Source organism: Bradyrhizobium sp. (assembly GCF_036009065.1).
In the GTDB taxonomy this organism is placed as follows: Bacteria; Pseudomonadota; Alphaproteobacteria; order Rhizobiales; family Xanthobacteraceae; genus Bradyrhizobium.
In genome coordinates this window covers 1-50,841 of record NZ_DASYMN010000170.1, presented here as the reverse complement: position 1 = coordinate 50,841, position 50,841 = coordinate 1, and the positions used below count along the sequence as shown (strand labels likewise).

Genomic DNA, 50,841 nt, shown 5'->3' with positions numbered 1-50,841 from the left:
GCGCACCGAGATCAAGGAACTGCACCAGCGGCTGAAGACCACCACGGTCTACGTCACCCACGACCAGATCGAGGCCATGACCATGGCCGACAAGATCGTGGTGATGCATGACGGCATCGTCGAGCAGATCGGCACGCCGCTTGAACTCTACGACCGGCCCGACAACCAGTTCGTCGCCGGTTTTATCGGCTCGCCCGCGATGAATTTCCTGCACGGCAAGGTGAAGGTGAATGGCAGCGCCAGCTTCGAGGGACCGAACGGCGTGAAGCTGCCTCTCGCGAGTGCGCCGCCCGATTCCGACGGCCGGCCGGCGGTCTACGGTGTCCGGCCCGAGCATTTCACCATCGCCGACGACGGCGCAGAAGCCGAGATCGTGGTGGTGGAACCTACGGGGTCGGAAACCCAGGTTTTCGCCAAGCTCGGCGGCCAGCAGGTGGTCGCGGTATTCCGCGAACGCCATCAATTCAATCCGGGCGACAAGGTCCGGCTTAAACCAGATCCCGCGCTCGTCCATCTGTTCGATGAGACCACGGGTAAGCGGCTCAACGCCTGAACAACCAAAAAACCTTAAGGGAGAACCACGATGCATGATTTTACACGCCGCTCCGTAATTAAAGGCGGCACCGCACTTGCTGCGGCCGGCGCGCTGACCGGGCCGGCTTTGCTCGAATTCGCCAAGGCCTGGGCGCAGGCCTCGCCATGGAAAGCGGAAAAGGGCGCCAAGCTCACCGTGATGCGCTGGAAGCGTTTCGTGCCGGCCGAGGACGATGCGTTCAACGCCATGGTCGCGGCGTTCAAGACGGCGACCGGCACCGAGATGAACGTGTTCTCGGAATCCTTCGAAGACGTGCAGCCGAAGGCCTCGGTCGCGGCGAACACCGGATCGGGACTCGATCTGGCCTGGGGTCTGCATACCCTGCCGCAGCTGTTCCCGACCAAAGTGCTGAAGATGAACGACGTCGCCGACTATCTCGGCAAGAAGTATGGCGGCTGGACTGACGCCGCGGAAAAGACCTGCAAGCAGGGCAACGACTGGCTCGGCATTCCCGTCGCGACCATCGGCGGCTACATGACCTACCGCAAGTCGTCGATGGAAAAGGCCGGCTTCAAGGAATTCCCGACGGATTTCCCTGGCTTCCTTGCCATGTGCAAAGCGTTGAAGGCGAACAATACGCCGGCCGGCTACCCACTCGGTCACGCCACTGGTGACGCCAATGCGTGGCTGCACTGGATCCTGTGGGGCCATGGCGCCTACACGGTCGACAAGGACAACAAAGTCATTATCAACTCGCCGGAGACCGTCAAGGCGCTGGAATACGCCAAGGCGCTGTCGGACACCTTCATTCCCGGCGTCGCGTCCTGGAACGACTCGTCCAACAACAAGGCGTACCTCGCGGGCGAACTGCATTGCACCGCCAACGGCATCTCGATCTATGTTGCCGCCAAGGACGATGCGAGCAAGAAAGAGCTCGCGGACGACACCTACCACGCGCTGTGGCCGGTCGGTCCGGTCGGCAAGCCGACCGAACTGCAGCTCGCGGTTCCGATCCTTGCGTTCAACTTCACCAAATATCCAAACGCGGCAAAGGCCTTCATCGCCTTCATGCTGGAGAAGGAAAACTTCGACAAGTGGCTGTCGGGCGCGCGCGGGTATCTCACGCACACGCTCAATGCCTATGACGCTTCGCCAGTGTGGACTGCTGACCCGAAGAACCAGGTTTTCAGCCAGGCCAGCAAGCGCGCGCTTCCCGCATCGGGCATCGGTACGCCCGGCGAGAAGGCGGCCACTGCAATCGCCGACTTCCTCATCGTCGACATGTTTGCGAACTACTGCAGCGGACGTGACGACGCCAAGGGTGCAATCGCGGTGACGGAACGCCAGTTGAAGCGTATCTATCGTTGATGACACTGGAGCGGGCCGCGCAGGATTGCGGCCCTCTCCATCATTTTCCCAAGTCTGCGCCGATAGTACGGGATTCCGCCAATGGCTGACATCGCACTCGAACCCAGAGCCGCCAGGGCGCCGATCCGCGAGGCGACGACGTGGGACCAGGTCAGGACCAACCGCAACTGGCTTGGCTTTTGGTTCATGCTGCCGGCGATGGCGTTCCTGATATTTTTCCTCGCCTATCCGCTGGGCCTGGGCGTGTGGATCTCGTTCACCGACGCCAAGATCGGAAGGGCCGGTGAATTCATCGGAGTAGAGAATTACGAGTGGCTGTGGGGCGATACCATCTTCTGGCTCTCGGTGTTCAATACACTTTTGTACACCTTCATAGCGAGCGCGATCAAATTCGCGATCGGGCTGTATCTGGCGCTGCTCTTGAACGAGAACATGCCGTTCAAGGCGATGCTGCGGGCGCTGGTGCTGATCCCCTTCATCGTGCCGACCGTGCTGTCGGCGCTGGCGTTCTGGTGGATCTTCGACTCGCAATTCTCGATCATCTCGTGGTCGCTCAAGCAGCTCGGCTTGATCACCCAGAATATAAACTTCCTCGGCGATGTCGAATGGGCGCGTGCATGCGTGATCTTCGCCAATATTTGGCGCGGCGTGCCGTTCGTGGCGATCACGCTGCTCGCCGGCCTGCAGACCGTTCAGCCCTCGCTGTACGAGGCGGCGACGCTGGACGGCGCCAGCAAGTGGGAGATGTTCCGCTTCATCACCTATCCGCTGCTGACCCCGATCATCGCTGTCGTGATGACGTTCTCGGTGCTGTTCACCTTCACCGACTTCCAACTGATCTGGGCGATGACTCGCGGCGGCCCGGTGAACGCCACCCATCTTATGGCGACGCTGTCGTACCAGCGCGCGATCATCGCCGGGCAGTTAGGGGAGGGCGCGGCCATCTCCAGCGCGATGATCCCGTTCCTGCTCGCCGCGATCATGGTGTCCTGGTTCGGCCTGCAGCGCCGCAAATGGCAACAGGGAGAGAACAATGATTGAGTTGTCGCTCTCCATCGTGTCCCGGACGGGGTGCGGCATTCTTCATCCCGCTGCGCAGAGCCGGGACCCAGCTACTTGCGCGCTCGTAAAACCGGGGTCCCGGTTCTGCAGCGCACCGCTTCGCAAGGGCTACGCGCTGCGCTGCGCCCGGGACACGAGAGGGTCGCATCATGACTGACGTTCCCGCTCCCAAAATCGACCTTAAGGCGGTGCTGTCCGGCCCGGCACGGACCGTGGCGATGGACGACCACAGCGAGGGCATGAGCTACCTGCAGTCGGTGCCGCGCCGGATGGTCACGCTGTATCTGCCGCTGGCGATCATCGTGTTCGTGCTGCTGTTTCCGTTCTACTGGATGGGGCTGACGGCGATCAAGCCGGACGAGCAACTGCTCGATCTCGACAAGTTCAACCCATTCTGGACCTGGAATCCGACCTTCAAGCACATCCACAAGCTGCTGTTCGAGAGCTATTATCCATGGTGGCTGTGGAACACGATGTATGTGGCGGTCTGCGCCACCGTGCTGTCGATCGTCGCCTCCGTGCTCGCGGCTTATGCGATCGTCCGCCTGCGCTATCGCGGCGCACAATGGGTCGGCGGGTTGATCTTCCTGTCCTATCTGGTGCCGCCGTCGATCCTGTTCATTCCGCTCGCGACCGTTGTGTTCCAGTACGGCCTGTTCGACTCGCCGATGGCGCTGATCCTGACCTATCCGACCATCCTGATCCCGTTCTCGACCTGGCTGCTGATGGGCTATTTCAAGACCATTCCGTTCGAGCTGGAGGAATGCGCGCTGATCGACGGCGCGAGCCGCTGGCAGATACTGACCAAGATCGTGCTGCCGCTGGCAATTCCGGGATTGATCTCGGCATTCATCTTCTGCTTCACGCTGTGCTGGAACGAATTCATCTACGCCCTCACCTTCCTGCAATCGACCAGCAACAAGACCGTGCCGGTGGCGATCGTCAACGAGTTCGTCGACGGCGACATCTATCGCTGGGGCTCGCTGATGGCCGGTGCGCTGGCTGGCTCGCTGCCGCTGGTCATCCTCTACGCGTTCTTTGTCGAGCACTACGTGTCGGCGATGACCGGCGCGGTGAAGGAGTAACCCTTAACCGTCATCCTGAGGAGCCCGCGTAGCGGGCGTCTCGAAGGATGGCCACGAGTCCCGTTGCCGATCCTTCGAGACGCGGCGCAAGTGCGCGGCTCCTCAGGATGACGGTGTTTAAAATTCAAACAGGAGTCTTCTCTTGCACATCCTCATTCTCGGCGCGGCAGGCATGGTCGGCCGCAAACTCACCGAACGCCTGCTGCGCGACGGCCGGCTCGGAAAAACCGACATCACGCGGATGACGCTGCAGGACGTGGTGGAGCCGGCCAAGCCCGCCAATGCCGGATTTCCGGTCAACACGATCGCCGGCGATTTCGCGGTGCCGGGATTTGCGGAAAAACTGGTCGCCGATCGCCCCGACGTGATCTTTCATCTTGCCGCCATTGTCTCCGGCGAGGCCGAGCTCGATTTCGACAAGGGCTATCGCATCAATCTCGACGGCACCCGGATGCTGCTCGACGCCGTAAGGCTGATCGGCGGCGGCTACAAGCCGCGCGTGGTATTCACCTCGTCGATCGCGGTGTTCGGCGCGCCATTCCCCGACGCCATCGGCGATGAGTTCTTCCACACGCCGCTGCTGAGCTACGGTACGCAAAAGGCGATCGGCGAACTGCTGCTCGCCGATTATTCGCGCCGCGGCTTCATGGACGGCATCGGCATCCGGCTGCCCACCATCTGCATCCGCCCCGGCCTGCCCAACAAGGCGGCGTCCGGATTCTTCTCCAACATTTTGCGTGAGCCGCTTGCCGGCAAGGAAGCGGTGCTGCCGGTATCGGAGGACGTCCGCCACTGGCATGCCTCGCCGCGCTCGGCGGTCGGCTTTTTGATTCACGCCGGCACGATGGACACCGCCGCGGCCGGCCCGCGCCGCAACCTCACCATGCCCGGCCTGTCGGCGACGGTCGGCGAGCAGATCGCCGCATTGAAGCGGGTGGCCGGCGACAAGGTGGCGGCGCGGATCAAACGCGAGCCGGATGCATTCATCACGGGGATTGTCGATGGCTGGCCACGGAATTTCGACGCCAGCCGCGCCCGAAAACTCGGCTTTACCACCGCCGAGAAGACTTTCGATGATATCATTCGTATCCATATAGAGGATGAACTCGGCGGAAAGTTCGTAAACTAGCTCGTCATGCGCGGGCTTGACCCGCGCATCCATCTATCTTCACAAGAGTCTTGCGAAGAGGATGGATTGCCGGGTCAAGCCCGGCAATGACGCAGGTGAGACAGGGAGAACCACCATGACAGCCAGCATCGTCGGATGGGCGCACACGCCGTTTGGGAAATTCGACACCGAGACCGTCGAGAGCCTCGTGGTCAAGGTCGCGAATGAAGCGCTCGCCGATGCCGGCATCTCGGCTGCCGATGTCGACGAAATCGTGCTCGGACATTTCAACGCCGGCTTCTCGCCGCAGGATTTTACCGCCTCGCTGGTACTGCAGGCCGATCCGCAATTGCGCTTCAAGCCGGCCACGCGGGTCGAGAATGCCTGCGCCACCGGATCGGCGGCGGTGCATCAGGGTGTTCGCGCGATCGAGGCGGGCGCCGCAAAGATCGTGCTGGTGGTTGGCGTCGAGCAGATGACGCGCACGCCGGGCCCCGAGATCGGCCGCAATTTGCTGCGCGCCTCGTATCTGCCGGAGGACGGCGACACCCCCGGCGGATTTGCCGGCGTGTTCGGTAAGATCGCGCAGGCCTATTTCCAGAAATACGGCGACCAGTCCGATGCGCTGGCGATGATCGCCGCGAAAAACCACAAGAACGGCGTCGCTAACCCTTACGCGCAGATGCGCAAGGATTTTGGCTACGACTTCTGCCGCTCGGAAAGCGAGAAGAACCCGTTCGTGGCTCGTCCCCTGAAGCGCACCGATTGCTCGCTGGTGTCGGATGGCGCCGCGGCGCTGGTGCTGACGGATTCGGAAACTGCCAAGACCATGGGCAAGGCCGTCAACATCAAGGCCACCGCGCATGCGCAGGACTTCTTGCCGATGTCGAAGCGCGACATCCTGCAGTTCGAAGGCTGCACCGTGGCCTGGCAGCGCGCACTGCAGAAGGCAGGCGTGACGCTGTCCGACCTGTCCTTCGTCGAAACCCACGATTGTTTTACCGTCGCCGAATTGATCGAATACGAGGCGATGGGTCTGACGCCGAAGGGACAGGGCGCCCGCGCCATCAAGGAAGGCTGGACGCAGAAGGACGGCAAGCTGCCGATCAATCCGTCCGGCGGCCTGAAGGCAAAAGGCCACCCCATTGGCGCCACCGGCGTCTCCATGCACGTGCTCAGCGCGATGCAGCTGCTCGGGCAGGCGCCCGAGGGCATGCAGATCAAAGACGCAAAACTCGGCGGCATCTTCAATATGGGCGGGGCGGCGGTCGCGAATTATGTTTCGCTGCTGGAGCCGGCGAAGTAAGCGATGAACGTTGCCGAATGGCTGGCGGCGACCGCCCGGTTGCACCCACGGTCACCGGCGCTGCTCCGTAGCTTCGATCTTGAAGCGGACTACGAAACGTTCGCGCGGCGCGCCGCCGCGATCGGCGCTGCGCTTCGACTCGACTACGGCATCCAGCCCGGCGACCGCATCGGACTGTTCGCATCCAACTGCACGCAATACTTCGAGTGCCTCTATGGCATCTGGTGGATTGGTGCTGCCGCGATTCCGATCAACGCCAAGCTGCACGGACGCGAGGCGGCGTGGATCTGCTCTGACGCCGGCGCGAAGCTGACATTCGTTTCCGACGACACGATCGAGGCTTTGGCGGAAACCACATCCGAGCTGCCGGCGTCGATGAAGACGCTGTCGATGGACAGCGCCGCTTATCGCAGCATGCGCGCAGGGGAGGGCACGCCATCGCCGCTGTCGCGCGAAGTGAATGATCTGGCCTGGCTGTTCTACACCTCCGGCACCACCGGCCGGCCAAAAGGCGTGATGCTGAGCCACGGCAATCTGGTGGCGGCGACGTTGTGCTACCTCGCCGATGTCGACGCGGCGACGCCTGACGATGTCTCGCTGTATGCCGCGCCGATCTCACACGGCGCCGGTCTCTATCACCTTCCTCACGTCCGGATGGGCGGACGCCACGTCATCCCCGAATCCGGCGGCTTCGACCCGGACGAGGTGCTCAATATCGGCCGACAGCTCGGCAATGTCGTGATGTTCGCCGCGCCCACCATGGTGCGGCGGTTGGTTGATGCCGCCAAACGCCGTGGCGAGAACGGCGAGGGGCTGCGCACCATCATCTATGGCGGCGGCCCGATGTATCTCGCCGATATCAGCGACGCCATCGCTACCATGGGCCAGCGTTTTGTGCAGATCTACGGCCAGGGTGAATCGCCGATGTGCATCACCTCGCTGGGCCGGCACTGGCACACCGATACGGAGCATCCGCGCTATCTCGAACGGCTGGCATCGGCGGGACCCGCGCAGAGCGTGATGCAGGTTCGCATTACTGACGCCGACGGCAAGCCGTTGCCGCCAGGCGAAACCGGCGAGATCGAGGCCAAGGGCGCCGCGGTGATGCTGGGCTACTGGAACAACCCGAAGGCCAATGCGGAAACATTGAAGGATGGCTGGCTGCGCACCGGCGACGTCGGGCAGCTGGACGAGGACGGCTTTCTCACGCTGTCGGACCGTTCCAAGGACGTGATCATTTCCGGCGGCACCAACATCTATCCGCGCGAGGTCGAGGAGGCGCTGCTGACGCATGCGGATGTGCGGGAAGTGTCCGCAATCGGCGCGCCCGATGCGGACTGGGGCGAGATCGTGGTCGCCTGCGTGGTGCTGGAGCCGGGCGCCGCCGCCGACGACCAGACGCTGGACGCGCATTGCCTGAACTCGATCGCACGCTTCAAGCGGCCGAAGCGCTATGTCTATCTCGACGCGCTGCCGAAGAACAATTACGGCAAGGTGCTGAAGACCGAGTTGCGCAAGATGATGGGGAAACCGTAGGGTCGGCAAAGGCGCGACTTCGCGCCGTGCCCACCATTGAGCATCGTATGGGGTAATGGCGGGCACGCCACCGGGCGCGTTCGCGCCCGGCGACTTTGCCCAGCCAAATCCCGGCCCTTGATCTCCCCGTTCCCATGCCGTTACTAGGCCTTGCGAAAACGGCTGGGATCACAGCGCCGCGCCGGAGCGAACGACACCATGGGACCCCTGCAGGGCGTCAAGATCATTGACCTGACCACGGTGCTGATGGGGCCGTACGCCACCCAGATGCTCGGCGACTACGGCGCCGACGTCATCAAGATCGAGACGCTGGATGGCGACGTCACGCGGCAGATCGGCCCGACCCGGCATCCCGGCATGGGGCCGGTGTTCCTCAACACCAACCGCAGCAAGCGCAGCATCTGCCTTGATCTGAAGAAAGACGCCGGTCGCGACGCGCTGCTGCGCCTGATCGCATCGGCAGACGTGCTCGTCTACAACGTTCGTCCGCAGGCGATGGAGCGCTTGCGGCTCGGCTACGACGTGGTCGCAAAGGTGAACCCGCGGCTGATCTATGCCGGCGTATTCGGCTTCGGCCAGGATGGCCCTTATGCCGCAAAGCCCGCTTATGACGATTTGATCCAGGGCGCCACCGCGCTGCCCGCGCTGATGGCGCAGACCGGCGACGGCATTCCGCGCTACGTTCCCAACGCGCTGGTCGATCGCATCGTCGGCCTCACCGCCGTGGGCGCGATCTGCGCAAGCCTGGTGCATCGCGACCGCACCGGGCGCGGCCAGCGCGTCGATATTCCGATGTTCGAAACCATGGCCGGTTTTGTCATGGGCGACCACATGGGCGGGCTCACTTACGAGCCGCCGCTCGACAAAGGCGGCTATGCGCGGCACCTGTCGCGCGACCGGCGGCCCTACAAAACCTCCGACGGTTTTATTAGCGTGATCGTCTATAACGACAAGCAGTGGGAAAATTTCTTCAAGGCAACGGGACGGGATGATTTGCGCCGCGATCCGAAATTCGCGACCTTTGCCGGGCGCGCGGTCAATATCGACTTCGTGTATGCGGAGCTTGCGCGCATCTTCGAGACGCGCACCACCGCGGAGTGGTCCGATCTGCTGACCAAGGCCGATGTACCGGTGATGCCCATGCACGATCTCGAGAGCATCTTGCGGGATCCGCATCTCGTTGCGACCGATTTCTTTCCCGTCGTAACGCATCCCAGCGAAGGCGCGATCCGCAGCATGAAGGTTTCCGCAAGTTTCTCGGAAACAACGGCGGAGCCAGTGCGCCTGGCACCAAAACTCGGCGAGCAAAGCGAAGAGGTGTTGCGCGAGGCCGGTTTCTCGCCGGACGAGATCGCAGCGATGGTGCGCGACGGCGTCACAAAGATCGCGGCGCGGAGCTGAACGATGGATTTCGCGCTCACGGCCAACCAGGAACAGGTCCGCGACGCGGTGGCAAAAATCTGCTCCCGCTTCGACGACGCTTACTGGCTGAAGAAAGACAAGGAAGGCGGTTATCCCGCCGACTTCCACAGGGCGCTGGCCGACGGCGGCTGGCTCGGCATCTGTATTCCGGAGGAGTATGGCGGTTCGGGTCTCGGGATCACCGATGCCGCGATCATGATGCGGACGATTTCGGAATCCGGCGCAGGGATGTCCGGTGCGTCTGCCGTGCATATGAACGTGTTCGGATTGAACCCGGTCGTGGTGTTCGGCACCCCCGAACAATGCCAGCGCATGTTGCCGCCGATCGTGTCGGGTGCGGAAAAATCCTGCTTCGCCGTCACCGAGCCCAACACCGGGCTCAATACCACGCAACTGAAGACGCGCGCGATGCGCAGCGGCGACAAATACATCGTCAACGGTCAGAAGGTGTGGATTTCCACCGCGCAAGTGGCGGAAAAGATCTTGCTGCTGGCACGCACCACGCCGCTGGAGGACGTGAAGAGCCCGACCCGCGGCCTCAGCCTGTTTTACACGGATTTCGATCGCAAGCGCATCGCCGTGCACGAGATCGAGAAGATGGGCCGCAAGGCGGTAGATTCCAACGAGCTGTTCATCGCGGATTTCGAGATTCCCGTCGAGGACCGCATCGGCGAAGAGGGCCGCGGTTTCGAATATATCTTGCATGGCATGAATCCGGAGCGGATTCTGATCGCGGCGGAAGCGGTAGGCCTCGGCGAGCTGGCGCTGTCCCGCGCCGCCGCTTATGCCAAGACCCGCATCGTATTCAATCGCCCGATTGGAAAGAACCAGGCGATCCAGCATCCGCTGGCAAAAAACTGGATGGAGCTGGAAGCGGCGTGGCTGATGACGCTGTCCGCAGGCTGGCAATACGACCAGGGCCTGCCCTGTGGGCCCGCGGCCAATGCCGCAAAATACCTTGCGGGCGAAGCGGGTTTCCAGGCTTGCGAGCAGGCGGTGATGACTCATGGCGGCTTCGGCTACGCCAAGGAATATCACGTCGAGCGTTACTTGCGCGAAGCCCTGATCCCGCGCATCGCGCCGATCAGCCCGCAGCTGATCCTGAGCTTTATTGCCGAGAAAGTGCTCGGCCTGCCGAAGTCGTATTGATGACCAGGGTCATTGCGAGCGCAGCGAAGCAATCCAGAACCCCCTCCCTTCCCTCCCCCGCTCGCGGGGGAGGGTTAGGGTGGGGGGATTGCTTCGTCGCAAGTGCTCCTCGCAATGACGGACTGCCGGACTCCACCTCTCCCGCAGGGACAGGTCGGATCGCATCGTCAGATGCGATCCGGGTGAGGGGTTACGGACGAACGATAGGTCGTACCCCCTCACCCCAACCCTCTCCCCATGGGAGAGGGAGCGCGCTGCCGGTGCGTTCGCGGATGTCACCCACATGAGTTTCATCACCGGCGTCGGTCTCACGTCATTTGGAAGGCATGAGGGCGCTTCCACGCTAGACCTGATGAGCAGGGCGGCGGAACTCGCCATCGCCGACGCCGGGCTGAAACGCGCCGAGATCGACGGCGTTCTCTGCGGCTATTCCACCGTGCAGCCGCACATCATGCTGGCCACGGTGTTCGCCGAGCATTTTGGCATCAAGCCTGCTTACGCGCACGCTGTGCAGGTCGGCGGCGCCACCGGTCTGGCCATGACCATGCTGGCGCACACCATCGTGGAAGCGGACCTCGCAAAGCACGTGCTGGTGGTATCGGGCGAAAACCGTCTCACCGGACAAAGCCGCGATGCCGCGATCCAGGCGCTGGCGCAGGTCGGCCATCCCGAATATGAGATGCCGTTGGGACCGACCATTCCGGCGTATTATGGGCTGGTTGCCTCGCGCTACATGCATGAATACGGCCTCCGCCAAGAAGACCTCGCGGAATTCGCGGTGTTGATGCGCGAGCACGCGGCCGATCATCCCGGCGCGCAATTCCGCGACAGGATTACGGTCGCCGGCGTGATGAATTCCAAACCGGTGGCGCTGCCATTAAAACTGCTGGATTGCTGTCCGGTGTCCGATGGCGGTGCTGCGTTCGTGGTCAGCCGCGATCGTACCGGCGAGACCGGCGTGCGTGTGCGCGGCTGCGCGCAGGCGCATACCCACCAGTATGTGACCACGATCCCGCATTTCGATGCGATGGGCGCGGCGATATCGCTCAAGCGTGCCAGGGCCGCTTCCGGCCTCGGGATCGGCGATGTGCGATACGCCGGCATTTACGACAGTTTTACGATTACGCTCGCCATGCTGCTGGAAGAACTCGGCCTTGCCGGCCGCGGCGAGGCGGCGGCGCGGGTTCGATCAGGCCATTTCAGCCGCGCCGGCGCGATGCCCCTCAACACCCACGGAGGGCTGTTGAGTTACGGCCATTGCGGCGTTGGCGGCGCGATGGCGCATCTGGTGGAAACGCAGCTGCAGATGACAGGCCGCGCCGGCAATCGCCAGGTGCGCGATGCATCGATCGCGCTGCTGCATGGCGACGGCGGCGTGTTGTCGTCGCATGTCAGCATGTTCCTGGAGCGGGTGCGATGAGCGGCGAGGCAGAGCACGTCGCGGATTGGACCAAGGGCGAACACGCCATCGTCTACCAGTCCTGCGCGGCTTGCGGCGCCACGCAATATTTCCGCCGCAGTTTTTGCGCCGCCTGCGGCACGCCGGACCCGCAAGACAAACGCGCCAGCGGGCAGGGCACCGTCTACGCCACCTCGCTGGTGGTCCGCGCCGCGACGCCGGAAGCGCGCGCGCACGTACCCTACAACATCATTCTGGTCGATACCGCCGAAGGCTTTCGCATGATGGCGCACGGCGACAACGACCTCAAAATCGGCGACCGGGTCACCGCGCGCTACCAGCGCTTCACCGATCGTCTCGTTCCCTATTTCACAAGGACCAAATCATGAGTCGTCTGCGAGCCGCCCTAGACCCGAAATCCGTCGCCGTGATCGGCGCCTCGGAGAACCCCAACAAGGTCGGCGGCCGGCCGGTGCACTACCTCGACAAGTTCGGCTTTGCGGGCAAAATTTTCCCGATCAATCCGTCGCGCTCGGAAGTGCAGGGACACAAGTGCTATCCGAGGCTCGCCGATCTGCCGGAAGCGCCCGAAATGGTGATCGTCGCGGTGGCCGGCGACAACGCGATCGGCGCGGTGGAAGATTGCGCGGCGCATGGCGTCAAGATCGCGGTGGTGATGGCATCGGGTTTCGGCGAGGTCGACGCGGTCGCGGGCAAGGCGAAGGAACGCCGCATGGTGGAAGCCGCGCACAAGACCGGCATGCGCATCGTCGGGCCGAATTCGCAGGGGCTGGCCAATTTCGGCACTGGCGCCATCGCCAGCTTTTCCACCATGTTCATGGACATGGACCGCGTCGAGGGCCACGTCGCGATGCTGAGCCAGAGCGGCGCGCTCTCGACGGTGCCGGTCGGGTTTCTGCGCCAGCGCGGCATCGGTGTGCGGCACACCCACGCCACCGGCAATGACGCCGACATCACCGTCGGCGAGCTCGCGGTGGCAGTGGCCGAGGACCCGGAGGTAAAACTGCTGCTGCTGTATCTGGAGAGCATCCCCGAAAAGAAATATCTCGAGGAACTCGCTGCTGTCGCGCTCGACCGCGATTTACCCATCATCGCCTTAAAATCCGGCCGCTCCGAAGCCGGCCGCCAGGCCGCGCAATCGCATACCGGCGCGCTCGCTAATGAAGACCGCGTGGTCGACGCATTTTTCGAGCATCACGGTATCTGGCGCGCGCCTGACATGCGCGGCCTGGTCGAGGCCACCGAGCTTTATCTGAAGGGCTGGAAGCCGAAAGGGCGGCGCCTCGTCGCCATCAGCAATTCCGGCGCGGTCTGCGTGATGACGGCGGATGCCGCCACCGCCGTGGGCATGCCGATGGCCAGGCTGGCGGATGAGACCGACAGGAAACTCAAGGGCATCCTGCCGAGCTTTGCCACCACCACCAACCCGATCGATCTCACCGCGGCATTGCTCTCCAACAGCTGGCTGTTCGGTGACATCCTGCCGGTGATCGCGGAAGACCCGGCGGCCGACGCGTTCCTGATCGGCGTGCCCGTGGCCGGCCCCGGTTACGATGTCGAAGCCTTCGCGCGCGATGCCGCGGCGTTCGGCAGGCAAACCGGCAAGCCGCTGGTGGTCGCGGCGACGCAGCGCAGCGTTGCCGATCAGTTTTCCGCGGAAGGCTGCACGGTTTTTCCGACCGAAACCGAGGCGGTCACCGCGCTGCACCAGTTCCTCGCGCATCGCGAATTGATGGCGCGCACGCTTGCACGCAAGGCCGCGCGCGGCGCCGCGGGCGCGCCGGCGGACGCGTCGGCGGCCACCACCATGCTCAACGAAGCCGACAGCCTGGCGCTGCTCGCCGCGGGGGGCATTCCGGTGGTGCCGTATCGGCTGTGCCGGTCGCGCGCGGAAGCGGGGGCGGCGTTTGAATCGATCGGCGGGCCGGTGGTGGTGAAGGGCTGCTCGGCCGACATTGCGCAGAAGTCGGAGCTTGGCCTCGTCAGGCTCGGCGTCAGGACGCGCGAGGAGGCCGGCGAAATCTATGCGCAGATGGAAGGCGTCATCCGCCAGCACGGCGCGCGCTTCGACGGCGTCATCATTGCGGCAATGGTGGGCGGGCGGCGCGAGATCATGATCGGCGCACACCGCGATCCGGTGTTCGGGCCGGTGGTCGCGGTCGGCGACGGCGGCAAATATGTCGAGATTTTCCGCGACACCACGCTGTTGCTGCCGCCGTTTTCGAAAGACGATGCGAAGGCCGCGCTTGGCAGATTGCGGATCGCGCCGCTGTTCGCCGGCGTGCGCGGCGAGCCGCCAATGGATGTCGACGCGCTGTGCGACGCTGCGGTGAAGATCGGCGAGCTGATGCTTGATCCGGCAGCCAAGGTGGTGAGCCTCGATCTTAACCCGGTGTTGCTGGACTCGGCCGGCAAGGGCTGCGTGGTGGTGGATGCTGTGGTGTTTCAGGGGTGACTCTCTACGAGTCGTCCCCGCGAAGGCGGGACCCATAACCCCTGGCGCTGCTTGTTGCAGAAGGCCTCTGCCCCGGTGCCGAAACGAGACGACACGGCGTATGGGTCCCCGCCTTCGCGGGGACGACGAGTCACTTCTTCCGCGCCCGCTTCAGTCCGTCGAGCTGGCCCGCGATCTCGCCGGGCTCCGTCACCGGATACGAACAGAACGTGCTGGTGCAGGCGAACGCCGCGGGGCCGTCCGGATAATCGGGATAATCGACATCGATGTTGGCGAGTTTGCCTTCGCGCTTGTCCCACCACTCCGCGCGCTTGTTGGGAAGCGGATAGGCCAGCGCCGCCTTGTACAGCGCTGCCGAGCGCGCATCGTCCTTGGGCCCGACGATGGTGACATGGACCGGCTCGTTGCGCAGTTCGTCCTCGGCCAGCAGCACATCGGGCAGGAAGCCGTAGGCGTCCAATATCGGCGGCGACGTCAGATAACCCATGCCGGCTTCGGCGATTTCGCGGTAGTGGCTATCGCCGGTATAGGACGACAGCAGGCTGAACATCCGCACCGCCGTGACATTGTCCTCGCGCTGCTTGACGGGTCTTGTCAGTTGCTGCGCGTCCGGAGAGGCAGAGGCGACAAAGCCGCCGGTAGCGGGATCGATGAAGGTTTTTGCGATGAAGTCAGCGGTGGCCCGCGCATGGTTAAGCCATTCGCGCATCCCGGTGGAGCGATGCAGCGCCAGCAGCGCCTTCGCCATCTCGACATTGTCGGCGAGATAAGGCCCGCCCTTGTCTTGCGCGGCGTGGCGGAAACCGCCGCCGGGCAGGGCGCGGTTGGCCAGCGCCCAGCGCGCACCCGAACTCGCGAGCTCGCGCGCTTCCACCACGCCGGTCGCGTCGTAATAGGCCAGCAGGCCCGAGACCGCCTGCGCGGTCTCGCGGGCGTATAGCCGCTTGTCGACGCCGGGCTCGCCTTCGCTGAGGCCCATCGAGGCGTAGAAGCCGCCGCCGGGCGCGGCCATGGTGTCCTTAAGGAAGCCGTAGATGCGGTCGGCGGCCTGCCGGTAGGCAGGATCGCCGAACATCACGGCAGCCCGCGCGTAGGCGGTGAGCGCGGCCTCCTGCGCGAACATCGGAAACTCGCGGGCCGGCTCCGACCAGTCGGGTTTTAGATTGACTTGGCTGATAGCGCCGCCGTCGTCGATCATGGTGCCCGCCATCAGCGTCAGAACCTTTTTGATGCGTGCGGCGTTTTGCTGGTCGCCCTGCCGCGCGCGCTGCAACGCCCAGGTCAGCAGCGCGCTATCGGAGAATTTGGATTTGCTCCAGCCGCCGTGCTCGTCATCCCACGCCTTGTCGATGAAGCCGAGGATTTCGTCGCGCTGCGCGTCGGTCAGTCCCGTCGCCAGTATGCGTCCGCGTTCGGCTCCGCCGGGTTCGGGGTATTCGACCGGGGAGGGGTCTTCAATGGTGGCGGTGAGTACCGGAATGAAATATTGCGGCGAGTAAAAACCGCGCAGTTTGGCGATCTCGGTGCCGTCGGGCCCGAAGATGATGGTGGCGGGCCAGCCCCAGCGCTCATAGCGCTGCGAGATGTCCGGCCGGCTGTCCTGATCGACATAGACCGGGATGAACTTGTCCTTGAGGACGCCTCGAACGTCCGCGTCGGACCAGGTTTCGCGGTTCATCACATGGCACCAGCGGCACCACCAGGATTGCAGCGAAACCACCACGAATTTCTTCTCGGCCGCCGCGCGGGCAAAGGTCGCCTCGCTCCATTCGCTCCAGAAGCCGTCGCTGTTCTCGATCGGCGCGGCGCGGACGCCCGCCGCTGCAATCAGCGACAACAGCAGCACTCCGATGCGGATCATTGGTCGCCCTCCGGGTCGCAATCCCTAGCGGTACACAGTGTCAGATGGCAGCCCATGCTCAATTCACAGGGCCGTGAGCTTGATCCGGCGGGCCCTGCCGGGCATGATCCGGCGCCGGGGCGAGGGAAAAGGCAGGAAGCGATTCGATGAGAAGACCGGTGGTGGGCGTGATCGGAAACGCGCATCGCGTCGAGAACCGGTTCGTCGTGCAGATGGTCGGGGAGCGCAACCTTCGCGCCGTGGCCGACGTCGCCGGCGCGCTGCCACTGATGTTTGCCGGCGCGCCTGAGATCACCGACATCGGCGCGCTGCTGGACGTGGTTGACGGCGTAGTGCTGACCGGCGCGCGCGCCAATGTGCATCCGACCCGTTTCGGCACCGAGCCGAACCCCAGGCATGAGCCCTACGATATCGAACGCGACGATCTGGCGCTGTCGCTTTCGGAGGCCTGCGTCGCCCGCGGCGTGCCGCTGTTCGGCATCTGCCGGGGCTTGCAGGAGATGAACGTCGCATTCGGCGGCTCGCTGCATCCGGAGATCCGTGAACTGCCGGGACGGATGAACCACCGCATGCCGCGGCTGGAGAACGGCGAGATTCATCCGGATCACGCCGTGGTTTTCGCCGACCGCCACGACGTGGCGCTGCTTCGCGGCGGCGCCTTCGCGACACTGCTCGGTTGCGAAACCATCCGCGTCAATTCGCTGCATGGCCAGGGTATTCTCGAACCCGGCAAGCGCGTCGTAGTCGAAGGCGTCGCGGAAGACGGCACCATCGAGGCGATCCGGATCGCGGATGCGCCGGGATTTGCGCTCGGCGTGCAGTGGCACGCCGAGTACGACCCGCAGCATAACCCGATCAATCGCAAGTTGTTCCAGGCGTTCGGCGAGGCGCTTGTCGCGCATAAGCGGCAGCACAAGGTTTGAGATAAAGCATGGCGCGCATCGAGTATTCCGACCCGGCAAAACTGGACGACCGCACCAACGGCATCGTCGCAAAGAACCGCAATGCCAACATCTTCCGCATGATGGCGCACTCGCCCGATTATCTCAGGCAATACTGCCGCCTCGGCGCCGCCATCCGCTTTCGAGGTGAGTTAGACCCGGTGTTGCGCGAACTGGCGATCACCCGCACTGGCATCCTGTGCGAGGCGCCGTATGAGGTGGTGGCGCACAAGCGCATCGGCAAAGGCGCCGGCGTGACCGACCAGCAGAACGCCGCGCTGGAGGACTGGAGATCGGCCACATGCTTCGACGAGGTGCAGCGCGCTGCGCTGGCGTTTACCGACGAGGTCGTCACGTTACACAAACCCACCGACGCGACGCTCAACGCCATTGCCGCCAAGCTCACGCCGGGAGCGTTGATCGAACTACAGCTCTCGATCGGATTCTACGTCATGACCTCGAAATTCCTGGAAACGTTCGGCATCGACATGCAGGCTGTGAACGACGTGGTGTAGAGCCCTAGGGTGGCCAAAGTCATCGGGCGCGCGAACGCGTCCGGTGGTGTGCCGACCCCTAGTCGCGACCCGCTCTCAATGGTGGGCATGGCGCAACAGCGCCTTTGCCCACCCTACCGGCTACAATCCGGCCGCCTCATCCAGGAACGCCTGCACCGCCTTGAACAGCTCGAGCCGGTTTTTCTCCATGATGATGCTGTGGGTGCCTTCGGCGAGCTGTACGTAGCGTTTGCCCGGCGCGTTGACCAACAGCGGGAACAGCGTCTGCGCCATATAGGATGGCGTGTCCTGATCCCACTCGGCATTGATCAGGAGCGTTGGCACCGTGATTTTGGCTGGGTCGTAATACGCTTTGCCGGCGCCGAAGAAATCGGCACCGTCCTGCACGACGCCGTTGGGCGCGCGCAGCACCGGGGGATCCATCTTGCCGCCTTCGGGGTCGGTCGCCCAAGTGGCGTCGGCCCAGGCGTCGAACCAGCCCGCCGGAATGAGCCCGGCCTTCTTGTTCTCGGCGACGCCGGTCATCCATCGGCCCAGCGCCTGGTCCCTGCGCACCATCCGGTAGGCGGGAATCGGACCCGGACCGGCCTGCACCAGCGACGGGGTAGTGCGAATCCAGGCCGGCGCATACAGCACCAGTCGTTCGACCTTGGCTGCGTTCTGGGTCGTGTACGTGGCCATCAGCGTCGTACCCCAGGACCAGCCGAGCAAATCCAGCCGCGGGATATTGCGCCGCTTCAGGATGAAATCGACCACGGTGGAAATGTCCTTCACCGCCGTATCGCCGCGCACGATGGGCGGGTTCGCCTCCGGCTTCTCGCTCATTTCCTTCGGCCGGGTCGACTTGCCGTAGCCGCGCAAATCAAGCAGATAGACGTCGTAGCCGCGCGCGGCGATGTAGTCCATCCATGACATGCCGCCCAGCTGCAGGTCGAAGGCGGTCGAAGAGGGATAGGTCGCGCCGTGCACATAAAGAAGGGTGCGCTCCGGCCGGAACGAAACCATGTCGGCGGGCCGCTTGTTGCGCACATAGATTTCGATGCCGGCATCACTCGACGGCACCATCATTTCTTCCATGGTGACCTTGGGCGTCTGCGCGAGCGCGGCGGGTGCGATGATCATTGCGATGGCTGCAAGCAGTGCGGGTGATACGCGCATATGACTCTCCCTTTTTGTAACGCGGCTTGTTTGAGGCTCTTGAAGGGCCGTTTTTCCGGTTGTCAGAACAAGACCACAAATCCGGCTTCGGCGGAAGCCTCTACGCTCAACGCGCCTGCAACTGGCCTTGTACCAGCGCGGTGCGCCGCACCAGCAGCAGCGCGATCAGGACGGTCGGGATCAGGATCGCAAAACCGAGACTGGTGATCTGCAACTGAGACAGCGGCATGATGCCGCCGCCGGGCGTCGCTATCACGAAGCCGCCGAGCACCAGCAATACGCGCAGCGGCCATTCAAGTTTCCCGGCGCCGCGGAGATCGCCGACCCCGGTCTGATAGCCCTGGATGCCGCCGCAGATGAACAGCGTGCCGAAGGCGGCGAGCGCCATCAGCCCGAGCGCTTCGAAATACGGGCTGTCGCCCTGCAGCACCAGCGCCGGGTTCAAGACGAAAAAGAACGGAATGAAATAGATGATGCTGCCGACCCACATCGATTCCCATCCGGTTTTCATCGCCGGGGAGCCGGCGATGCCGGCCGCGGCAAAGGAGGCGATGGCGACCGGCGGGGTGATCGACGACAGCATGCCCCAGTAGAAGATGAACATGTGCACCGCCATGCGGTTGAGGCCGAGCTTTTCCAGCGCCGGCGCCACCAGGATGGCGAGGAAGATGTAGCAGGCCGTGGTGGTCAGCCCGAGGCCGAGCACGAGGCTGGTGAACGCGCACATCCCGAGCAGCAGGAACGCGTTGTCGCCGGCGATGCGCAGCAGATCGTTGGCGAGGCTGGACACCACGCCGGTCATCGAAAATGCGCCGATCAACAGACCGCAGCCGGCGAGAATGCCGACCAGCTCGACAAAGGTGCGGCCGTTGACCTCGAGGAATTTGTTGATGGTGGCGAAGGTCCAGCGCGTCTCCTTTGAAAACAGCTGGTTCAGCACCAGCAGCAGCGCGGTGGCATAGAACGGTGCGTGGCTCTCGCGCTTGAAATGCAACAGCATCACCACCAGCAGCACGATCACGAAGATGTAGTACCAGCCGTCCTTGATCGTATCCATCACCTTGGGCAATTCCGAGCGCGGGATGCCGAGCAGGCGATGCCGGGCGGCATAGGCATCCACCTGCATGAAGAGTCCGAGATAATAAAGCGCCGCCGGAATGATCGCGGCGACCGCGACCTCGGCGTAGCTCACATTGAGAAACTGCGCGATCACGAACGCGGTCGCGCCCATCACCGGCGGCGCCAGCACCGCTCCGGTCGAGGCGCAGGCCTCGATCGCCGCGGCATAGGAAGCGCGAAAACCGCTCTTCTTCATGACGGGAATGGTCATGGTGCCGGCGGTCAGCACGTTGGAGATGATCGAGCCGCTCATCATGCCGAGCAGGCCGCTGGCGAAGATGCAGACTTTTGCCGCGCCGCCGCGGAACGTGCCGCACATTGCAAACGACAGGTTGATGAAGAATTTGCCGGCGCCCGTCATCATCAGCGCGGTGCCGAATACCAGAAAGCCGATCACGGTGTCGGCGAAGGCCTGAATCGGAATGCCGAGCAGGCTCTCGCCCGACAGCACGTGATAGGAGGTGGCCTGCTCCAGCGTCGATTGCGTGCCGCGGAACGGACCGAGCCATTTGGCGTCCGCGAACAGCGGATAGACTGTGAACGGAAATACGCTGAGCAGCAGGCTCCAGCCGCCGGTGCGGCGCAACGCCTCCATCAGCACGAACCACATCACCACGCCGGCGACGATGACGGTCGTCGGCGCGCCGCCGAATTCCCAGCCGGCTTCGGCGGCCTTGCGCACCGATCGCATCAGCACGATGGCCGAGATGAAGGTCGAAACGAAAAGCAGGATGTCGTACCAGGGAACGCGGTCGAGCGGCGATTTCTCCGAGTTCGGAAAGATCAGGAAGGTGAACGGCAGCATCAGCGCGATCAAAAGATAGAAGTATTCGGTGTTGAGCTGGGTGTATCCGATGAAAAACCGCAACGAGAATTGCTGGTTGATGCATAGCAGGATGGTGACGGCGGTCGCTACAATCAGCGCCCAGCGCCAGGCGCCGCGCAGCGTGCGCACCCGCGAAACTTCGGCCTCCTGCAGGCCGCCGATGCCGGCATGCGGATCGTCGAACTCGATACGTTTGGCGCCCGCAGCGGCTGCCGCCGCGGGTATGTCATCAGCGGATGATGAGGCGGACGACATCGGCACTCCCGTCTGCGTTCAAGTCACCTCTCCCCGCAGGGGAGAGGTCGGATCGCACGAAAGATGCGATCCGGGTGAGGGGCCTATCCGCGAGTCCGAGTGCGTGGAGAGCTCCCTCACCCGAAGCCTGCGCTGCGCTCCGGCTTCGACCTCTCCCCTGCGGGGAGAGGTTAGGAAACGGCATTATTCGTCAAATCCGTTCGGCATATTGGCTTTCTGCAGCGCCGTGGCGCGCGCTTTCATCCAGCCGTCCAGGAACGCCTTGTCATCCGACGGCGGGCTGGACTTGCCGTAGTCGGCCCACGCCGCCGTCAGGACGGCCTGCCGCTTGAACAGCGCGTTGTTATGCGCCTCCTGCGCGTCGCTCCACTGACCGGCTTCCTTCAGCGCCTTCACGGCGCCCGGATGAACCGGCACCACCCAGTTCTTGGTCTGGCGCTCGGCGGCAAGGCCGCCGGCGCCGGCGGCGGCATCCTTGTAGGCGTCATAGCCGACGATCATCGATTTCGTGATGGAGTAGACCTGGTCGGCGGGCACCGTTCCGTACACCATGAAAATCGGATACGGATAGTTTCCGAGTTCGATCGGTTTATCCTTGGAAATGCCGGCGCCGCAGGTGGCCATATGCCGGAAGAAGAACGATCCGACTTTCTGCACGCGTTCCCAGCCGGCCTTGTCGTTGTGCGGAAGCGGCGGCCAGATGATGCCGCGCGGCGAGGTTTCGGCTTCCTTCGCCGGCCCGGTGATGGTGGTCGCGAACGCGGCGTCGGTGTCGTTGTTGATTAGGCCCTTCCACATTGCGCCGTAGCTGGAGAATTCGACGGCCTTGACGTCGCTTTGCTTGAGATCTCCGAACGCCAGGATCGCAAGCGAGTTTTGATTGAGGGCCGGCGAGCCTACGACGAAGCCGACACGCTTGCCTTTGAGCTGCTTGATCTCGGTCACGCCGGTGTCGCGCGCGACGCCAAGCGACGCTGCGTTGCAGTCGACCGACGACAGCACCAGCTGCAGCGGCTGCGGGCCCCACTCTTTGGCCCCGAACTCGAACACGCCTTCCTGCGCGAAGTAGGTGCCGGAGCCCATTGCCGAGACGACCGCGCGGCCTGCGCGTAGCGGTGCGAGCCGCGCGACATCGTTGCCCGCGGGGAGCACGCGCACATCGGTGCCGTACTTGTCCTTCATCATCTTGCCGACGGCAACCGCAATGTTGAATCCGGCGGTGCCGGTGTCGTAGGCGGTGAACGTCATGGTCGGCGGCAGTTTGACGTCTTCAGCGCGTGCCGCAGACAACGCCAATAGCGAGGCGCTCGCAAGAGCAGCCGACGCAAGCGCAATGATCCGATGAATCATGTTTCCCTCCCCAGATGCATTCGCCTTTGCGAATTGCGATTTTGTTGACGCAACAATGTCATTGGCCGGGTGCGATGGCAACGCCCGAGGTCTTCAGCGAGCCGCTGGACAGATTGTCGCGGCGTTCGATGAACCCGCTCTCACGTCTCGATGATCGCCAGCACCTGTCCTTCAGCAACGACGTCGTCGATCTTGACGAGCACTGACTTGAGCTTTCCCGCAGCCGGCGAGGGGACCGGGATTTCCATCTTCATTGCTTCGACGAATACGATGTCGTCGCCGTCATTGACGCTGCTGCCAGCCTCAACCGGAAGCGCGCAAACGCGTCCCGCTACCTCGGTCACAATCCTGATCTCTGGCATTCCGTTCTCCGAAGGAACCGTTTTGACGACAATGCCTTCGCGAACGGCCTGCTGTTGTGGCGGCAGATTGCCTGAGGTAGCTTGTTCTGCAAGTGGAATTTTATTCCGCATAGCGGAATGACGGCGGGCATTTGAACATGGGACGACGCTCGGAACGGCTCAGCAAGCAGGGCATGCTCGCGGGCGATCTTAACGGCGATGGCGATGTCATTCAGGTGGTGTCGCGCGCGTTCGACGTGTTGCGCTGTTTTGAGGGCCACGAGGCGCGGCTCGGCAATCTGGAGATTTCCAACCGCTGCGGCTTGCCGCGCTCCACGGTGTCGCGCCTGACCCACACCCTGACCCGGATGGGCCAGCTGGTATATTTGCCGCGCGATCAAAAATACCGGATCGGGCCGAGCGCGGTGGCGATGAGCACCTCGATGGTGCGCGGGCTGCAGCTGCGCAACCTGATCCGGCTGCGGCTGCAGGATGTCGCCGAGCAACTGCCCGGTACGGTCGGGTTCGTGATTCCGGACCGGTTTCACCTAGTCTATCTCGAATACGGCCGCGCCGCCCGTGCGATCGGTCTGCACTCCACCACCGGCGACCGCATCGCGATGGCGAGCACGGCTGCGGGCCATGCCTATACCGCCGCGCTCGATGTCGATGTCGGCAACGCGCTGCTGGCAGAAATGGAACGCGAGATCCCGGAGGAAGCAAAGCTGCTGCGCGCGCGGATCGAAGCCAACCGCCGCTTCCTGCGCGAACACGGCTATGTCGTCGCCTGCGGATTGTGGAGCCCGCACATCAACGGCCTTGCGGTGCCGCTGTGGTCGCCGCAATACCAGACATTCGTCGTCGTCACGATCGGGCTGTTGTCGGCGATGTATGACGAGAAGCGCCTGCACAGGGAAGTGGCGCCCACAATGCTGGAATTGAGCGCCGCGATCGGCGGCATGCTGGAGAATGCCGATCTGTTCCATAATCGCTTGCAGGACCCGGCAATCCCGGCACCACAAGAAAATCATCGAAGAGGATGCGAATGAACTGGAAGCCGGAACTCGACGACCTCGCCCGGCGCGAAGCGTTCGCGCGCGAGATGGGAGGCGTTGACAAGGTCAAGCGGCAGCGTGACCAGGGCCGGCTCACCGTCCGCGAGCGCATCGATCAGCTGGTCGACGCAAAAAGCTTCCACGAGATCGGCGCGATTTCCGGCGTCGGCGAATACAACGATAACGGCGAACTCACCGGCCTGACGCCGGCGAATTGCGTGTTCGGCCGCGGCAAGATCGACGGCCGCACCGTCGTCGTGGTCGGCGACGATTTTACCGTGCGCGGCGGGTCGGCGGATGCCTCGATCTCAGCCAAGCCGCTGATGGCGGAGGAGATGGCGCATGACTTTCGCTTGCCGATCGTCCGGGTGATCGAGGGTTCCGGCGGCGGCGGCTCGGTAAAAACCATCGAGACCAAGGGCGCCGCCAACCTGCCGGGCGGCATCGGCGGCACCCGCTGGTACTGGTACACGACGGCGAACATGGCACGCGTGCCGGTGGTGGGCCTCGGGCTAGGCTCGGTGGCGGGGCTGGGCGCCGCGCGGCTGGCTGCCAGCCATTATTCGGTGATGACCAAGAGCTCGGCGATGTTCGTGGCCGGTCCGCCGGTGGTCAAACGCCTGGGTCAGGATCTCAGCAAGCAGGAACTCGGCGGCTGGGAAATCCAGACCCGCGCCGGCGGCGTCGACGACGCGGTCGATACCGAAGAGGAAGCCTTCGGCCGAACGCGGCGTTTTCTGTCCTATTTGCCGTCGTCGGTCCACGAACTGCCGCCGACATTGCCTTGCGAGGACGATCCCGAGCGCGCCGAGGAATCGCTGATGAAGGCGGTGCCGCGCAACCGCCGCCAAGTCTACAAGATGCGGCCGATTATCGATGCGGTGGTCGACAAGGGGTCATTCTTCGAGATGGCGTCGAATTTCGGCCGCCCGATCATCGCGGGGCTGGCGCGGCTGGAGGGACGGGCGGTGCTGCTGCTCGCCAGCGATCCGTTCCACTACGGCGGCTCATGGACCGCGGATGCATGCCAGAAGGTGGTGCGCTACGCTGATCTTGCCGAAACCTTTCATCTGCCGGTGGTCTATCTGATGGACTGTCCCGGCTTCATGATCGGGCTCGAGGCCGAGAAGGCAGGGACCATCAAGCACGGCGTGCGCGCCATGGCGGCGGTCAACCAGACCACCGTGCCCTGGTGCACCATCATCGTGCGCAATTCGTTCGGCGTCGCCGGCGTGGTGCATCAGCCGGCGGACCGGTTTTCGATGCGCTATGCCTGGCCGTCGGCCTATTGGGGCTCGCTGCCGCTGGAAGGCGGCATCGAAGCGGCCTATCGCGCCGACATCGACGCGGCAGACGATCCAAAAGCAAAACTGCAGGAGATCGAGAACCGGCTCAACAAGCTGCGCTCGCCGTTCCGCTCGGCCGAAAAGTTCTGGGTCGAGGAGATCATCGACCCGCGCAAGACCCGCTCGCTGCTATGCGAATTCGCGCGCCTCGCCGAACCGCTGCGCACGCCGGGGATGGCGACGAATATGACGATCAGGCCTTGATGTTCATCGTCATGGCCGGGCTTGTCCCGGCCATCCACGTCTTGAGCGAACCGCGATGTCCGAAAGACGTGGATGCCCGGGACAAGCCCGGGCATGACGGAGTTGTCGTTGCTACGCCGCCACCGGCTTCGGTGCCCGCGAAATCATCAGCACGATGAGCGCGGCGACGATGCATAGGGCGCCGGCGGCGAAGAAGGCCGGCAGGTACGTCGCCCATACGGTGCGCGATAGCCCCGCACCGAACGCCGCGGTCGCGGCGCCCAATTGATGGCCGGCAAAAATCCAGCCGAACACCAAATTTGCGCGCTCCGGCCCGAACCGCTGCGCCGTGAGGCGCACCATCGGCGGCACCGTGGCGATCCAGTCGAGGCCATAGAACATCGCAAACAGCGACAGGCCATAGAACGAGAAGTCGGTGAAGCGGAGGAACAGCAGCGACAGCCGCGCAGGCCGTAATACCAGAACAGCAAATAGCGGTTGTCATATCGGTCCTACAGCCAGCCCGACAGCGTCACGTTGCGCGGGCCGAAACGGTTGAGCAGCGCCGCGGCAAACGGCGCCATCAGCCCGAACAGCATGAAGCGGATCGACAGCGCCGAGGAGATCTCCGCGGTGGTCCAGCCGAATTCCTGCTGCAGCGGCACAATGAACACGCCGGGCGCACCGACAGCCAGCTGGAAATCATAAGGTTTCCGATCAGAAATTACTCAAAAATATAATACGACATGCAGGAAGCGTTAGTGGACGATCCGTTGTATGGCGATGGCGGTGGCTTCGCCGCCGCCGATGCAGAGCGACGCGACGCCGCGCTTCAGGTCATGCGCTTCGAGGGCATGGAGCAACGTCACGATCAGCCGCGCGCCGGTGGCGCCGATGGGATGGCCGAGCGCGCACGCGCCGCCATTGATGTTGAGTTTTTCCCTGGGAATGCCGAGATCGCGCGCCGCCGCCATCGCGACCACCGCAAAAGCCTCGTTGATCTCGAACAGGTCGACATCGCCGGCGCTCCAGCCGGTCTTTTCCAGCAGCTTGCGGATCGCCGGGATCGGCGCGGTGGTGAACCACTGCGGCTCCTGGCTGTGAGTGGCGTGACCCATGATCTCGGCCACGATCGGAAGCCCGTCGCGCTCGGCAATCGAGCGCCGCGTCAGCACAAGGGCTGCCGCGCCGTCCGCATTCGCCGAAGAGGCCGCCGGCGTGATGGTGCCGTTCGGGCGGAACGCCGGCTTCAGGTTCGGAATTTTGGCGGGATCGACTTTCAGCGGATGTTCGTCATTCGCGATTTCCCTTATCCCGACCTTTTCCTTTACCGCGATCGGCGCGATCTCCTTCCTGAACGCGCCGCCTTCCACCGCCTTGCGGGCGCGCGTCAGCGTTTCCATCGCGTATTCGTCCTGGTGCTTGCGGGTGAACTGGTAGGCTTCGGCGGTGGCTTCGCCGAAATCGCCCATCGAGCGGCCGGTCTCATAGGCGTCCTCGAGGCCGTCCATCAGCATGTGGTCGATGATGCGGTCGTGGCCGACCCGGTAGCCGCCGCGCGCCTTACCCAGCAGGTAGGGCGCGTTGGTCATGCTCTCCATGCCGCCGGACAGCACGATATCGGCCGAGCCTGACTTGATGATGTCGTGCGCCAGCATGGTCGCCTTCATGCCGGAGCCGCAGACCTTGTTGATGGTGGTGGCGCCGGTCGAATCCGGCAGTTTTGCGCCGCGCGCGGCCTGCCGTGCCGGGGCCTGGCCCTGTCCGGCCGGCAGCACGCACCCCATGAACACTTCGTCGATGCGGTCCGGCGTCAGTTTTGCGCGCTCCACGGCGGCGCCGATGGCGTGCGAGCCGAGGTTATGCGCGCTGAACGGCGACAGGTCGCCCTGGAACCTGCCGAGGGGAGTGCGCACTGCGGATACGATGACGACCGGATCGGTAACGGACATGGCGGGGACTCCTCGGTTTGGCGCCCGGATTTATTTGGATGATATCCATCATATGATGCGCTGCAAAATTTGCAACCGGCGCGCCGAATAAATTGTCGTGAGGCTGCTTTCCCTCTCCCTAGCGGAAGAGGCCGGGGCGCATCGTCAGATGCGAGCGAGTGTCCCAAGTACGGTGGCCGAAGGTCTCTATGCTCCCTCTCCAACAAGGGGAGAGGGGTTCGGTCCGCTCATTTCGCATCATGGACCAACTCGTCGATAACCGCTCTCAGATTGCCCTCGTGCCTAAGCAATGCCTCCACGGCGTCGGCCTGTTCCCATCCGAGGGCCAGCAACACGGCAATTTTGACGTCGCCCTCGGCGCGCTGAACAAATTGGGCGGCGTCATTCTCGTCACATCCCACGATCTGGCTGACGATGATCTGCGCACGGCGCAGCAGCTTGGCGTTGCTTGCGCGCATGTTCACCATGAGGCCCCGATAGACCCGGCCCAGCTTTACCATGACGGCTGTGGAAAACAGATTGAGGACGATTTTTTGCGCCGTTCCGGCTTGCATCCGCGTCGAGCCTGCGAGCACCTCGGTGCCGGTCTCGATCAATATCCTGTGGCGCGCCAGTGCGAAAAGCGGCGCGCCGCGGTTGTTCGCCACTGCGATCGTGAGCGCCCCCCGTGCTCCCGCCGCACGCAGGGCGCCGATCGTGAACGGCGTCGTGCCGCTCGCGGCCACAGCCATAACGACGTCGTGTTGATCGACACCGGCGCGCGCGATTGCTTCCGCGCCTTTTTCCTCGTTGTCTTCGGCGCCTTCGACGCTCTGCAACACCGCTTGCATTCCGCCAGCCATCACGAAAACGATGCGATCGCTGGGCCAATCATAGGTCGGACGCAGCTCTGCGCCATCCTGAATGGCGATGCGCCCGGAGGTACCGGCGCCTACATAGACCAGACGGCCGCCGCGCCTGAGCGCCGACGCGGCGTCATCAACGGCGGCATTTATCGCCGGCAGGGCCGGCCGGACCGCCGCGCATGCGACAAGCTGGCCGTCATACATGGCCGCGGTCATGTCGCTGGTCGACCACGAATCCAGGTCGACGAACCGCGGACTTATGTGCTCAGTCAGCATGTCTGCGCGCCTCTAAGGCGACTCGTGCTTCCGCCGGCAACGCCAGCATAGAACGGGGCCTGGTCCGATGATTTGTATTTGCTCATCTAGTTACTCGCAAAGCGCGGCGATACCTGCGCGAACGTTCCGGCTGCACCTTTCCGGAACGTTTGGTAGGCCCCTGAGTTCCGCTTTTGTCGCGGTGTCCCGGGCTTCGAGCAGTTGCGCCCTTCGTTCAAGGGATGGATCGGACCTGCTAGGTGACCAGTGAGGAAGTGAGGCGATGGGTCCACAAACAGCCGAACACGCGCCGGGGCAGCAGACGGCAATTTCGGCGGACCGTATTTTCGATGGCTATCGATGGCACAACGACGCGGTGATCCTGATCGATCAAGGACTGGTCCTGTGCGTGCAGCCGCGTGATCGTGCAGGCGGCGGGCCAACGGAAGTCATGCCGCCTGGAACGCTGCTTGCGCCGGGCTTTATCGACCTGCAGATCAACGGGGGCGGCGGCATTCTTCTCAATGATAGCCCGACGCCGGAAGCGATGCGCGCCATTGCCCGGGCACATCGCCGCTACGGCACCACAAGTTGTCTGCCTACCCTGATCAGCGATAGCCGTTCGAAGATGAAAACCGCAATTGCTGCCGCAAAATCATCGGCCGGCACTGACGGTATCCTCGGTCTTCACCTCGAAGGTCCGTTCATCAGTCCCGCGCGTCCCGGCATTCACCGCCGCGACCTTATCCTATCTGCGACAAGGGAGGATCTGGATTGGCTCGTAGAACTGGCCGCAGTCGGATCGTCGCTGGTGACCCTGGCGCCGGAATGCGTACCCGGCGGATTTATAAAAACTCTCGCTTCGAGCGGAATCCGCGTTTCGGTTGGTCACAGCGAGGCAACTTCCGACACTTTGTCGGCGGCCATCGTGGACGGGCTTAGTGGAGTTACGCACCTCTTCAACGCAATGCCCGCCATGAGCGCCCGCGAACCGGGGATTGTCGGTGTGGCCTTGACCGACGCACGTCTCACAGCCGGGATCATTCTCGACGGTATCCATGTCGATCCACTCGTTGCGCGGGCCGCCTTTGCAGCGAAGGATCGCACCAACATCGCCCTTGTCAGCGATGCGATGCCCACGGTTGGCACGGAGCAGGACCATTTTGACCTGATGGGGAGGCGGATCCATTTGCGCAACGGCCGACTCGTTTCGGAACAAGGAACGCTGGCCGGCGCCCATCTCAACATGGCATCGGCCGTCAAAAATGCAGTAACGCTGATCGGGATTTGCCTCGATGACGCGCTTCGCGCGGCTTCACTGGTCCCGGCACGGTTTTTGGGAATCGAGCACCATCGCGGCGCGCTGCGCGCCGGGGCCCGAGCAGACATCGTCGCACTAACAGCAAATCTTGATGTGGTTGCGACCTGGATGGCGGGGAAACGGGCGTAAGGTGCGAGCGAAGAAATAGCAGGCCGCAATCGGCCCGCTATCTTTAGTGAAGCGCTGGCCATCAGCATTCATGCTAGAACAACGCCGTCACAGGCGGCCCAAGGCGATCACGGCAGACCGATGGCATCTTCGCGGATCATAGTGGGCGTCATCGCCTGCATCGTGGCTGCCGGCGCGATCGCCGCGGTTGCGGTCACCTGGCGCTCGCCGATTGCCGTGATCGAGCCGCCCGCGCCGCAATCCTTCGATCCGGCGCTGGTTCGGCGCGGCCGTGATCTTGCGGCGATCGGCAATTGCGGCGATTGCCACACGCTGCGCGGGGCCAAGGATTTTGCCGGCGGTTTTCCGGTGCCGACGCCGTTCGGCACGATCTATTCCTCCAACATCACGCCGGATGCGGAGACGGGGATCGGGCGCTGGAGCGAAGCTGCGTTCCGCCGCGCCATGCGGTCGGGCGTCGACCGCGACGGCCGGCACCTTTATCCGACCTTCCCCTACGATCACTTCATCAACGTCTCCGACGAAGACGGCCGCGCGCTTTATGCCTATCTGATGACGCGGCAGCCGGTTCATGCGCGGCCCCGCGCCAACGAGCTGCCGTTCCCGCTCGATCAGCGTTTTTTGATCGCAGGCTGGAAACTGCTTTTCCTGCATCGCGCGGCATATCAACCCGACGCCACGCAGAGCGCGGAGTGGAACCGCGGCTTCTATCTGGTTGAAGGATTGGCGCATTGCGGCGCTTGCCACACCCCGCGCAATGCGCTGGGCGCGGAACGAAAGAGCGCGCAATACGCCGGCGGCGAGGCCGAACACTGGCATGCCTATGCGATCAACGGCCAGTCTCCGGCGCCGGTGCCGTGGAATGCCGATGCCTTGTTCGCGTATCTTCGGAACGGCTGGCATCCCGATCACGGCGTCGCGCGCGGGCCGATGGCGCAGGTGGTCAGCAATCTGTCGTCGGTGCCGGAAAGCGAAATCCGCGCCATCGCAGCCTATATGGCCGGCGTGTTCGGTGCGCCGACGCCGGATCGCAAACGCCGGGCCGATGAGGTGCTGACGCAGGCCAGATCGGCATCGCCGCCGCCTGATGACGCAACTCCCGGCGCATCGATCTACGCCGCGGCTTGCGCCGGCTGCCATGAAGCCGACAGGCCGCCGCCCTATGGCGGGGTCAACCTGCGCCTCTCTACGGCGATCAGCAGCCCCGATGCCCGCAATGCCGCGAACACCGTGCTTTCCGGCGTAGGTCCGGTGGAGGGCGAACGCAGCCCGATCATGCCCGGTTTCGCCGCCAGCATGGACGACCGGCAGATCGCGGCATTGTTGAGTTATCTGCGCGCGCGCTTCAGCAACGCGCCGGCCTGGTCCGGCGTTGAGAAAACCGTCGCGGATGCACGGGGCGGCCAGGCGCTATTTCTCCAGACCTCGGCGGGGCCGACGAGCGCCCCCACCGATCCAGCGCAGCGAGGCAAGCCATGATGACATTGAAGGTCAACGGGCGGGATCACCGCATCGATGCCGACCCGGACACCCCGCTGCTCTATGTGCTGCGCGAGGATCTGAAGCTGAACGCCGCCAAATTCGGCTGCGGCCTCGGGCAATGCGGCTCCTGTACGGTGATCGTCGATGGCAAGGCGGTGCTGTCCTGCGTCACGCCGCTGCTGCTGCTCGAGGGCAAGCAGGTTACCACGCTGGAAGGGCTCGGCAGCATCGAGGCGCCTTCGCCGATCCAGCGCGCCTTCATCGAAGAGCAGGCGGCGCAATGCGGTTACTGCATCCCGGGAATGATGATGCAGGCGCAGGCCTTGCTGCAGCGGAATTTGCGGCCGAGCGATGAGCAGATTCGCGCCGCGCTGGAGCCGAACCTGTGCCGCTGCGGCACGCATATGCGCATCTTGCGCGCGGTGCATCGCGCCGCGGCTCTGATGCAGACCGCGGATGCCTCGACGGCCCAGGGGAGCGCACAATGAACCCCCCCGTCGTTCTCGATCGCCGCCGCGTGCTCACCGGCGGTGGCGCGCTGATCGTCCGCTTCTCGCTCGGCAATGCCTTCGCGCAGGATCAAGCGCTGCCTGCTGCTGCGCAAAATCCCCCCGGCAGTTTGAAGCAGGCGCCATTTCTCGACTCCTGGATCCGGATCGATGCCGACGGCAGCATCACCGTATTCACCGGCAAGGCCGAACTCGGCCAGGGTTTTAAGACGGCGTTTCAGCAGATCGCCGCCGAGGAGCTCGAGGTTGCCTTTGCATCGCTGAAGGTCGTCACGGCCGATACCAAGTTTACGGCCAACGAAGGCTACACGTCCGGCAGCAACTCGATGAAGGACAGCGGCACCGCTGTTCAGAACGCCGCGGCGCAGGTGCGCGAACTCCTGGTCGCGGAAGCGGCGCGGCGTTTCGGTCTGCCGGCAGAAAATCTCCGCACCGAAAACGGAGAGGTGATTGCTCCGGACGGCCGGCGCCTGCGCTATGGCGATCTGGTCGCGGCCGAGACGCTTCATGTGCAGGCGCAACTGACATCGAAACTGAAGGACCCTGCGACGTTCAAGGTGTTGGGCCAATCGGTGCCCCGCGCCGACATTCCGGCCAAGGTCACCGGCGGCGCGGCCTATGTCCAGGACATCCGGCTGCCGGGCATGCTGCACGCCCGCGTCGTGCGCCCGCCGAGCTACGGAGCGCAGCTCATCGAATGCGACACCGCCGCGGTGGAAAAACTGCCCGGCGTCGTCAAGGTGGTACGCGATGGCAATTTCCTCGCCGTCGTGGCGGCGAAGGAGTTTTGGGCGATCAAGGCGATGAACGCGCTGTCGGCGGCCGCAAAATGGCGTGAAACCGCCGCCTTGCCGAAGCAGGACGATCTGCCGAACGTGCTGACGAGCCTGCCGTCGCAGGATGCGACCATCTTCCAGCAGGGCAATCCGGCGTTCGCCGGCCGGACCCTTGAGGCCAGCTACACGCGGCCGTACCAGGCGCATGGATCGATCGGGCCATCCTGCGCGGTGGCGCAATTCGCCGATGGCGCGATGACGGTGTGGACCCACACGCAGGGTGTCTACCCGGATCGTCAGGGCATCGCCGAAATGCTGAAAATGCCGCCGGCGAATGTGCGCTGCATTCATGTCGAAGGCTCCGGCTGCTACGGCCACAATGGCGCCGACGACGCCGCGGCGGACGCAGCCCTGATCGCGCGCGCATTGCCCGGCACGCCGGTTCGCGTTGCAATGGACGCGCGAGCAGGAGCATGCCTGGGAGCCCTTCGGACCCGCGATGGTGACGAGAGCGAAGGCGTCGCTGGATAGCGATGGCAGGGTATCAGACTGGAATTTCGAGGTCTGGAGCAACACCCATTCGACGCGCCCGGGCGGCGCCGGATCGATGCTGGCCGCCCAGCATATGGCGCAGCCATTCGCACCGCCGGCGCCAAGACCGCTGCCGCTGCCGGAAGGCGGTGGCGATCGCAACGCCATCCCGATCTACAAATTTTCCAACGCGCAGGTGGTGCATCATTTCATTCCCGCAATGCCGCTGCGGATTTCGGCGCTGCGGGCGCTCGGCGCCTATCACAACGTGTTCTCCATCGAGAGTTTCATGGACGAACTCGCAGGCGCAGCCGGGGCCGATCCCGTCGAGTTCAGGCTGAAACATCTTGAGGATGCGCGCGGGCGCGATGTGATCAACAAGGCGGCGCAGGCGTTCGGATGGCGGAAGGACCAGAGAGCGCCGCCGGATCGCGGCTTCGGTTTTGCCTTTGCCCGCTACAAGAATCTGGCGGCCTATTGCGCCGTCGCCAGCGAAGTGGAAGTAAACCGACAGAGCGGACGACCGCGCCTGGTGCGCGCGGTCGCGGCCGTCGACAGCGGGCAGGTGGTCAATCCGGACGGGCTGATCAACCAGATCGAAGGCGCAATTCTGCAGTCGATGAGCTGGACGCTCTACGAAAGCGTCGCGTTCGACGACACGAGGATCACCAGCATCGACTGGCAGACCTATCCGATCCTGCGATTCAACGCGGTCCCCGACAGCATCGCGGTCCACATCATCAACCGGCCGGGCCAGCCTTTCCTTGGCAGCGGTGAAACCGGGCAAGGACCAGCCGCGGCCTCGATCGCCAATGCAATCGCCAACGCCACCGGCAAACGGCTGCGCGATCTGCCGCTGACGCGCAAGCGGATCAGGGACGCGATGGATGCCTAGGCTTGCCGCTTGCGATCCAAAAATCCCTGCATCAGCCGGCGTGGTTCGTCGGTGAGAAACGACTGGCCAAACACGCCGATCGAGAGGTTGACCGACTCGCCAAGCGGGAGCTCTTCCCATTGCTTCAATAGCGCTTTCTGCGAGCGCAGCGCCTCCGGCCCGCATTCCAGCAACGCTGCCACCGTGCTCTCGACTGCGGCGTCGAGGCCGCCCTGCGGCGCTACCGCATCGACAAGGCCCCAGCCAAGCGCCGTCGGCGCGTCGATGGTCGCCGCCGTCATGATCAGCCAGCGGGCGCGGCCCCATCCGATCAGCCGCGGCAGCAATGCTGCGTGGATCACGCTGGGGATGCCGACCTTGACCTCCGGCATGGCGAATTTGGCGTCATGCGCCGCGATCCGGAAATCGCAGGCTGCTGCGAATTCGAGCCCGCCGCCGAGGCACCAGCCGGGGATCCGCGCGATGACAGGCGCCGGAAACGCCCGCGCCGCTTCGCAGAGATCGCGAAGACCGGTGATGAATTTCTCCGCGGAGGCCTGATCGAGCTTGGCCATTTCCTTGATGTCCGCGCCGCCGATCATGCTTCTCTCGCTCTGACCGGCAATAATCAGCGCGCGAATTCCGCGTTCCGCAGCCAGCACGTCGAGACCCTCGCGGACGCCCTCGATTGCGGCGGAACCGAGGATATTGAGCGGGCCGGCGTTGCAGATGGTCAAGCGAACGACGCCGCGGGGATCGCGGTCGACGCCGCAATAGGGATTGATCATCTGCATGGCTGGTCCCGGGTCGTGCGGTATCAATTTTCGAAGGAGCACTTCCCGGCCAAACCAGCGGCTTGTCAAGTGTCGCCAATCGGACTCTGTGGCAGGAATCGCGATGCCTCCGTAAATAGATGCAGCTTTTCCTTGCCGTTTTCGTTATTATATGACCCCGAACATCTTATGGGATGCCGATGCGCTATTCGAAGGACCACAAGCTCGAAACCCACGCCAGAATCGTGAAGAAGGCCTCGGTGCGGCTTCGCGAGCGGGGAGCGCATGGCATCGGCGTCGCCGACCTGATGAAGGACGCAGGCCTCACCCATGGCGGATTCTACGCGCATTTCGATTCGCGCGAAGCGCTGCTGATCGAGGCGTTTGCCTATGCCATGGATCGATCGACGGATCGCTGGCGCAAGCTTGCGGAGCAGACGTCGCCGGACAAGCGCCTCGCCACCATCGTGGATTCCTATCTGACGCCGACGCATCGCGACGACCTCGGCCATGGCTGCACCATTCCGGCCTTGAGCGCGGAAATCGCCCGCGAGAGCCCGAAAACCCGCAAGGCCTTCGCGGTCAAGCTGGAACAGATGGTCGACATCCTCGCCGAGCAGATTCCGGATGTTCCACGCAAGGCCGCGCGAAAGCAGGCGATGGCGTCGCTGGCGACCATGATGGGCACGCTGGTGCTGGCGCGCGTCGCCGGCGGCGGCGAGTTTTCCGACGACATTCTGGGCGCCGGGCGCGAGGCGGTGCTGGATCGCGTGGCGGCGGCGAAAGCGGGCGCGAAGAAAGTAGCGGGCAAGAAAGCTTCGGTGCCAGCGCGGCACTGACATCGCTCGCATACGCCATTGGTCGTAGGTCCGGAAATACCGCATTTCGCAATTCGGCCGCGCCTAGAATCCCTTTCCAAATGCCGTAAAGCCTGCAAGATGCCGCAAACCGGCATCTGCAAATAAGCTCTGGAGGAACCCATGCGCTCAATCGGACATTTCATCGGCGGCCGTGAGGTCAAGGGTATATCCGGCCGCACGGCCGACGTATTCGAGCCGATGACCGGCGATGTGCAGGCCAAGGTGGACCTTGCCTCCAAGGCGGAAGTGCGCGCGGCGGTCGAGAACGCCAAGGCCGCGCAGCCGGAGTGGGGCGCGACCAACCCGCAGCGCCGCGCCCGGGTGATGATGAAGTTCCTTGAACTCGCGCAGCGCGATTACGACAAGCTCGCCGACCTCTTGGCGCGCGAGCACGGCAAGACGGTTCCCGACGCCAGGGGCGATATCCAGCGCGGGCTTGAGGTGGTGGAATTCGCCTGCGGCATTCCGCATTTGATGAAGGGCGAATACACCGAAGGCGCCGGCCCCGGCATCGACATCTATTCGATGCGGCAGCCGCTCGGCGTGGTCGCCGGCATCACGCCGTTCAATTTCCCGGCGATGATCCCGATGTGGAAATTCGCGCCCGCGATCGCCTGCGGCAATGCGTTTATCCTGAAACCTTCGGAGCGCGACCCCGGCGTGCCGATGGCGCTGGCCGCGCTGATGATCGAGGCTGGGCTGCCGCCGGGCATCCTCAATGTCGTCAACGGCGATAAGGAAGCTGTGGATGCGATCCTCGACGATCCCGATATCCGCGCCGTCGGCTTCGTCGGCTCCTCGCCGATCGCGCAATACATCTACGAGCGCGCCGCCGCCACGGGAAAACGCGCGCAATGTTTCGGCGGCGCCAAGAACCACGCCATCGTGATGCCCGACGCCGACATGGACCAGACCGTCGATGCGCTGATCGGCGCCGGCTACGGTTCGGCCGGGGAACGTTGCATGGCCATTTCGGTTGCCGTGCCCGTCGGCAAGACCACGGCCGACCGGCTGATGGAGAAGCTCATTCCACGCGTCGAAAGCCTGAAGATCGGCACCTCGATCGATCCGTCCGCCGATTACGGCCCGCTGGTGACCAAGGCCGCGCTGGAGCGCGTCAAGAATTATGTCGAGATCGGCATCCAAGAGGGCGCCACGCTTGCGGTCGATGGCCGCAGTTTTAGGATGCAGGGCTACGAGAACGGGTTTTATATGGGCGGCTGCCTGTTCGACAACGTGACAAAAGACATGCGCATCTACAAGGAAGAGATTTTCGGCCCAGTGCTCTCGGTAGTGCGCGCGCACGACTATAATGAAGCGCTGGCGCTGCCGTCCGACCACGACTATGGCAATGGCGTCGCGATCTTCACCCGCGACGGCGACGCCGCGCGCGACTTTGCGGCGAAGGTCAATGTCGGCATGGTCGGTATCAACGTGCCGATCCCGGTGCCGATCGCTTATTATACCTTCGGCGGCTGGAAGAAATCCGGCTTCGGCGACCTCAACCAGCACGGCCCGGACTCGATCCGCTTCTACACCAAGACCAAGACCGTCACCGCGCGCTGGCCCTCCGGCGTCAAGGAAGGCGCGGAGTTCTCGATTCCGACGATGAATTGAGGTAATACTCAAGGGAGTGGTCCCGGAGAATGCTAATGTCAGAGACAGAGACACGCAGCAGCCGCCTAGCGGAACTTGATGCTGCATTCGAGGAGCGCGCGCGCGCGAATGGACGCACATTCGAACAAGAGGTTGAGGAAGTACTCAAGCGCAAAGAAAAGTTTACCCCGAAAGAGCGTGCGGCAGTGTCGCGCTATTTCCATTCCCGATGCAAAGGCATTCAGCCCTCCCTGACGCTCGACGAGATCAGAGAAGGGTTGATGTGAGGACGTGGTTCGTCGATGCAAGCGTGGCCGTTAAGTGGCTTGTCCTTGAAGACTTGTCCGATCTGGCGAGAGAATTGTCCGGCACGCGAAGTAATCTTGTCGCGCCGCGGCTGATTGTAACTGAAATTGCCAACGCGCTTGTACGCAAGATGATGCAGGGGATGCTTACGGCTCACGAAGCGAGGCATCATTTTGCCGGGCTTTCGGTGTTTCCGCCCGATCTTATCGATGTCGATGACCTAATCGAGCCTGCCCTGAAAAACGCCTGCGCACTTCGACATCCGATCTACGACCTGATCCATCTTGAAGTAGCCCGTCGTCTCGATGTGCAGCTCGTTACCGCCGATCGCAGGTTCGCCGCAAAGCTTGCCGGCACTGACTTTGCTCGCCATGTAACCTTGCTCTCCGACTGGCAGTCAACATGAGCCACTTCACCCTCAACGAGGACCAGATCGCGGTTCGCGACATGGCGCGGGAATTCGCCGCGGAGAAAATCGCGCCGCATGCGGTCCGCTGGGACGAGGACAAGTTCTTTCCGGTCGAGGTGATGCGCGAGGCGGCGCAGCTCGGAATCGGTGGCGTCTATATTCGCGACGATGTCGGCGGCTCTGGCTTGAGCCGGTTCGACGCGGCGCTGATCTTCGAGGCGCTGGCGCTGGGCTGCCCGACGGTGTCGGCGTTCATCTCGATCCACAATATGGCATCCTGGATGATCGACGCCTACGGCTCCGACGCGCAGCGCCACAAATGGCTGCCAAAACTCTGCACCATGGAATTGCTGGCGAGCTATTGCCTGACCGAGCCGGGCTCCGGCTCGGACGCGGCGGCGCTGCGCACCCGCGCGGTGCGCGATGGCGACCATTATGTGCTGAATGGCCAAAAGCAATTCATCTCCGGCGCCGGCAAGGGCGACCTCTATGTGGTGATGGTGCGGACCGGCAATGACGGGCCCGGCGGCATCTCGACCCTGGTGATTGAGGGCGACACGCCGGGGCTTTCCTACGGAATCAATGAACGCAAGATGGGCTGGAACGCGCAGCCGACCCGCGCGGTGATTTTCGAGAATGCGCGCGTTCCCGTCGCCAACCGGCTTGGCGACGAGGGCATCGGCTTCAAGATCGCGATGGCCGGGCTCGACGGCGGGCGCATCAACATCGCGGCGTGCTCGCTCGGCGGCGCGCAATGCGCGCTCGACAAGTCGCTGGCCTACATGAAAGAGCGCAAGGCGTTCGGTAAACGGCTCGACGAATTCCAGGCGCTGCAGTTCCGTCTCGCCGACATGGCAACCGAACTGGAGGCGGCACGGACCTTCGTCTGGCGCGCCGCCGCGGCGCTCGACCGCAAGGACGCGGATGCCACCATGCTGTGCGCCATGGCGAAACGGTTCGGCACCGATGTCGGCTTCGAGGTCGCCAACCAGGCGCTGCAGCTGCACGGCGGCTATGGCTATCTTAGCGAATACGGCATTGAGAAAATCGTGCGCGACCTGCGCGTGCACCAGATCCTTGAAGGCACCAACGAGATCATGCGGCTGATCGTCTCGCGAAAACTGATCGAGGGCGCCCGATGAGTGGCGCCACCGCATCGCAAAGTCCGGAGCCCGACCTGATCATGCGGCGCGAGGGCGCGGCGGGCGTAATTCGCCTCAACCGGCCGAAGGCGATCAATGCCGTGACGCTGGAGATGTTTCGCGATGTCGACAGGGCGCTCGACCGATTCGAGGCCGATCCGGCGGTCGGCTTGATTCTGCTGGAGGGCGCGGGCGAGCGCGGCCTGTGCGCGGGTGGCGACATCCGCGCGCTTTATGAGAGTTCGCGGGTAGCGGGCGATCTCGGCAAGATCCTGTGGCGCGAGGAGTACATCCTCAACGCCCGCATCGCGAAATTCCCAAAGCCCTATGTGGCCTTGATGGATGGCATCGTGATGGGCGGCGGCGTTGGCCTCGCCGCGCATGGCAGCCATCGCGTGGTGACCGACAGGACAAAGCTCGCGATGCCCGAAGTCGGTCTCGGCTTCTTTCCGGATGTCGGCGGAACCTGGCTGCTGTCGCGCGCGCCGGGCGAAATCGGCGCCTATTTTGGGTTGACCGGGCAGACCATGAACGGCCCCGACGCCGTCTATGCGGGATTCGCCGATGCCGTCGTGCCGGCCGCAAAGCTTGCCGGCTTGCGTGAGGCGCTTACGAAGGTTCGTGCCGGCGCAAGTTCTGCTGACGTGAAAGCCCTGATCGACGGCTTTGCGACCGGCGAGACCGCCGGGCCCGTCGCCGCGCTTCAGTCGCGCATCGACAACTGGTTCGCGCATGACAGAATGGAAGATATTTTTGCGGCGTTGCAACGCGATGGTTCTGAATTGGCGTTGGCGACGCTCAAGACGTTGAATGAGAAATCGCCGCGCGGCATGGTCGTCACGCTCAAGTTGCTGCGGTTGGCGCGGAAATCGTCATCCTTGGAAGATTGCCTGGTGCGCGAATATCGCGCCGCGCTCGAGGTATTCGCCAGCGACGATTTTCGCGAGGGTGTGCGCGCAGCGGTGATCGACAAGGACCGCAGCCCAAAATGGTCGCCGCAGCGGATCGAGGATGTCACGCCGGAGATGCTTGCGCCTTACTTCGCTAGTCTTGGCAAAGGCGAGCTCGTGTTTAATAGATCAAATTAGAAACTCCTGACCGGAGGGAGCACACCTCATGGCTACAATCGCATTCATCGGCCTCGGCAACATGGGCGGGCCGATGGCCGCCAATCTCGTCAAGGCGGGACATAAGGTTGTTGGATTCGATCTGGTCAAGAGCTCGCTTGATCAGGCCAAAGCTGACGGCGCCACCATTGCGGACAGCGCGGCGGCGGCGGTGAAGGGCGCTGACGTCGTCATCACCATGCTGCCCGCGGGCAAGCATGTCGTTTCGGTGTGGAGTGACATCATTCCGTCGGTCGCTAAAGGCGCGCTGATGATCGATTGCTCGACCATCGATGTGGAAAGCGCGCGTCGGGCGCATGCGCTTGCGGGCAAGGCATCGGTGCTTTCGGTCGATGCGCCGGTGTCCGGTGGCACCGGCGGCGCCAAGGGTGCAACGTTGACCTTCATGGCCGGCGGCGACGACAAGGCGTTTGCCGCGGCGAAACCGGTTCTGGAGGCCATGGGTAAGAAGATCGTGCATTGCGGCGAGGGCGGCGCGGGGCAGGCGGCGAAGATCTGCAACAATATGATCCTCGGCATTTCGATGATCGCGGTCGGAGAAGCGTTCGCCTTGGCGGAGAAGCTGGGGTTGTCGCATCAGGCGCTGTTCGACGTCTCGTCGACCTCGTCGGGGCAATGCTGGGCGCTGACGAGCTATTGCCCGGTGCCGGGGCCGGTGCCGGCCTCGCCCGCGAACAACGGCTACAAGCCGGGATTCGCGTCGGCCTTGATGGTGAAGGACCTCACCCTGGCGCAGGACGCGGCCAATGCGGCGGGCGCCGCGACGCCGCTGGGAAAACATGCGCAGGAAATCTACGAGGCGTTCGATGCCGCAGGAAATGGCGGGGTCGATTTCTCGGGCATCATCCAGCATGTGCGTGGGCTCGCCGGAAAAAGCTGACAACCGATGACGACATTCAAGGAAGCCCGCGCATTCCTACTGAAGCACCGCACCGACTACGATACAACGGTCGCGGATTTCCGTTGGCCCGATCCGGTCGACTTCAACTGGGCGCTGGACTGGTTCGATGCGGAGCTGGCGCGCGACGCCGACAGCAAGAGCCGCACGGCGTTGTGGATCGTCGACGCCGGCAGCAATAAGGAAAGCAAGCTCTCGTTCGAAGCGTTATCCCGTCGTTCGAACCAGGTCGCAAATTTCCTCCGCGCGAAAGGCGTCAAGCGTGGCGACCATCTGTTGCTGCTGCTCGGCAATGTCATCCCGTTGTGGGAGACCATGCTGGCATCGATCAAGCTCGGCGTGGTGGTGATTCCAGCCACCACGCTGCTGACCCCGGATGAACTGCAGGATCGACTCGATCGCGGCCGCGCTAAAGTAGTGGTGGCGACGCAGGATCAGGTCGCGAAATTCGCTGGCCTTGGCGGCGGCGATCTCACACGTGTTGTCGTCGGTGCGTCTTCGGGACATGAGGGTTGGCTGCCGTTCGAGCAGGCCTCGGAGTTTCCGGAAACCTTCAGACCTGACGGACCGACGCATGCCGACGATCCGATGCTGCTGTATTTTACGTCAGGCACCACCGCAAAACCAAAACTGGTGCGGCACAGCCAGCGTAGCTATCCGGTCGGCGGGCTCTCGACCATGTACTGGCTCGGGCTGCAGCCCGGCGATATCCATCTCAACATTTCCTCGCCGGGCTGGGCCAAGCACGCCTGGAGCTGTTTTTTCGCGCCATGGAATGCCGGCGCCACGGTGTTCGTGGTCAACCAGCCGCGCTTCGACGCCAAGGGGCTGCTCGCGACCATCGGGCGCTGCGGCGTCACCACCCTGTGCGCGCCGCCGACGGTGTGGCGGCTGTTCATCCAGGAGAAGCTTGCGACCTTCAAGGTGTCGCTGCGCGAGGTCTGCGGCGCCGGCGAGCCGCTCAATCCCGAAGTGATCGATCAGGTGGAGGCCGCGTGGGGCCTCACTATCCGCGACGGCTACGGCCAGACTGAAACCACGGCGCTGGCCGGCAACTCGCCGGGCCAGAAAGTAAAAATCGGATCGATGGGCCGGCCGTTGCCGGGCTACCGCGTGCAGATCACCGACGGTGATGGCCACGTCACCAAGGAGGGCGAGGTCACGCTGGTGCTAGGCGCTGATCGCCCCGCCGGCCTGATGCAGGGCTATCAGGGCGACAACGGCACACTCAGCGGCGCCGATGGAGATCTTTATCGCAGCGGCGACGTGGTATTCGCCGACGACGAGGGCTATCTGACTTTCGTCGGCCGCTCCGACGACGTGTTCAAATCGTCGGACTATCGCATTAGCCCGTTCGAGCTGGAGAGCATCCTGCTCGAGCATGAATCGGTCGCGGAGGCGGCCGTCGTGCCCAGTCCCGACCCGATCCGCCTTGCGATCCCAAAAGCCTATGTACTGCTGGTGGCGGGCAAGGAGCGCTCGTCCGCCACTGCGCTGTCGATCTTCCGCCATCTGCATGCGCGGCTGGCGCCGTTCAAGCGCATCCGGCGCATCGAACTCGTGACGGAATTGCCCAAGACGATCTCGGGCAAAATCCGCCGAGTGCAGCTTCGCCGCCTCGAACACGACAATGATCGCGGCGACGCGCTGCGCGGACAGGAGTTTCGCGAAGAGGATTTCCCGGAGTTGCAAAAGGTGCGGACGGCCGGATCGGCGGAGAACTGACGAATGAACGAAGTCTGGAAGAAGCCGCCGATCTCGCTGGAGGCCTACCAAAACATGGTGGGTAAGGAGGTCGGCGTATCGTCCTGGCACGTCGTCGATCAGAAGCGGATCGACGTCTACGCCGATGTGATCGAGGACCATCAATTCATCCATATCGATCCCGAACGCGCCAAACGCGAAACACCATTCGGCACTACGGTAGCGCATGGGTTCCTGACCATGTCGCTGATGAGCATCATGTCGTACGAGGTGATGCCGGTCATCGAGGGCACCACGATGGGAGTCAACTACGGTTTCGACAAACTGCGCTTCCTTTCACCGGTGCGTTCCGGCTCGCGCGTGCGCGGCCGGTTCACCCTGATGGAAGCGCGGTTGCGAAAACCGACGGAACTGCTGTCGCGCACCAGCGTCAGCGTCGAGATCGAAGGCGAGACCAAGCCGGCGATCGCGGCCGACTGGCTGGGGTTGATTTATTTTGCGTAATATTTCACCCGTCATGGCCATGACGAAAGACTCAACATCCGGGAAATCTACGCATGACAATCAGGTTTGACGGACGCGTCGCCATCGTCACCGGCGCGGGCAATGGGCTTGGACGCGCGCATGCGCTGGGACTTGCAAGCCGCGGCGCCAAGGTCGTGGTCAACGATTTCGGCGGCGGGCGCGACGGCACCGGCGGATCGCTGACGCCGGCCGAAGCCGTGGTCGAGGAAATCAAAAAGGCCGGCGGCGAGGCGATGGCTGACGGCGCCGATGTCTCGAATTACGAGCAGGTCACGGCGATGGTCGCCAAAGCCACCGAGAAATGGGGCAGCGTCGATCTGCTCTGCGCCAATGCCGGCATCCTGCGCGACAAGTCCTTCGCCAAGATGGAAATCGCCGATTTTGCCAAAGTGCTGGACGTGCATCTCACCGGCACCTTCTATTGCTGCAAGGCGGTGTGGGACGGCATGCGCGAGCGCAATTTTGGGCGCATCGTCGTCACCACATCGTCGTCGGGTCTTTACGGCAACTTCGGCCAGGCCAATTACGGCGCGGCCAAGACCGGTATGATCGGCCTGATGAACGTGCTGGCCGAGGAGGGCCGCAAGACCGACATCCGCGTCAACATGATCTCGCCGACCGCGGCGACGCGGATGACCGAGGAACTGCTGCCGCCGCAGGCGCTGGCGCTGATGAAGCCGGAAGCGATCACGCCGGCGGTGCTGTTCCTGCTTGCCGAAGACGCGCCGACCCGCACCATCATGGGCGCGGGTGCCGGCTCCTTTGCGGTGATCAGGATCCTGGAAACCGAAGGCATCAACCTCGCCGAAGCCGACTGGACTCCTGATGCGATCGCGGAGCATTTTGCGGAGATCGGCGACATGTCGACGGCGAAGGCACTGGAAGGCGCGTTCCAGCAGACGCAGAAATATGTCGCGCAGGCGGCAGCGAGGGCGGGCGTGAAGCTATGACACCGTCAGTGCGAGGCGCGTAGCGACGAGGCAATCCAGTGTTGGCAGACCGCACTGGATTGCTTCGCTTCGCTCGCAATGACGAGTTATATGTTCGCGATGACGTCGCATTTTCCAGAAGTCGCAATTATCGGTGCCGGCCCCGCCGGGCTGATGGCCGCTGAAACGATCGCGCAGAGAGGCTGCGCGCGCGTAACGGTCTACGACGTGATGCCGTCGGCGGGCCGCAAGTTTCTGATGGCCGGACGCGGCGGGCTCAATCTCACCCACAGTGAAGCGCTGCCGGAATTTCTGCAGCGTTATGGCGCTGCCAAATCGCATCTTGCGCCCGCGATCGAGACATTCCCGCCGGACGCGTTGCGCGCCTGGAGCGAGGCGTTAGGGCAGCCGACCTTTGTCGGTTCCAGCGGACGGGTGTTTCCGAAAGCCTTCAAGGCATCGCCGCTGCTGCGGGCATGGTTGCGGCGGCTCGATGCGATGGGAGTGCGGCTGGTGTTGCGGCATCGCTGGAGCGGCTGGAACAACGACGGGCAGTTGCAGTTTCAAACGCCAGACGGACAGCGCGCCGTTGATGCACGTGCGACGGTATTGGCGCTCGGCGGTGCGAGCTGGCCACGGCTCGGCTCCGATGGCGCGTGGGTTGAGACGCTGGTTGCGAAAGGGGTCGCGGTATCGCCGCTGCGCGCGGCGAACTGCGGATTCACGGTTTCGTGGTCCGAGGTCTTCCGCAATCGCTTCGAGGGTCATCCGCTGAAAGGTGTGATGCTGTCGTTTGGGCCCCATTGCACGCGCGGTGAAGCCATGATCACGCGAGCAGGTATCGAAGGCGGTGCGGTTTATGCGTTGTCGGCCAACTTGCGCGAAGCGATCATTGCGACGGGTGAAGCAACCTTGAATATCGCATTGCGTCCAGATCTCGAATCGAGCGACCTGATCGCGCGATTGTCTGCGCCAAAGGGCAAACAGTCATTTTCAAACTGGCTGCGCAAGGCGGCGCGCCTTTCTCCGGTCGCCATCGGACTGTTGCAGGAGACGGCACTTGCATCGGACGTCTCGCTGCCGTCGTTATCGCCGGCAAACCTCGCCGGCTTGATCAGGGCGGTGCCGATCAAGCTCAATGGCGTTGCCCTGATGGCGCGTGCGATCTCGGCCGCGGGTGGGATATCGTTCGACGAACTCGATGCGGACTTCATGATCCGCCGCTTGCCCGGCGTGTTCGCCGCCGGCGAGATGCTGGATTGGGAAGCGCCGACCGGCGGCTACCTGCTGCAGGCGTCGTTCGCGACCGGCGCCGCGGCGGGAAGGGGCGCGCTGAAGTGGCTTGAGAAGCGAATGGCGAGTAGCGAATAGCGAGTAGAGATTTTCCCTATTCGCCATTCGCTACTTCCTATTCGCCTACCGCAGCTTCCCCCGCGCCGCGACCGGCAGCGTGCCCAAAATCTCGTTGCCGCGCACCATCACCACCTCGTCCATCATGTTGACGACGACGCAGACGTGGTTCGGCACGATGCGCACCACGTCGCCGACAGCGGGCCGGGTGTTGCTGCGCGCGAGGTCGAGGAAACCATGCTCCTCGGCGAAACGCGCGATCTTCGCCTCGGGGTGCTCGAGGATCAGCCCGTGACCGTCCAGTCCGCCTCCTGTGTCGGAGGTCAGCGTCTTGGATCCGGCGTCCAGAATGCCGCGGTCGGGGCCGGCGCGGCTCACCACCGTCGCATAGATGGTGAGCGCGCAATCGTCCCAACTGGCGACGCCGGCCGTGACCTGCATGCGGTCGTTGTAGATGTAGGTGCCGGGCCGATGTTCGGTGGCGCCCCTGAGTTTGCCGACGTTTTTCAGGTTCGGCGTGCCGCCGGTCGACACCATCGCCGCATCGAGCCCGTGCGCGCGCACGCCGGCCAGCGCCTCGTCGTAAAAGCGCTGCGCCTCGGCCCAGCCGGTTTCGGTCGGATACAGCATGAAGCCCGCGAACGTCAGTCCGCTGGACGCCGCGATCTCGCGCGCCAGCGCGACCGCTTCGGCGGGCGTTTCCACCCCGGCGCGCTTGCGTCCGGTGTCGCATTCGACCACTACCGACAGCGGACGACCACTCAGCGCCGCCGCCTGTGGCAGCCCGGCGATGACGGTTGAATTGTCGGCGGCTACCGTCATGTTCGCTTTGGCCTGCAGGCTGGCTAACCGCGCCATCTTCTCGTCGCCGATCAGATTGTAGCTGATCAGGATGTCGTCGATCCCGGCGTCCGCCATCACCTCGGCTTCGCCGAGTTTTTGGCAAGTGATGCCTTTGGCGCCGGCGGCGATCTGCATTTTGGCCAGCATCGGGCTCTTGTGGGTCTTTATGTGCGGCCGGTTGGCGACCCCCGCTGCATCGCAGGCGGCTTGGATCCGCGCGATGTTGCGCTCGACACGGTCCATGTCGATGACGGCGGCCGGCGTGCCGTAATCTCGGGCGATTTTCACGGCGAGGGGTGTGGTCATCAATATCTCATATCTCACACAAATTCAGAACAAAACACGCTTCGTCATGGCCGGGCTTGTCCCGGCCATCCACGTCTTCACTTTAGACCAACAAGAAAGACGTGGATGCCCGGCACAAGGCCGGGCATGACGAGCTATGCTTGTTCGATCTCTTCGCGGAGCATTTCGAGCTCCAGCCATTTGTCTTCGGCCTGCTGCAGTTCCTTTTGCGCCGTCGCAAGCGCATCGGAGGCGGTATCGAACTTCTTGCGGTTCTTCTTGTAAAGATCGGGATCGTCCAGATGTCGCTGCTGTTTTGCGATTTCAGCCTGCAGTTTGGCGATGGTCTTGGGCAGCGTCTCCAGCGCGTGCTTCTCGTTGAAATTGAGCCGCCGCTTGGCAGCGCCCGAAGGCGCGCCGCCTTTGGGGGTCTTGCCGGTCTCGACAGCGGCAGCTTTCACCGCTTCGCGCTTCAGATCGGCGCCGCGCTGCGCCAGCATGTCGGTATAGCCGCCGGCATATTCGATCCAGCGGCCGTCTCCATCAGGCGCGATCACCGACGTCACCACGCGGTCGAGAAAATCGCGGTCATGGCTGATCAGGATCACGGTGCCTTCATAGTCGCCGAGCATCTCCTCAAGCACGTCGAGGGTTTCGAGGTCGAGATCGTTGGTCGGCTCGTCCAGCACCAGCAGGTTGGACGGTTTTGCCAGCGCGCGCGCCAGCATCAGCCGTCCCCGTTCGCCGCCGGACAGCACTTCCAGCGGCGTTCGCATCTGCTCCTGCGCAAACAAAAAATCCTTCATGTAGCTGACCACATGCTTCGGCTTGCCGCCGACCATCACATTGTCGCTGCCGCCGCCGGTCAGGGCGTCGGCCAGCGTCGATTTCGGATCGAGGCTTTCGCGATGCTGGTCCAGCGTCGCCATCTCGATATTGGCGCCGAAGCGGATGCTGCCGGCATCGGGCGGATTGGCGCCGGTCAGCATGTCGATCAGCGTGGTCTTGCCGGCGCCGTTGGGCCCGACCACGCCGATGCGGTCGCCGCGCTGGACGCGGATCGAAAAATTTTCGACGATTCTGCGGTCGCCATAGGTCCGGCTGATATTCTTCGCCTCGATGATCAGCTTGCCGGATTTTTCTGCCTCCGCAGCCGCCAGATTGGCGTTGCCGGCGGCACCCCGATAATCGCGGCGCGCTTCGCGGAGCGCATGGAGATTGCCGAGCCGCTTGACGTTGCGCTTGCGGCGGCCGGACACACCGTAGCGCAGCCAATGCTCCTCCATGACGATCTTGCGGTCGAGTTTGTGCTGGTCGCGCTCTTCCTCGGCCAGCACTTCGTCGCGCCAGGCTTCGAATGCGTTGAATCCGCGATCGATCTGCCTGATCTGGCCGCGATCCAGCCAGGCGGTCGAGCGCGACAGGTTCGACAGGAAGCGGCGGTCATGGCTGATGATGACCAGCGCGCCGCGGCGGCCGGCGAGTTCGCTTTCCAGCCATTCGATGGTGGTGAGATCGAGATGGTTGGTGGGCTCGTCGAGCAGCAGGATGTCGGGCGAGGGCGCCAGCACCCGCGCCAGCGCCGCGCGGCGTGCCTCGCCGCCGGAGATTTGCGCAGGGTCTTCGTCGCCGTGAAGCCCAAGCTGCTCCAGGATGAAGCGCGCCTGATAATGATCATCGCCGGGGCCGAGGCCGGCTTCGACATAAGCGAGCGTGGTGGCGTGACTGGCGAAATCCGGCTCCTGCGGCAGATAGCGGATGGTGGCGCCGGGCTGCACGAAGCGGCTGCCCTTGTCCGGCTCGACCAGACCGGCCGCGATCTTCAAGAGCGTCGATTTGCCCGAGCCGTTGCGGCCGATCAGGCAGACGCGTTCTTCGGCGGAAACCGACAACTCGACACCCGACAACAGCGACGTGCCGCCGAACGTCAGCGCGATGTCTTTCAACTGAACCAGCGGAGGCGCCATATCTAGTACTATTCTCTACTTCTGTTGTTGTCCGCGCTGGATGCGGCGGATGGTCCGGTCGAGCGCCGACAGGAACGCCGAGCGGTCGCGCGGCGCAAAAGATCTGGGTCCGCCGGTGATTTCGCCGGATGAGCGCAGGTCGGTCATCAGATTGCGGACCGCGAGCGTCATTCCGATCGATTGCTCCGTGAACGGTTTGCCGTTCGGCGCGATCACCTCGGCACCGGCCTTCACGCAGCGGCTCGCCAGCGGGATATCGGAGGTAATGACGATATCGCCCTTTCCGGCGCGTTCCGCGATCCAGTCATCGGCGGCATCCATCCCGGAACCAGCGGCGATGCGCTCGATCATCGGATGCTGCGGCACGCGGATGAATTGGCCGGCAACGACGCTGACCGGCAGCTTGTGACGCTCGGCGACGCGGTAGATTTCGTCCTTCACCGGACAGGCGTCGGCGTCGACATAGATGCGGGTGGCGTTCAAGGAAGGCGTCATCGATTTGGGGTTTTGGCCTGGGTGCGCATCGAAGCGGATGCGCGTGGTACCTCAAAGATCAGGGAATTGCGAGCGAAACACGGCCGGAACATGCTTGCCACTGCGCTTTCTTTACGTAGCATGTCGAGGCAAGCAAGACCAAAGGCCGGAGGAAACGTTGATGACCAGCCGCATCGAGCCATACCGCGTTTCGGCCTACAACACCGCCAAACAGTCCGAAAACAAGATGCACGACGACACCGTGGCGCGGCGGTTCGGATTCAGCGGCGGCCTGGTGCCCGGCGTCGACGTGATGGCTTACATGATGCACCTGCCCGTCGCGAAATGGGGCCGCGGCTTTCTTGAGCGCGGCCTGATCGCGGCGCGCTTCGTCAAGCCGGTCTATGACGGCGAAACGGCCGATGTTACCGGCGAGGAAAAGGATGGTGTATTGACGATTGCCGTCGAGAGCCGCGGCCAGCTCTGCGCGACGGGGAGCGCAACGCTGCCGACGGCAGCGCCTTCGTTGTCATTGACGGATTTCAGCGAAGCCGCGCCGGTGGCCGAGCGCCGGCCGGTCGATGCGATGTCGTATCAACTCGGCAAATGGCTCGGTACCGTGCCACGCGCATGGGCCGGCGACGCGGCCAGCGAATATCTCGCCGACGTGCGCGAGGTCGATCCGATCTTTGCGAAGGAGGGGTTTTCGCATCCTGGCCTGTTTCAACGGGTCATGAACAAGGTGTTGGTCGACAACGCCATCCTCGGCCCATGGATCCATGTCGGCAGCCGGATGCAGCTTCTGGCGGCGGCGCGCAGCGGCGACGAATTGACCGCGCGCGCCAGGGTGACGGCGAACTACGAGAAGAAGGGCCACCGCTTCGTCGAACTGGACGCGCTGGTCGTCGCCAATAGCCGCACCCCGGTCGCGCATTGCCAGCACATCGCGATCTACCAGCCGCGCGAACAGGCGGCGGCGTGAGTTCGTCATTGCCGGGCTTGACTCTACAAGAGTCACACATCTCGAATTCGACTCTAGAGCAATGACTTAAACACCGTCGTCATACGCGGGCTTGACCCGCGTATCCATCCATCTTCGCAAGAGTCTTCAAAAGAAGATGGATTGCCGGGTCAGGCCCGGCAATGACGCCGAGAGATGTGTGAATCTCGTAGGGCTTGCCCGCTTGCGCGGCCGAAGCCGCTTCAGGCGTAGGCCCGGCAATCCATCATTTTCGAAAGAGTCGTCGAAGCCTCGTAGCTCGGATGGAGCGCAGCGAAATCCGTGGGATCGCAAATGCCGAAGCGTTGATCCCGGATTGCGCTGCGCTCCATCCGGGCTACGAATTACGACTGATCTGTAGATTCAAACAGCCAAACTTCCGCATTCTCGCGGCGCAATGCGTCCGAGGTTTGCCAGTCCCTCGCGAACCCAAGCGAGGGGGTGGAGCGGCGGGAGGCGCCAGGGCACCAACGGGCACCCCTTGAGGCGGGATTAACGTACCCACCTCGCGCGGCAAGGCACCGCGCGCGCCCAAGGCTAGGCGCAGCGCCTCCCGGCGCTCCACCAACCAGGCCATCGACCG

General features: G+C 63.6%; 42 protein-coding genes and 2 pseudogenes. 32 read left to right on the top strand and 12 right to left on the bottom strand.

Features of this window, described 5'->3' with window-relative positions; all coding sequences use genetic code 11:
* From VGP39_RS10360 to VGP39_RS10305, 12 genes are all read left to right on the top strand, one after another.
* A partial coding sequence (locus VGP39_RS10360) for an ABC transporter ATP-binding protein (protein WP_327568010.1) occupies window positions 1–553 on the top strand: 553 nt, incomplete at its 5' end.
* 30 nt (window positions 554–583) lie between these two features.
* Window positions 584–1,903: an ABC transporter substrate-binding protein gene (locus VGP39_RS10355; RefSeq protein ID WP_327568009.1), complete on the top strand. Its 1,320-nt coding sequence runs from the start codon at window positions 584–586 to the stop codon at window positions 1,901–1,903.
* Between the two features lie 81 nt (window positions 1,904–1,984).
* The gene (locus VGP39_RS10350) at window positions 1,985–2,944 is read left to right on the top strand and encodes a sugar ABC transporter permease (RefSeq protein ID WP_327568008.1); all 960 of its coding nucleotides are present in this window, start codon (window positions 1,985–1,987) and stop codon (window positions 2,942–2,944) included.
* 170 nt (window positions 2,945–3,114) lie between these two features.
* Complete coding sequence (locus VGP39_RS10345; protein WP_327568007.1) at window positions 3,115–4,050, top strand: carbohydrate ABC transporter permease; 936 nt, start codon at window positions 3,115–3,117, stop codon at window positions 4,048–4,050.
* 142 nt (window positions 4,051–4,192) lie between these two features.
* Complete coding sequence (gene denD, locus VGP39_RS10340; RefSeq protein WP_327568006.1) at window positions 4,193–5,179, top strand: D-erythronate dehydrogenase; 987 nt, start codon at window positions 4,193–4,195, stop codon at window positions 5,177–5,179.
* A 115-nt stretch (window positions 5,180–5,294) separates the two neighbouring features.
* The gene (locus VGP39_RS10335) at window positions 5,295–6,464 is read left to right on the top strand and encodes an acetyl-CoA acetyltransferase (protein WP_327568005.1); all 1,170 of its coding nucleotides are present in this window, start codon (window positions 5,295–5,297) and stop codon (window positions 6,462–6,464) included.
* A gap of 3 nt (window positions 6,465–6,467) precedes the next feature.
* Window positions 6,468–8,000, top strand: coding sequence for an AMP-binding protein (locus VGP39_RS10330; RefSeq protein WP_327568004.1), 1,533 nt, complete (start codon window positions 6,468–6,470; stop codon window positions 7,998–8,000).
* Window positions 8,001–8,198: 198 nt separating this feature from the next.
* Window positions 8,199–9,401, top strand: a complete 1,203-nt coding sequence (locus tag VGP39_RS10325) for a CoA transferase (RefSeq protein WP_327568003.1) — start codon at window positions 8,199–8,201, stop codon at window positions 9,399–9,401.
* Window positions 9,402–9,404: 3 nt separating this feature from the next.
* Window positions 9,405–10,571 (top strand): acyl-CoA dehydrogenase family protein, encoded by a 1,167-nt coding sequence (locus tag VGP39_RS10320; RefSeq protein ID WP_327568002.1) that lies wholly within the window; start codon window positions 9,405–9,407, stop codon window positions 10,569–10,571.
* A gap of 283 nt (window positions 10,572–10,854) precedes the next feature.
* Window positions 10,855–11,991, top strand: coding sequence for a thiolase family protein (locus VGP39_RS10315; protein WP_327568001.1), 1,137 nt, complete (start codon window positions 10,855–10,857; stop codon window positions 11,989–11,991).
* Entirely contained in the window at window positions 11,988–12,359 is a 372-nt protein-coding gene (locus VGP39_RS10310) for a Zn-ribbon domain-containing OB-fold protein (protein WP_327568000.1), read from the top strand. Before VGP39_RS10315 ends, VGP39_RS10310 begins: the two co-directional genes overlap by 4 nt.
* Window positions 12,356–14,446 (top strand): acetate--CoA ligase family protein, encoded by a 2,091-nt coding sequence (locus tag VGP39_RS10305; protein WP_327567999.1) that lies wholly within the window; start codon window positions 12,356–12,358, stop codon window positions 14,444–14,446. Before VGP39_RS10310 ends, VGP39_RS10305 begins: the two co-directional genes overlap by 4 nt.
* Window positions 14,447–14,576: 130 nt before the next feature.
* On the opposite strand, the gene VGP39_RS10300 is transcribed toward VGP39_RS10305, so the two are convergent.
* Window positions 14,577–16,307, bottom strand: a complete 1,731-nt coding sequence (locus VGP39_RS10300) for a DUF255 domain-containing protein (RefSeq protein WP_327567998.1) — start codon at window positions 16,305–16,307, stop codon at window positions 14,577–14,579.
* Between the two features lie 146 nt (window positions 16,308–16,453).
* Here VGP39_RS10300 and VGP39_RS10295 point away from each other — a divergent pair, with 146 nt between their 5' ends.
* Both VGP39_RS10295 and VGP39_RS10290 read left to right on the top strand, forming a co-directional pair.
* Window positions 16,454–17,230 carry a gamma-glutamyl-gamma-aminobutyrate hydrolase family protein gene (locus tag VGP39_RS10295; RefSeq protein ID WP_327567997.1) on the top strand — a complete coding sequence of 259 codons (777 nt, stop codon included), beginning with the start codon at window positions 16,454–16,456 and terminating at the stop codon, window positions 17,228–17,230.
* 8 nt (window positions 17,231–17,238) lie between these two features.
* The gene (locus tag VGP39_RS10290; RefSeq protein WP_327567996.1) at window positions 17,239–17,763 is read left to right on the top strand and encodes a carboxymuconolactone decarboxylase family protein; all 525 of its coding nucleotides are present in this window, start codon (window positions 17,239–17,241) and stop codon (window positions 17,761–17,763) included.
* Window positions 17,764–17,883: 120 nt separating this feature from the next.
* Here the strand turns inward: VGP39_RS10290 and VGP39_RS10285 are convergent, their stop codons facing one another.
* From VGP39_RS10285 to VGP39_RS10270, 4 genes are all read right to left on the bottom strand, one after another.
* Window positions 17,884–18,921, bottom strand: coding sequence for an alpha/beta hydrolase (locus VGP39_RS10285; protein ID WP_327567995.1), 1,038 nt, complete (start codon window positions 18,919–18,921; stop codon window positions 17,884–17,886).
* A gap of 106 nt (window positions 18,922–19,027) precedes the next feature.
* On the bottom strand, window positions 19,028–21,121 hold the full coding sequence (locus VGP39_RS10280; RefSeq protein WP_327567994.1) for a TRAP transporter permease: 2,094 nt from the start codon (window positions 21,119–21,121) through the stop codon (window positions 19,028–19,030).
* Window positions 21,122–21,304: 183 nt separating this feature from the next.
* Window positions 21,305–22,471 carry a TAXI family TRAP transporter solute-binding subunit gene (locus VGP39_RS10275; RefSeq protein WP_327567993.1) on the bottom strand — a complete coding sequence of 389 codons (1,167 nt, stop codon included), beginning with the start codon at window positions 22,469–22,471 and terminating at the stop codon, window positions 21,305–21,307.
* Window positions 22,472–22,611: 140 nt separating this feature from the next.
* Complete coding sequence (locus VGP39_RS10270; RefSeq protein WP_327568011.1) at window positions 22,612–22,833, bottom strand: acetyl-CoA carboxylase biotin carboxyl carrier protein subunit; 222 nt, start codon at window positions 22,831–22,833, stop codon at window positions 22,612–22,614.
* Window positions 22,834–22,970: 137 nt separating this feature from the next.
* On the opposite strand from VGP39_RS10270, the gene VGP39_RS10265 reads away from it, so the two are divergent.
* On the top strand, window positions 22,971–23,861 hold the full coding sequence (locus tag VGP39_RS10265) for an IclR family transcriptional regulator (RefSeq protein WP_414644626.1): 891 nt from the start codon (window positions 22,971–22,973) through the stop codon (window positions 23,859–23,861).
* Entirely contained in the window at window positions 23,858–25,417 is a 1,560-nt protein-coding gene (locus VGP39_RS10260) for an acyl-CoA carboxylase subunit beta (protein ID WP_327567992.1), read from the top strand. The genes VGP39_RS10265 and VGP39_RS10260 overlap by 4 nt, the downstream gene beginning before the upstream one ends.
* A gap of 111 nt (window positions 25,418–25,528) precedes the next feature.
* On the opposite strand, the pseudogene VGP39_RS10255 reads toward VGP39_RS10260, so the two are convergent.
* The 3 genes and pseudogenes from VGP39_RS10255 to VGP39_RS10245 all read right to left on the bottom strand — a co-directional run.
* A pseudogene (locus tag VGP39_RS10255) lies at window positions 25,529–26,085 on the bottom strand (MFS transporter); the annotation flags it as partial.
* A gap of 69 nt (window positions 26,086–26,154) precedes the next feature.
* A complete protein-coding gene (locus tag VGP39_RS10250; RefSeq protein WP_327567991.1) occupies window positions 26,155–27,348 on the bottom strand; it encodes an acetyl-CoA C-acyltransferase in 1,194 nt (397 codons plus the stop codon).
* A gap of 227 nt (window positions 27,349–27,575) precedes the next feature.
* A complete protein-coding gene (locus VGP39_RS10245) occupies window positions 27,576–28,469 on the bottom strand; it encodes an N-acetylmuramic acid 6-phosphate etherase (RefSeq protein WP_327567990.1) in 894 nt (297 codons plus the stop codon).
* Between the two features lie 262 nt (window positions 28,470–28,731).
* Here VGP39_RS10245 and nagA point away from each other — a divergent pair, with 262 nt between their 5' ends.
* The 4 genes and pseudogenes from nagA (at window position 28,732) to VGP39_RS10225 (ending at window position 34,091) form a co-directional block, all read left to right on the top strand.
* Entirely contained in the window at window positions 28,732–29,898 is a 1,167-nt protein-coding gene (gene nagA / locus VGP39_RS10240) for an N-acetylglucosamine-6-phosphate deacetylase (RefSeq protein WP_327567989.1), read from the top strand.
* A gap of 120 nt (window positions 29,899–30,018) precedes the next feature.
* Entirely contained in the window at window positions 30,019–31,377 is a 1,359-nt protein-coding gene (locus VGP39_RS10235) for a cytochrome c (protein ID WP_327567988.1), read from the top strand.
* Window positions 31,374–31,868 (top strand): (2Fe-2S)-binding protein, encoded by a 495-nt coding sequence (locus VGP39_RS10230; RefSeq protein WP_327567987.1) that lies wholly within the window; start codon window positions 31,374–31,376, stop codon window positions 31,866–31,868. Before VGP39_RS10235 ends, VGP39_RS10230 begins: the two co-directional genes overlap by 4 nt.
* A pseudogene (locus tag VGP39_RS10225) lies at window positions 31,865–34,091 on the top strand (molybdopterin cofactor-binding domain-containing protein). The gene VGP39_RS10230 and the pseudogene VGP39_RS10225 overlap by 4 nt, the downstream one beginning before the upstream one ends.
* Here the strand turns inward: VGP39_RS10225 and VGP39_RS10220 are convergent.
* Window positions 34,088–34,864: an enoyl-CoA hydratase gene (locus VGP39_RS10220; RefSeq protein WP_327567986.1), complete on the bottom strand. Its 777-nt coding sequence runs from the start codon at window positions 34,862–34,864 to the stop codon at window positions 34,088–34,090. The pseudogene VGP39_RS10225 and the gene VGP39_RS10220 overlap by 4 nt on opposite strands.
* A gap of 179 nt (window positions 34,865–35,043) precedes the next feature.
* On the opposite strand from VGP39_RS10220, the gene VGP39_RS10215 reads away from it, so the two are divergent.
* From VGP39_RS10215 to VGP39_RS10165, 11 genes are all read left to right on the top strand, one after another.
* Complete coding sequence (locus VGP39_RS10215) at window positions 35,044–35,682, top strand: TetR/AcrR family transcriptional regulator (RefSeq protein WP_327567985.1); 639 nt, start codon at window positions 35,044–35,046, stop codon at window positions 35,680–35,682.
* A 141-nt stretch (window positions 35,683–35,823) separates the two neighbouring features.
* Window positions 35,824–37,320 (top strand): CoA-acylating methylmalonate-semialdehyde dehydrogenase, encoded by a 1,497-nt coding sequence (locus VGP39_RS10210; protein ID WP_327567984.1) that lies wholly within the window; start codon window positions 35,824–35,826, stop codon window positions 37,318–37,320.
* 35 nt (window positions 37,321–37,355) lie between these two features.
* A complete protein-coding gene (locus VGP39_RS10205; RefSeq protein ID WP_327567983.1) occupies window positions 37,356–37,586 on the top strand; it encodes a hypothetical protein in 231 nt (76 codons plus the stop codon).
* Window positions 37,529–38,011 (top strand): type II toxin-antitoxin system VapC family toxin, encoded by a 483-nt coding sequence (locus VGP39_RS10200; protein WP_327567982.1) that lies wholly within the window; start codon window positions 37,529–37,531, stop codon window positions 38,009–38,011. The genes VGP39_RS10205 and VGP39_RS10200 overlap by 58 nt, the downstream gene beginning before the upstream one ends.
* The gene (locus VGP39_RS10195; protein ID WP_327567981.1) at window positions 38,008–39,156 is read left to right on the top strand and encodes an isobutyryl-CoA dehydrogenase; all 1,149 of its coding nucleotides are present in this window, start codon (window positions 38,008–38,010) and stop codon (window positions 39,154–39,156) included. Before VGP39_RS10200 ends, VGP39_RS10195 begins: the two co-directional genes overlap by 4 nt.
* Window positions 39,153–40,244, top strand: a complete 1,092-nt coding sequence (locus VGP39_RS10190; protein WP_327567980.1) for an enoyl-CoA hydratase/isomerase family protein — start codon at window positions 39,153–39,155, stop codon at window positions 40,242–40,244. The genes VGP39_RS10195 and VGP39_RS10190 overlap by 4 nt, the downstream gene beginning before the upstream one ends.
* 28 nt (window positions 40,245–40,272) lie before the next feature.
* A complete protein-coding gene (gene mmsB / locus VGP39_RS10185) occupies window positions 40,273–41,163 on the top strand; it encodes a 3-hydroxyisobutyrate dehydrogenase (protein WP_327567979.1) in 891 nt (296 codons plus the stop codon).
* A gap of 6 nt (window positions 41,164–41,169) precedes the next feature.
* A complete protein-coding gene (locus VGP39_RS10180) occupies window positions 41,170–42,906 on the top strand; it encodes an AMP-binding protein (protein WP_327567978.1) in 1,737 nt (578 codons plus the stop codon).
* Between the two features lie 3 nt (window positions 42,907–42,909).
* Window positions 42,910–43,389: a MaoC family dehydratase gene (locus VGP39_RS10175; protein WP_327567977.1), complete on the top strand. Its 480-nt coding sequence runs from the start codon at window positions 42,910–42,912 to the stop codon at window positions 43,387–43,389.
* Between the two features lie 53 nt (window positions 43,390–43,442).
* A complete protein-coding gene (locus tag VGP39_RS10170) occupies window positions 43,443–44,360 on the top strand; it encodes an SDR family NAD(P)-dependent oxidoreductase (RefSeq protein WP_327567976.1) in 918 nt (305 codons plus the stop codon).
* A 78-nt stretch (window positions 44,361–44,438) separates the two neighbouring features.
* Window positions 44,439–45,710, top strand: coding sequence for a TIGR03862 family flavoprotein (locus VGP39_RS10165; protein WP_327567975.1), 1,272 nt, complete (start codon window positions 44,439–44,441; stop codon window positions 45,708–45,710).
* 45 nt (window positions 45,711–45,755) lie between these two features.
* Here VGP39_RS10165 and VGP39_RS10160 read toward each other — a convergent pair whose 3' ends face one another.
* The 3 genes from VGP39_RS10160 to VGP39_RS10150 form a co-directional block, all read right to left on the bottom strand.
* The gene (locus VGP39_RS10160) at window positions 45,756–46,838 is read right to left on the bottom strand and encodes a D-TA family PLP-dependent enzyme (RefSeq protein WP_327567974.1); all 1,083 of its coding nucleotides are present in this window, start codon (window positions 46,836–46,838) and stop codon (window positions 45,756–45,758) included.
* 134 nt (window positions 46,839–46,972) lie between these two features.
* Window positions 46,973–48,784 (bottom strand): ABC-F family ATP-binding cassette domain-containing protein, encoded by a 1,812-nt coding sequence (locus tag VGP39_RS10155; RefSeq protein ID WP_327567973.1) that lies wholly within the window; start codon window positions 48,782–48,784, stop codon window positions 46,973–46,975.
* 15 nt (window positions 48,785–48,799) lie between these two features.
* The gene (locus VGP39_RS10150; protein ID WP_327567972.1) at window positions 48,800–49,279 is read right to left on the bottom strand and encodes a YaiI/YqxD family protein; all 480 of its coding nucleotides are present in this window, start codon (window positions 49,277–49,279) and stop codon (window positions 48,800–48,802) included.
* A 160-nt stretch (window positions 49,280–49,439) separates the two neighbouring features.
* Here VGP39_RS10150 and VGP39_RS10145 point away from each other — a divergent pair, with 160 nt between their 5' ends.
* Window positions 49,440–50,240 (top strand): hypothetical protein, encoded by an 801-nt coding sequence (locus tag VGP39_RS10145; protein WP_327567971.1) that lies wholly within the window; start codon window positions 49,440–49,442, stop codon window positions 50,238–50,240.
* Window positions 50,241–50,841: the final 601 nt, after the last annotated feature.

Excerpts from the sequence above, each read along its gene's own strand:
- VGP39_RS10355 (WP_327568009.1), top strand. The coding sequence starts at position 584 with ATGCATGATTTTACACGCCGCTCCGTAATTAAAGGCGGCACCGCACTT.
- VGP39_RS10350 (WP_327568008.1), top strand. The coding sequence starts at position 1,985 with ATGGCTGACATCGCACTCGAACCCAGAGCCGCCAGGGCGCCGATCCGC.
- VGP39_RS10345 (WP_327568007.1), top strand. The coding sequence starts at position 3,115 with ATGACTGACGTTCCCGCTCCCAAAATCGACCTTAAGGCGGTGCTGTCC.
- VGP39_RS10335 (WP_327568005.1), top strand. The coding sequence starts at position 5,295 with ATGACAGCCAGCATCGTCGGATGGGCGCACACGCCGTTTGGGAAATTC.
- VGP39_RS10330 (WP_327568004.1), top strand. The coding sequence starts at position 6,468 with ATGAACGTTGCCGAATGGCTGGCGGCGACCGCCCGGTTGCACCCACGG.
- VGP39_RS10325 (WP_327568003.1), top strand. The coding sequence starts at position 8,199 with ATGGGACCCCTGCAGGGCGTCAAGATCATTGACCTGACCACGGTGCTG.
- VGP39_RS10320 (WP_327568002.1), top strand. The coding sequence starts at position 9,405 with ATGGATTTCGCGCTCACGGCCAACCAGGAACAGGTCCGCGACGCGGTG.
- VGP39_RS10315 (WP_327568001.1), top strand. The coding sequence starts at position 10,855 with ATGAGTTTCATCACCGGCGTCGGTCTCACGTCATTTGGAAGGCATGAG.
- VGP39_RS10310 (WP_327568000.1), top strand. The coding sequence starts at position 11,988 with ATGAGCGGCGAGGCAGAGCACGTCGCGGATTGGACCAAGGGCGAACAC.
- VGP39_RS10305 (WP_327567999.1), top strand. The coding sequence starts at position 12,356 with ATGAGTCGTCTGCGAGCCGCCCTAGACCCGAAATCCGTCGCCGTGATC.
- VGP39_RS10300 (WP_327567998.1), bottom strand. The coding sequence starts at position 16,307 with ATGATCCGCATCGGAGTGCTGCTGTTGTCGCTGATTGCAGCGGCGGGC.
- VGP39_RS10295 (WP_327567997.1), top strand. The coding sequence starts at position 16,454 with ATGAGAAGACCGGTGGTGGGCGTGATCGGAAACGCGCATCGCGTCGAG.
- VGP39_RS10290 (WP_327567996.1), top strand. The coding sequence starts at position 17,239 with ATGGCGCGCATCGAGTATTCCGACCCGGCAAAACTGGACGACCGCACC.
- VGP39_RS10285 (WP_327567995.1), bottom strand. The coding sequence starts at position 18,921 with ATGCGCGTATCACCCGCACTGCTTGCAGCCATCGCAATGATCATCGCA.
- VGP39_RS10280 (WP_327567994.1), bottom strand. The coding sequence starts at position 21,121 with ATGTCGTCCGCCTCATCATCCGCTGATGACATACCCGCGGCGGCAGCC.
- VGP39_RS10275 (WP_327567993.1), bottom strand. The coding sequence starts at position 22,471 with ATGATTCATCGGATCATTGCGCTTGCGTCGGCTGCTCTTGCGAGCGCC.
- VGP39_RS10270 (WP_327568011.1), bottom strand. The coding sequence starts at position 22,833 with ATGCCAGAGATCAGGATTGTGACCGAGGTAGCGGGACGCGTTTGCGCG.
- VGP39_RS10265 (WP_414644626.1), top strand. The coding sequence starts at position 22,971 with ATGGGACGACGCTCGGAACGGCTCAGCAAGCAGGGCATGCTCGCGGGC.
- VGP39_RS10260 (WP_327567992.1), top strand. The coding sequence starts at position 23,858 with ATGAACTGGAAGCCGGAACTCGACGACCTCGCCCGGCGCGAAGCGTTC.
- VGP39_RS10250 (WP_327567991.1), bottom strand. The coding sequence starts at position 27,348 with ATGTCCGTTACCGATCCGGTCGTCATCGTATCCGCAGTGCGCACTCCC.
- VGP39_RS10245 (WP_327567990.1), bottom strand. The coding sequence starts at position 28,469 with ATGCTGACTGAGCACATAAGTCCGCGGTTCGTCGACCTGGATTCGTGG.
- nagA (WP_327567989.1), top strand. The coding sequence starts at position 28,732 with ATGGGTCCACAAACAGCCGAACACGCGCCGGGGCAGCAGACGGCAATT.
- VGP39_RS10235 (WP_327567988.1), top strand. The coding sequence starts at position 30,019 with ATGGCATCTTCGCGGATCATAGTGGGCGTCATCGCCTGCATCGTGGCT.
- VGP39_RS10230 (WP_327567987.1), top strand. The coding sequence starts at position 31,374 with ATGATGACATTGAAGGTCAACGGGCGGGATCACCGCATCGATGCCGAC.
- VGP39_RS10220 (WP_327567986.1), bottom strand. The coding sequence starts at position 34,864 with ATGCAGATGATCAATCCCTATTGCGGCGTCGACCGCGATCCCCGCGGC.
- VGP39_RS10215 (WP_327567985.1), top strand. The coding sequence starts at position 35,044 with ATGCGCTATTCGAAGGACCACAAGCTCGAAACCCACGCCAGAATCGTG.
- VGP39_RS10210 (WP_327567984.1), top strand. The coding sequence starts at position 35,824 with ATGCGCTCAATCGGACATTTCATCGGCGGCCGTGAGGTCAAGGGTATA.
- VGP39_RS10205 (WP_327567983.1), top strand. The coding sequence starts at position 37,356 with ATGTCAGAGACAGAGACACGCAGCAGCCGCCTAGCGGAACTTGATGCT.
- VGP39_RS10200 (WP_327567982.1), top strand. The coding sequence starts at position 37,529 with ATGCAAAGGCATTCAGCCCTCCCTGACGCTCGACGAGATCAGAGAAGG.
- VGP39_RS10195 (WP_327567981.1), top strand. The coding sequence starts at position 38,008 with ATGAGCCACTTCACCCTCAACGAGGACCAGATCGCGGTTCGCGACATG.
- VGP39_RS10190 (WP_327567980.1), top strand. The coding sequence starts at position 39,153 with ATGAGTGGCGCCACCGCATCGCAAAGTCCGGAGCCCGACCTGATCATG.
- mmsB (WP_327567979.1), top strand. The coding sequence starts at position 40,273 with ATGGCTACAATCGCATTCATCGGCCTCGGCAACATGGGCGGGCCGATG.
- VGP39_RS10180 (WP_327567978.1), top strand. The coding sequence starts at position 41,170 with ATGACGACATTCAAGGAAGCCCGCGCATTCCTACTGAAGCACCGCACC.
- VGP39_RS10175 (WP_327567977.1), top strand. The coding sequence starts at position 42,910 with ATGAACGAAGTCTGGAAGAAGCCGCCGATCTCGCTGGAGGCCTACCAA.
- VGP39_RS10170 (WP_327567976.1), top strand. The coding sequence starts at position 43,443 with ATGACAATCAGGTTTGACGGACGCGTCGCCATCGTCACCGGCGCGGGC.
- VGP39_RS10165 (WP_327567975.1), top strand. The coding sequence starts at position 44,439 with ATGACGAGTTATATGTTCGCGATGACGTCGCATTTTCCAGAAGTCGCA.
- VGP39_RS10160 (WP_327567974.1), bottom strand. The coding sequence starts at position 46,838 with ATGACCACACCCCTCGCCGTGAAAATCGCCCGAGATTACGGCACGCCG.
- VGP39_RS10155 (WP_327567973.1), bottom strand. The coding sequence starts at position 48,784 with ATGGCGCCTCCGCTGGTTCAGTTGAAAGACATCGCGCTGACGTTCGGC.
- VGP39_RS10150 (WP_327567972.1), bottom strand. The coding sequence starts at position 49,279 with ATGACGCCTTCCTTGAACGCCACCCGCATCTATGTCGACGCCGACGCC.
- VGP39_RS10145 (WP_327567971.1), top strand. The coding sequence starts at position 49,440 with ATGACCAGCCGCATCGAGCCATACCGCGTTTCGGCCTACAACACCGCC.